This window comes from Thioalkalivibrio sp. ALE28 (genome assembly GCF_000377425.1).
Lineage (GTDB): Bacteria > Pseudomonadota > Gammaproteobacteria > Ectothiorhodospirales > Ectothiorhodospiraceae > Thioalkalivibrio.
This window is the reverse complement of record NZ_KB898095.1, coordinates 166,598-223,240: the sequence shown is the minus strand read 5'-3', so window position 1 is coordinate 223,240 and position 56,643 is coordinate 166,598. Positions and strand designations below refer to the sequence as shown.

Sequence of the window (56,643 nt, the reverse complement as noted above, 5' to 3'; positions counted from 1 at the left end):
GGGTCAGGCGATCCGAGTCCACCACGATACCCGCATCGGAACACAACAGGCTGTGCAGCCCCCGGGCCCCCGGGCAGTGCAGGCGCTGCGGGGCCGGGGTCAGATTGCAGGCCAGCAGCAGCCCCGGCCGCTGTATCTCCAGCCAGCGCGCCGCTTCGTCGAAGCGCACCTCGATCGACTCCAGGCGGTCAGCGGCGAAGGTCCAGTGGGTGTGGCGCAGGGCGATCAGCGCGCGATACCACCGCAGGATCCGGGCATGGGGTGCGCGTTCCCGCTCGTCCCAGTCCAGCCGGGAGCGTACGAAGGTCTCGCGGGATTGTGGATCGGGGATGTCGCGGGGATCGCGCAGGAAGGCCGCGAACTCGCGCTGGCGGCCTTCGCGGATCGCCCGTCCGAGCTCGGCATCGACATGATCGGTGAAATACAAAAACGGGGCGGTGGCCGCCCATTCCTCGCCCTGGAACAGCAGGGGCACGAAGGGACTGGTCAGCACCAGGGCGGCCCCGATCTCCAGCAGGCCGGGGGCGAGTTGCGCACCGATGCGGTCGCCGCGCGCCCGGTTGCCGATCTGGTCATGGTTTTGCAGGCAGCCGATGAAGCGCCGCCCGGGCAGGTCGGACGCCGGGCGACCGTGGGTTCGCCGACGGTAGGGCGAGTAGCGGCCGTCGTAGGCGAGGCCCCGGGTCAGCACCCGGGCGAGATCCGCGAGGTCCCCGAAATCCGCGTAGTAGCCGTCGGACTCGCCGGTCAGCAGGGCATGCAGGGCGTGGTGGAAGTCCTCGTTCCACTGCGCGTCCAGGCCGTAGCCGCCGACCTCCACCGGCCGGGTCACGCGCGGGTCGTTGCGGTCGTTCTCCGCGATGATCACCAGGTGTCGTCCGAGCTCACGCCCCAGGTGCTGCACCTCGGCGGCGAGTTGTTCGAGGAAATGGGTGGCCGAGGTATCCACGATCGCGTGCACCGCGTCGAGGCGCAGGCCGTCGAGGTGGTAGTCGCGCAGCCACATCCGGGCGTTGTCGATGAAGAAGCGGCGCACGGCATCGCTGTCCGGGCCATCGAGATTGATGGCTTCGCCCCAGGGGGTCTGGTAGCGGTCGGTGAAGTACGGGCCGAACTGCGCCAGGTAGTTGCCGTCCGGGCCGAGGTGGTTGTAGACCACGTCCAGCAGCACCGCGATGCCCCGGCGGTGGCAGGCATCGACCAGACGTTTCAGACCCTCGGGGCCCCCGTAGGCATGGTGCGGGGCGTACAGTGCGACCCCGTCGTAGCCCCAGCCGCGGTCGCCCGGAAACGCCGCCACCGGCATCAGTTCAAGATGCGTGATGCCGAGCTCGACCAGGTGGTCGAGGCGCTCGATCACGCCGTCGAAGCTGCCCTCGGGCGTGAAGCTGCCGACATGGATCTCCTGGATCACCGCCGCGGCCAGCGGCGGCGCCTGCCAGCCGGCGTCGTGCCAGGCGAAGCGGGTATGGTCCAGCCAGCGCGACGGGCCGTGCACGCCCTGCGGCTGCCAGGCGGAGCGCGGATCGGGGAACGGGCCGTTGCCGTCGACGCGAAAGGCGTAGTCGCTGCCGTGCACCATTTGCTCTGTCTCCAGCGACCACCAGCCGTCTGCCTGGCGGTCCATCGGCATGCGATGGTTACCGCACTCCAGTTCGATCCGATTCGCCTCCGGGGCCCACACGCGCACGGTCGTCATGGCATCGGCTCCTCGCGTTCGAGGAGGGCCAACGGAAACGTTGCCAGGATCTCCGCGACCGGGTGCTCGCCGCCTTGCAGCGTCATGCCGCACAGGCGGTTGTGCCAGGTGCCGGGCGGCAGTTGGAGCCGGGTATCGCGCCAGTCGCCCGCGAGTCCGAGTACCAGGCGCGGGACCAGGACCAGCGCCCCGTCGCCGCGCAGGTAGGCGACCACGTGACTGGCGCGTTCGCCGCTGGCGCGCAGTGGGGTGTACGCGGCATCCGGGCCGAGCCATTCCGGGTGGCGGCGGCGCAGGGCCAGCGCCTGCTGCACCACCCACAGCTTGGGCAGGCCCTCGTCGGCGCGCGCCTGGATCTGCGCCGGGGTCAGGTGCTGGAGCTCCTCCAGCAGCCGGGCACGTGTGGCGAAATCCACCGGGCGGCGGTTGTCCGGATCGACCAGACTCAGATCCCACAGCTCGGTGCCCTGGTAGATATCCGGGACCCCCGGCGCGGTCAGCTTGATCAGGGTCTGTGCCAGGCCGTTGGTGCGGCCGGGTTCGACCAGCGGCCGCACGAAGACCTCCAGCGAGGCGCGAAATTCCGGGTCTTGCAGGGTGGCGATGACAAAATCGCGCAGGGCCTGCTCGTAGTCTTCCTGCGGATGGGTCCAACTGGTGTGCTGTTTGGCCTCGCGCGCGGCCTTTTCCATGTAGGCGGTCATGCGCTCGGTGTCGATTGGCCAGGCCCCCACCAGCGTTTGGTAGTACAGGTATTCGGTGGCCGCATCCGGCCATTCACCGGTGTGGTGACGGGTATTGTGGTCCATCCAGTGGCACACGGTCCGGGCCCAGCTGTCCGGTATCTCGGAGAGCAGCAGCAACCGGGCGTGCACATCCTCGCTGCGCTTGGTGTCATGCGTGGAGGTGGCCAGCATCGACTCGGGGTGGCGGGCCTGCGCCCGAGCGGTGGCGTCATGGAACTCGACCACCGACCACCCGAATTGCTCCGGGTTGCCGCCGACCTCGTTGAGCGCCACCAGCCGGTGGAAGCGGTACAGCGCGGTATCCTCCACGCCCTTGGCCATCGCCGGGCCGGTCAGCTGCTGGAAGCGCAGGGCCAGCTCGGTCGCGTGCTCGCCGGGGATGCGCAGCAGGAGCAGGTCGCGCAGGAACTGCAGCAGTTCGCTGTCCAGTTCCGGGCGACGCTCGGTGGCATTCGCCATCGCGGTCTCCACGCAGTCCACGTCGGCCGCGGTTACACCGCCCTCGCCGGGTTGTACGTAGGTGCGGTACACGGGAAAGCAGGCGGCCGCCTCCAGCAGGGCGAGGTACAGCTCGTGGCGGGTGTAGTCGCGGTGGCGCCGGTGCCGCTCGCAGATCGCCACGAACAGCGAGCTCAGGCGGTTGAGTTCGCTGCCGAGCAGGTCCTTCAGTACCTGGCGCTTGCATTCGTAGACCAGCTCCGGGTAGTCGGCGTTTTCGCCCGCGAGTTCCTCGAACAGCCGCGTCAGCGGGGCCTCGCCGGCCGGGTCCACGAACAGCCCCTGCACGCGGTTGAGGAAGTCGTAGCCGGTGGTGCCGGCGATCGGCCAGTCGCCCGGCAACGGCTCGCCGGGCTCGAGTATCTTCTCGGCGACGATCCAGGTGTCCGGACAGGCGCGGCGCAACTGGCTGAAGTACTGCCCGGGATCGCGCAGGCCATCCGGATGATCGACCCGCAGGCCATGCACCGAGCCTTCCGCCACCCAGCGCACCGGCAGTGCATGCACGGCCCGAAAGACTTCCTCCTTCTCCTGGCGCAGCCCGGCCAGGTCGTTGATGTCGAAGAACCGCCGGTAGCCGAGGTCGCGCCCGGCCGTGCGCCACCAGGCCAGCCGGTAGTTCTGCTTCTCGATCAGCGCGTCCAGGGCATCGGGATCGGCGTTGATCCGGGCTACCTCGGCCGCGATGGCCTCGGCGGCCGCCGGGTCGTCGCGGGTGATTTCGTCCAGCAACTGGCGAATGACGCCCTGGTCGCGGTGCCGGCGTGCTACCGAGTCGCGCCCGGTGAGCTGGGGCTGCGGGAGGCGTGCACAGGATTCCGCGAGAAAGCCCAGAAACTCGATGCCCGTGGCGCGACCGGCACGGTCGAGCAGGTCATTGAGCGAGGATGGATCCAGCGGGAAGCGGTGCTCGTAATAGGCAAGATCGAACAGTCCGCCATCGTATTGCAGCCGGATCTCGCCGGCCTCGAGCACACGGCCGTAATGATCGCCAAGCACCGGGAGCAGGACCTTGTTGGGCCAGCGCTCCTCCGACGACTCCCAGTCCACGTCGAAATGCATCGCGAACCGGCTGGACGGGCCGTTCTCCAGCACATCCCACCACCACGGGTTCTGGTCTCCGGCCACTGCCATGTGGTTGGGCACGATGTCCAGCACCAGCCCCATCCCGGCAGCCGCCAGCGCCGTGCACAGGCGCTGGCGCGCTGCCTCGCCGCCGAGTTCGTCGTTGACCCTGGAGGGGTCGACCACATCGTAGCCATGGCTGCTGCCGCGCACCGCCTGCAGGATCGGCGAGAGATAGACATGCGAGATGCCCAGCCGCGCCAGATAGGGGACGACCTCGGCGGCGTCGTCCAGCGTGAAGCCCGGGTGCAGCTGCAGGCGGCAGGTCGCGATGCGTTCGGGCTGCACGCGCTGCCCTTCGCGGCGCTCGGCGGCGTCCGCGCTTGCTGTGCTGCCGAAGGATTCCTGCATCGCCCTCCGCCCCGACGCTTGACCGCCCCGCAAACGGGGCCCTGCTCAGCGACTGCGTCATGCAAATATGGACCAGATTCCGGGGGAAGGGAATGCATGCCCGACCGCAAGCACCGATCGGCCCAGCGCCAGCGGTTGAGAGCGACCCCCTGCCGGGCCTCGGGGGGTGCGCAGTGGAATGGGGTAAGCTTCCATTCCGTACCCATCCCTGCAAAGGAGTTCCCGCATGCGTCGTGCGCTGGTATTGCCTGGCGGTTTGCTGTCGGTGTTGGCCGTTTCTCTGGTTTCCGTGAATGCGCAAGCGGCCGAGGCCGCGACCCTGATCCTGGATGGCGAGGAATACGTGCTGGAGATGGAGGTCTGCGATTTCTCCGGTGATGCGGATGATCGCTACCAGACGCTGGTGGCGCGCGCCGATACTGACCGCGGCCCGCTGCGGGTGTTCGCCTCGCGCAACGAGGTCGCCGGGATGCTGACGCATTCGATTTCGGCCCAGTTTGGCGATTTTCGTGCGGGGGGCGAGGTGCTGGAGGCCAATCGGACGCGCATGGGCGGGCAGTGGATCAGCGTCGCCGGCGGTGCGTCGGAGCCGCTGATCCGGATTGATGGCGGTGAACTGTATGCCGAAGGCCGGTTCGTCGATACCGGGATGACCGCCGAGCCAGTGGACGGGCGCCTGACCGCCAGCTGCGATCGCCGATAAGGTTGGCGGAGCGGCTGCGGCCGCTGCATGATTTCCCAGCTGTTGGGCGTGCATCCGCCTGACTCCCTGACGTGTCGAATTTCAGGAGGCCTCCGGGATGATCAAGGAATCGGACTGGAAACGGTTCAGCCAGTTGAAGAAAACCGCGCTGGATCGCTACTGCGAGCGCGCCCTGGCCGATTGCCGGGCGGCAATGGAACAGGAAGACCGCTCGAATCACGAACGCTTTCTGGATCTCTATCAGCAGTTGAACGAAGCGAACGAGCGGCTTGCATTCATCTTCGATGGCCATGCCCGCTCGAAGGCGCTGGATCAGTTCCTGTGCATGCGGCGCGAAGGGCTGATCGAAGATGCAGAGCTGGAAGGCTTTACGGAGGCATTCCTGGAGCAGACCCGGCCGATTCGCCCGTAGCCTCGGCGCAGGCCGGCCCGATGCAGCAGGGATTGGCGATGGCCATATGGCCAATGTTCCGGGAGCGGAAAGACGAAGGCCCGGCGGGTGCCGGGCCTTCGGGGGGGAGGTCAGGAGGCGAGTCGCTTGTATTTGACCCGGTGGGGCTGGTCGGCCTCGGCACCGAGGCGCTTGTGGCGGTCTTCCTCGTATTCCTGGTAGTTGCCGTCGAAGAACACCACGTTGCCGTCCTCCTCGAACGCGAGGATGTGGGTGGCGATGCGGTCCAGGAACCAGCGGTCATGCGAGATCACGATCGCGGAGCCGGGGAAGTCCAGCAGGGCCTCTTCCAGCGCGCGCAGGGTCTCGACGTCCAGATCGTTCGTCGGTTCGTCGAGCAGCAGGAAGTTGCCGCCGCTTTGCAGCAGCTTGGCCAGGTGCACGCGGTTGCGTTCCCCGCCTGAGAGTTCCTTCATGCGTTTCTGCTGGTCGGTGCCCTTGAAGTTGAAGCGGCCGACGTAGGCGCGTGACGGCATCTGGAAGTTGCCGACCTGGATGATGTCCTGGCCGTTGGAGATCTCCTCCCAGACGGTCTTCTCGTCCTGTAGCGCGTCGCGGCTTTGGTCCACGTAGGCCAGCTGCACGGTCTCGCCCAGCTCGATCGAGCCGTCGTCCGGCTGGTCCTGCCCGGCAATCATGCGGAACAGGGTGGTCTTGCCGACGCCGTTCGGGCCGATTACACCGATCAGCGCGCCGCGCGGCACGGAGAACGACAGGCCCTGGTAGAGCACACGGTCGCCAAAGTGCTTGGACAGGTTCTCCACCTCCAGCACCTTGTCGCCCAGGCGCGGGCCCGGCGGGATGTAGATCTCCTTGGTTTCGGAGCGCTTCTGGTAGTCGGTCGAGGCGATCTCCTCGAAGCGCTTCAGGCGCGCCTTGCTCTTGGCGCCGCGGCCCTTCGGGTTGGAGCGCACCCACTCGAGCTCGGACTCCATCGCCTTCACGCGGGCGGCCTCGGCCTTTTCCTCCTGCTTCAGGCGCTTTTCCTTCTGTTCCAGCCACTGCGAGTAGTTGCCCTGGAACGGGATGCCCTGGCCGCGGTCCAGCTCGAGGATCCAGCCGGCGACGTTGTCGAGGAAGTAACGGTCATGGGTGACCGCGACCACGGTGCCCTGGAACTCCTGCAGGAAGCGCTCCAGCCAGGCCACGGATTCGGCGTCCAGGTGGTTGGTCGGCTCGTCGAGGATCAGCATGTCCGGGCTGGACAGCAGCAGGCGGCACAGGGCCACGCGGCGGCGTTCACCCCCGGACAGGGTCTTCACGTCGGCATCCCACGGCGGCAGGCGCAGGGCGTCCGCGGCGACCTCCAGCTTGCGCTCGAGGTTGTGGCCATCGGCGGCCTCGATCTTTGCCTCCAGCTCGCCCTGCTTGGCGGCCAGGGCATCGAAGTCCGCATCCGCCTCGGCATAGGCCGCATACACCTGATCCAGCTCGGCCAGCGCCTCCTTGATCGGGGCCACGGCCTCTTCGACATTGCCGCGCACGTCCTTGCTCTCGTCGAGCTGCGGCTCCTGTGGCAGGTAGCCAATGTTGATGCCCGGCTGCGGCCGCGCCTCGCCGACGATCTCGGTGTCCACGCCCGCCATGATGCGCAACAGGGTGGATTTCCCCGCACCGTTGTAGCCCAGCACGCCGATCTTGGCGCCCGGGAAGAAGTTCAGGTTGATGTCCTTGAGGATGTACTTCTTCGGCGGGACGATCTTGCCCACGCCGTTCATCGTAAAGATGTACTGCGCCATGATGCTCCTGCGACCTAAGCGGTTTGAATGAGGGGCGGGCCACTGACGACCCGCGCTGGGTCCGCACTTTACCATTCCGACGAGGGTGAAGCCCGAATGCCGGAGGATTTCGACGCCCGCCCGCGCGCTGGCCGGCCAGGGCGCTCGACAGCCTGGCCGGTGCCGCTGACAATGGCGCCATGATGGCGTGGTGGGAGGGCCTGTTGCTGGTGGGAGCCGGGGGTGCGCTGGGGGGGCTGGCGCGCTTCTGGCTGTCGCAGTGGATCGACAACCGCACCGGGGGCGGCCGCTTCCCGTGGGGAACGCTGGCGGTGAATGCCTCCGGTGCGCTGCTGATCGGGCTGGCGCTGGGCTGGGCCTCGGGGCCAGCGTGGACCTCCTGGCTCTGGCTGTTGCTGGTGGTGGGTGGGCTCGGCAGCTTCACCACGGTCTCCTCGTTCAGCCTGCAGGTGGTCGGGGTCGCGGAGCAGGACGGGCTGCGCCAGGCGCTGGTCTACGTCGTGCTGACCCTGGGCGGGGGGCTCGCGCTGGTGGCCATCGGGCACGCGCTGGGCCGCCTGGCAGGGGGTGCGGCGTGACCGGGTATTCGCTGCGGCTCTCGCTGTTCGTGGTGCTGGGGGCCGCGCTCGGCAGCATGGCGCGCTACGGCGTCTCCTGGACCGGGCTGCACCTGGCCGGAACCGGCTTTCCCTGGGACACGCTGGCCGTGAACGTGGCCGGGTCGTGGCTGATCGGGCTGTATGCGGTGATCAGCGCGCCGGGCGGCTGCCGCCCGGCCGACCCGGTGTTTCGTCATTTCATGCTGGCCGGTGTCTGCGGCGGTTTCACGACCTTCTCGGTGTTCAGTCTCGAGAGCCTGTGGCTGATGCAGTCGGGTGCTGCAGGCCGCGCCGGGCTTTATGTGGCCGTGTCCCTGGTGTTGTGGATCGCGGGGGTGTGGCTGGGCAGCCGCATGGGGCGGCGCTGGAACGCCACTGCGGCGCAGGGTTGAACCCCGCGGGGCGTGAGACTGAGTGCCGTTTCACGACCCGCGCGTCGGGTGATTCCGCGGTCGCTGGCGTGGCCCGGTCAACGGGCCGGCGGTTCGATGCGGGTCCGGCTCGGGCCCGCGTGTTCGATCCAGCCGTGGAGCATGCGCGGGGTGGTGGTGCCGGCCGCGCAGCGCCCGTTGCGGTCGATCACGATGGCCCCGCCGTAGCCCGCGAGCCGCTCCCGCAGGCGCTGCAGGCTCGCGTTCAGGGCCTCGGCGGCGCTCAGTCCAAGATATTCGACACGGTCGGCCAGTTCCCGGGCAAACACACTGCGCAGGAAATGCTCGCCATGCCCGGTCGCGGAGATGGCGGCGCTGTGATCGTCCGCATAGACGCCGGCACCCGGGATCGGCGAGTCCCCGACACGACCGGGGCGCTGGCCGGTCATCCCGCCGGTGGAGGTTGCCGCGGCCAGATGGCCGTGGCGATCGCGCGCGACCGCGCCGATAGTCCCGGGCGTGGGTTCGTCATGATCCAGTGTGACTCGGCCCTGGCACAGGGCGCGCTCCAGCTGTTCCCGCCGCTGCGGGGTGATCAGGGTCTCCTCGTCCACCTGCGGCATCCCGATCTCGCGGGCGAAGCTGGCGGCGCCGTCCGCGACCAGCAGCACATGTTCCCCGTCGTCGAGGATCGCCCGCGCCAGGCGGATCGGGTTGGCAATGCCGCGAACCGCGGCGACGGCCCCCGCAGCGAGAGCCGCGCCATCCATGATCGCGGCATCCAGTTCCACGCTCCCGTCCCGGGTCAGGGCGGCCCCGGTGCCGGCGTTGAACAGCGGGTTGTCCTCGAGCCGCGCCGCGCAGTACTCCACGGTATCCAGGGCGGTATCGCCCCGCGCCAGCCGCTCGCGACCGGCCTCCAGTACCGCGTGCAGCGCGGCGTGGTAGCGGCCGGCGGTCTGTGGATCCCCGGCCTCGCGGATCTGCCCGGCGCCGCCGTGGATCATCAGCGAGAAGGGTTCGGATGGCATCCGTCCTCCTCGATCTGGCCGCGGATCAGCAGGATGTCGCTGTGGCTTGCCGGGATGAAGCGGCTCTGAGCAATGGCGATAGCCCCGTGGCGGTTGACCGCCATGCGTCGCTTCAACTGCCCCTGCAGGCCCCCGCTGTAGGGGGTGTCGAGCGTGCCCGGGACCGCCTCGACGGGTCCGAACCGCGCGGACTTCAGCGGCGCGTGGGTGAATGCCAGGCCCCAGGGCCGATCGGTCGGGTGGGGATAGCGCTGCCAGACCAGATACAGACGCCGGTCGTCCCGGGCCAGAGTCGGGAAGCCGCCAGGCCACTGATCCGCGTCGATCCGGGTGGGCGGTGCAAAGTCCAGGGTGTCGGCGTCTGCGCGACTGACGTGCACGCGGCGGAAATGGGGCTGCCGGTAATCCTCCAGGTCGTTGGCCGGGATCGCCCCGAAGGCCAGGTGAACAACGCCCTCCGCGTCCACCACCAGCGTCGGGGCGTCGGCATGGCCCGGGTGCTCCAGCGCGGTGGCCGGTTCGGAAAAGCCGGCGTCCAGGTTGTTCGAGTGGGCGATCCGGATGTCTGCGTACGGACTGTCACCCTCCGACCAGGCCAGCAGCACGCGACCGGATGGCGCCTGTGCCAGGGTCGGGGCGCGGGCCGGCACCGCGGGGTCCGGGTTGACGGTCACGGGTTCGGCGAAGGAGGCGCCATGATCCGCGGAATAGGTGACACGCAGCGGACCCTGGTACTCGGTCCAGGCCGCGACCACCTCGCCGGCGGTCGTCAGCAGCAGGTCCAGGCTGCCGTTGTCCCAGCGCTGTGCGGTGATGCGGCCCTTGCCGGCGCCGTCGCGCGAACGGGACAGGTTCTGGTGCTCCTCGAACGAGCGCCCCCCGTCGCGGGAGCGGGCGTACAGGATCTCGCCGCCGTGGTCGCCGCCGGTAAACAGGATCTCCTGCCACAGCAGGTGCACGTCGAAGACGTCGGCGTCGTCCGGCGTCGGTTCGACCGCGATCCGCGGCAGCCAGGAAAAGGTGCCCGGCTCACCACTGATCCGGGTCGGTCGCTCGAAGACCGCCCGGCCGTCGCGGTCGTAGCGCTGCAGGAACAGGGCCTGCTGCGCCTGGTCGGCCCAGACGACCAGCGCGTCGCCATGGTCATTGATCGCCACCGAGGCATCGTCGACATAGCGAAAATCCGAGGCGTTCATGCGCCAGGGGCCGCGGAAGGCCTCGCCGCGCGCGACCTCGACCGGCTCCTCCCAGGCGACCCGGGATTCGGGTGCGTCTCCCGCCAGGGCCGCTGGCCCCCACAGGGCAAGGGCGAGCGCGCACAGGGGGCCCAGTGCGGCCCCGATCGGGTGCAGCGCAGGGGGCGTATGAACGCTGGCGTTGGGGGCGGGGTATCGAGTTACGGGCGTGTCTGTTGCGGCCATGGGCAGCCTCCCGGGCGTTCCCTACTGGTGGGGGTTGAAACCGCGCCGGCGCAGTAGTGTCTTTTCGAGTTCGACCAGGGTGAACAGGATCAGGCCGAAGGCGAGGATGCGCAGCCATTCCTCCGGCCCGATGGCGGTGGTGCCGAACAGCAACTGCAGCGGCGGGGCGTAGGTGAACAGGCCCTGCAGCACGATCAGCACGCCAACCGCGATCAGCACGGGGCGGCTGCCGAACAGGCCCGCCCGGTTCAGCGCCGGCTCCAGGATGTAGCGGCTGTTGAACAGGAAGAACAGCTGGCCCATGACCAGGGTGTTGATGGCCACGGTGCGCGCGAATTCCTCCGCCACGCCCTGCTGCTCCAGCCACAGGAAGTGGCCGAAGGTGCCGGCGACCAGCAGCGCGGAGACGAAGCCGATGCGCCAGAGCAGGAAGCCGGAGAGCAGCGGCGTGTTGGGCGGCCGCGGCGGGCGCTGCATGGTGCCGGGTTCGGTGGGCTCGAAGGCCAGTGCCAGGGCCAGGGTGACCGCGGTGACCATGTTGACCCACAGCACCTGCACCGGCGTCAGCGGCAGGGTGAGCCCGAGGAGGATCGCGGCGACGATGGTGAAGGCCTGGCCGCCGTTGGTGGGCAGCAGGAACAGGATCGCCTTCTTCAGGTTGTCGTAGACGGTGCGGCCTTCCTCCACCGCGTTGGCGATGGAGGCGAAGTTGTCGTCGGCCAGCACCATCTCGGAGGCCTCGCGCGCGGCCTCGGTGCCCTTCACGCCCATGGCCACGCCGACATCGGCGCGCTTGAGGGCGGGGGCATCGTTGACACCGTCGCCGGTCATCGCGACCACGTCGCCGTGGCTCTGGATTGCGCGCACCAGGCGCAGCTTGTGCTCCGGCGTGGCGCGGGCGAACACGTCCACATGCCGGACTTGCTCTGCGAGCTCCGCGTCGCTGGCGCCTTCCAGCTCGTGGCCGACCACCACGCCGCCCTCGGTGCTGATGCCCAGCTCGTCGGCGATCGCGCGCGCGGTCACGCCGTGATCGCCGGTGATCATCTTCACGCGGATGCCGGCCTCCTGGCAGTGGGCCACCGCCTCGATCGCCTCCTCGCGTGGCGGGTCGATGATCCCGCAGACCGCCACCAGGGTGAGCCCGCCATCCTCGATGTCGGAGAACTCCAGTTCCTGGCGGTGATCCTCCATGCGCCGGGTGGCCAGGGCGAGCAGGCGCTGGCCGCGCGCGGCGACGCCGTCCATCCATTGCTGCCAGTGCTCCGCGTCCAGGGGCGCCTCGCCATCGGCGGTGCGCTGCTGGCTGCATACGGCCAGCACGCGTTCCGGGGCCCCCTTGAGAAAGACGAAGGCCCCGCCTTCATGGTCATGGTGCAGGGTAGCCATGAACTTGTAGGACGACTCGAATGGGATCACGTCGTCCCGCACGAAGCGCTCGTTGATCGCCTTCGGATCCAGCCCGCCCTTCATCGCGGCGACGATCAGGGCCCCCTCGGTCGGGTCGCCCTCCATGGTCCACTGGTCGTCCTTCAGATAGACCTCGGCATCGTTGCACAGCAGGAGGCCGCGCAGGACCTCGGCCAGCAGGGGATCGTCCTCCGGGTCCGCCTCCTGGCCATCGCGGGTAATGCCGCCGTGCGGCTCGTAGCCGACCCCGCCCAGCTCGTACTCCGCCTGTGTGGTGATGATGCTCTTCAGCGTCATCTCGTTGCGGGTGAGGGTGCCGGTCTTGTCCGAGCAGATGGTGGTGACGGAGCCCAGGGTCTCGACCGCCGGCAGGCGGCGGATGATCGCGTGGCGCGCGGCCATGCGCTGCACCCCGATCGCCAGGGTGATGGTCATGATCGCCGGCAGGCCCTCGGGGATCGCCGCCACCGCCAGGCTGACCGCGGCGAGGAAGGTCTCCACCAGGTCGTAGTCGCGCACCCAGTAGCCGAAGGCGAAGGTCGCCGTCGCCAGGACGCCGATGGCCACCGACAGCCAGCGGCCGAACTGGGCGATCTGGCGCAGCAGCGGGGTGGTCAGGGTCTCCACCTCGCCGATCAGGGTGGAGATGCGGCCGATCTCGGTATCGGCCCCGGTGCCGACCACGACCCCGCGCCCCTGGCCAAAGGCCACCAGCGTGCCGGAATAGGCCATCGAACGGCGATCGCCAAGGTCGGATGCGGCCGCCACCGGCTCGCTCTGCTTGTCGCTGGCGACCGACTCGCCGGTCAGCGCGGCCTCGTCGATGCGCATGTTGTGCGCCCCGGTCAGGCGCAGGTCCGCCGGGACGCGGTCCCCGGCTTGCAGATACACGATGTCGCCGGGGACCAGCGTCTCTGCGGGAATACTGTGGCGCTGGCCGTCACGCAGGACCTGGGCGCGGGGCGAGAGCATCCCGCGGATCGCGTCCAGCGCCTTCTCCGCCTTGCCCTCCTGGATGAAGCCGATGATGGCGTTGATCAGCACCACCCCCAGGATGACGCCGGTATCCAGCCAGTGACCAAGGAACGCGGTACCCACCGCCGCGGCGATCAGCACGTAGATCAGCACATTGTGGAACTGCAGCAGGAAGCGCCGGACGGGGCCGGTGCGCGCGGCCTCCGGCAGGCGGTTGGGGCCGACATCCTGCAGCCGCTGTTCCGCGGCGGACGAGGCGAGTCCGTGCGCGTCCGTCTCCAGACGCCGGAGCACTTCGTCGGTCTTCAGGGCATGCCAGTCGCGTGACGGGTCGCGATCGCTCATGGGTCTCCCGGAGATGTATCACCCAGTGGATCCGGACCTGCTTATCATGCGCCGGCGCGGCCCGCGCTGTCAGGCCATGGCGCTCAGCCGGGGTGGAATTTTCCCGGCGCGAACGAGTCTATTTCCGGACGACTCAACAACAGGAGGTTCCCATGTCTCGCTGGATTGCCACGGCCGCCCTGACGGTGGCCGGTTTGGTCGCGACGTCGACCGTGATGGCCGCGGAGAAGGTTACGCTGGAACACGATGACCGAACCCTGATCGGCCACATGAAGGAAGGCATGGGGGCGAGCCCCTCCGACGGGGTGGTCTTGATGCTGCACGGCACCCTGGCGCACGGGCGCATGGAGGTGATGGCCGCGGTGCAGGATCTGCTGGCGGACCATGGTCTGAATACCCTGTCCGTCAATCTGAGCTACGGCATCGACGCACGCGAGGGCATGTTCGAATGCGATGCGCCGGTGCGTCACGGCGTCGATGATCACCTGCAGGAGTTGAGCCTGTGGCATCAATGGCTGCAGGACGAGGGCTATGGCCCGGTCACCCTGTTTGGCCACTCGCGCGGTGGCAACCAGGTGGCCCGCTACCTGACCGAGCATGACCCGGACGGCATCCGCGCCCTGGTGCTGGTGGCCGCGTCCACCTTCGACGAGGACGAGGCTGCGAGCGAGTACGAGGAACAAAGCGGTATGCCGTTGCAGGTACTCCTGGATCAGGCCCGTGAACTCCAGCGCATGGGTCAGGAAGAGACCCTGATGGAGGACGTGCGTTTCCTCTACTGCGAGGAGCTGGACGTGACCCCGCGCGCTTTCCTCGGCTACTACGAGCCGACCCGCCAGAACGACACCCCGACGGTGATCCGCGGGATGCAGATCCCGACGCTGGTGATCACGGGTTCCGAGGACGACGTGGTGCCGGACCTGCCGGAGAAGGTCGAGGCGGTGAAGGACAGCGGTGACATCACCCTGATGACCGTGGACGGCGCGGGGCACTTCTTCCGTGACTTCTTCGCGGACGACGTGGCCGACTTCACCGCGGACTTCATCGATCAGAACTGAGCTCCAGCCCGCAATAGGAACGGCGCCTGAAGGCCGGCCCGGGGCAGTCCCGGGCCGGCCTTTTTCTGCCTCGCTCGAGGGCGGCCTTATCCGGCGAGCAGCGTCAGGTAGAGCCCGAGCATCGCTGCGGAAAACAGCAGCCCGATGGTCTCCCAGCGGGTCAACATGCGCTCGGCGGCCTCCAGGCGACGGCGCGCGCCCAGGCGCAGCGCACGCATGCGGGCCGGTATCCGGGGTGGCCAGGGCCCCGGCAATGCCAGGCGGCGTCGAGTGCGGCGGGCGCCGTCCCAGGCGGCCTCGGCCAGCACGGCCAGATCCCCCTCCGGCACGCGCGGGGTCTCGCGGTCGCGAACCCCGCGCCAGGCCAGAAGGGCTAGGCCCAGCCCCAGCATGACCGGCCACAGCAGGGACGAGCCGTACAGGTCATGGAGGCTCAGGGGCAGGGCCGTGGGGCCGGCCAGCAAGGTTGCGAGCGGGAGCAGGAGTGCCATCAGCGAAAGGCCGCCCCAGGCCCACCAGCGCGGTCGGTCGAGGCCGTCGGCCGCGGTCTCGAGATCCGCCCGCCAGCGCCACAGGAAGCGCAGTAGCAGCACCGTGGTGCCGGCCGCCGCGAGGGTCAGCAGCCACTCGGTATGGGCCAGCCAGCCCGACAGGGCCTCCGCCGCCAGCGGCTCCTTCAACGCGTTCTTGGCCAGCGCGCCACTGGTGAAGGGCAGGCCCGCCAGGGCCAGCGCCGGCAACAGCGTGAACAGTGCAAAGGCGGTCCGCGCCGGGCGGGTGACCGGCCACTGCCGCTGCATGCCGGCGGTCAGGAACAACGCCCCCTTGGCCAGACCATGATGCACGGCGTACAGCGTGACCGCTGCCAGCAGCCAGCCGCGCGCCTCGGGCAGGAGCAGGGCCAGGCCGATACCCGTGGTCATCAGCCCCATCTGCGAGATGCTGGAGTAGGCGAGCAGGGTCTTCGGCCGTACCTGCAGCACCCCGACCAGTACGCCGAGGAAGGCCGCCGCCAGGCCCAGCAGGACCAGCGCCTCGCCCAGCACGGCGTGGCCGGCGGCGTCGATTGGCAGCAGGCGCATCCAGCCCAGCAGGCCGGCCTTGATCATCGCCCCGGACAGCACGGCGCTCGCGGGTACCGGCGCGGCCGGGTGGGCCAGCGGCAGCCAGAAATGCAGCGGCAGCATGCCGGCCTTGATGCCGAGCCCCAGGACCAGTAGGACCAATGCCCAGCCCTCGGGGCGCGCCGCGGCCACGGCCGCCAGGCTGGACTGCCCCGCCGCATGGACAGCCAGTACCAGACCCGCGAACAGCAACACCTCGCCCAGTACCGCGAGGATCAGATACACCCGTCCGGCCCGCCAGGCCTCCGGCTTGCCGGAATGGATCACCAGTCCGTAGGCCGACAGGCTCATCAGGGAAAAGAACAGATAGAAGGCGATCGCGTCCTGCGCCAGGATCAGGCCCAGGTTGCCGGCCAGGGCCAGCAACCAGAACACATAGAAGCGATGCCGCCGGGGATCGTCGCGCCGATCGGAGAGCGCGAACAGCCCGGCGGCCAGCCACAGGCCCGCGGTCAGGCCCAGGAAGGCCCGGCCGGTCGGGTCGACCGCCAGGTGGGTGCCCATCAGCAGGCCGGAGAGGGTCGCCTCCAGCCCGGGCGGGGCCAGGGCGGCCAGCGCCAGGCCGGGGAGCGCCGCCCAGGGCACCAGGCGGTTCAGCCGCGCCCGCCCCGGACGCAGGCCAATGAACACCGCCAGCAGCAGCGGCACGAGCGGGACGGCCAGCAGCGCGGCCCCGCTCACAGCCCGAACTCCGGCAGCGCATAGTCACGCTGGACGATCAGGCTGACCCAGCCGAGCGGGCTCAGCCCCAGCCCGGCAAACAGCCCGACCAGGAGCCCCAGCGCGGCGGTAAAGACCACCGGGAACAGCAGCATCCAGTGGGTCTCGAAGCGGGTCGGGCCGGCATGGGCCTGCAGGGGTTCATGCCACGGCTCGCGGCGCTCGCCCAGCCAGCCCCGGATCACCGGGGGCAGGAAATAGGCCGCGTTCAGCAGGCTCGACAGGACCAGCACTCCGAGGATCCAGGGCATGCCGGCCTCCAGCGCCCCCAGCCCCAGGTGCCACTTGGTCACGAAACCGGCCAGGGGCGGCAGGCCGATCATGCCCAGCGCGCCCGCGGTAAACGCCAGCATGGTCAGCGGCATGCGCCGGCCCACGCCGTCGAGCTCGCTGATGCGATGGATGCCCAGGGTCTCGGCGAAATTGCCGGCGCAGAAGAACAGTGTGATCTTGGTAATGCCCTGGTGTACCAGGTGTACCAGCCCGCCGATGACCCCCAGGGGCCCGGCCAGCGCGACGCCCAGAATGATGTAGGAGACCTGACTCACGGTGGAGAATGCCAGGCGCTGCTTCAGGTCGTCGGTACGCAGGGCCTGAATGGAGCCATAGACGATGGTGACCGCGGCGATCACCAGCAGCCCGGCCGTCAGGCCCAGCTCGATCGCCAGTTCCGCCCCGTAGACATCGTTGACCACGCGGATGATGCCGAAGGCCCCGGCCTTGACCACCGCCACCGCGTGCAGCAGCGCGCTGACCGGCGCCGGCGCGACCATGGCGATGGGCAGCCAGGAGTGCAGCGGCACCAGCGCGGCCTTCACCCCGAAGCCGACCATCAGCAGCACGAACAGGACCTGCAGCGTCACCGCGTGAGTCTCCGCGAGGCCTTCGAGGTAGCCGCCCGGGGTAAAGCCCTCGGCCCCGGCCAGCAGTGTGAGCCAGACGATGGCCGTGAACAGCACCAGCCCGCTGGTCAGGGTGTAGCCGAGATAGAGGCGCCCGGCCCGCAGGGCCGCCGGCGTGCCGCGGTGGACCACCAGGGGCCAGGTCGCCAGGGTCAGGATCTCGTAGAAGATCAGGAAGGTGATCAGATTGCCGGACAGGGCGATCCCTACCGTCGCGCTGACGCACAGCGAGAAGAACCCGAAAAAGCGGCTGCGCCGCGGCGAGCCCTCGAGGTAGCCGATGGCGTAGATCGTGGTTACGAACCACAGCACGGCCGAAAGACTGGCAAACAGCAGTGACAGCGCATCGGCCGCGAGCACCAGGTCGATGCCCGGCATCAGCGGCAGGCTGAAGCGGTATTCGTCGCCGCGCAGCACCCCGGCCAGCAGGTACGCGACCAGCGCCAGCTTGGTGCCGGCGCCCCCCAGGTTCAAGGCGGTGCGCAGGCCCTGGCGATGCTCGGGCAGGAAAAAGATCGCGATGCCCGGTCCCAGCGAGCTGAACAGGATCGCGAGCAGCAGCCAGCCACCGTCCATCATGGGGCCCCCGGGGTCAGGGCAAGGGTGTTCAGGGTCAGCACGCCGGCCAGCCCGGCCAGCGCCGCGACCGTGGCCAGAGCCAGCGGGACCCAGTCCATCCACGGCGACACTGCCTCGCCGGCGTCGCGGCGGCCGCGGTGAAACGCCGGGGCCACCATGCGCAGCACGTAGGCCGCCGCCAGCAGCCCGCCGCCGGCGATCGCCAGGACCCACAGCACCCCGATCAGACTGCCGGCCAGGACCGTGCCCAGGCCCGCCTCCAGCAGCAGGTACTTGGCGATGAAGCCGCCGGTGAACGGCAGCCCCATCAGGCTGACCCCGGCCAGCCCCAGGGCGAACACCGTGCGCGGCCGGGCCCGGAGTACCGCGCCCAGCTCGGCCAGGCGGTCATGCCCGGCGGCGTGCTGCAGGGTGCCCGCGGCCAGGAACACCGACGCCTTGGCCAGGGCATGGACCACCGCGAAGAACACCACCACCCGCCAGGCGCCCGGGTCCACCAGCATCAAGGGGAAGGCGACCAGCAGATAGCCGAACTGGGCGACCGTGGAATAGGCCACGATGGATTTGAGCCGCCCCGCGCGCAGCGCCTGCAGCGAGCCCCAGACCAGCGCCCCCACCCCGAGCAGTCCGACCAGGATGCCGAAGGCCGGGGTCGTCAGTGGGGCAAACACTCCCATCCAAAGCCGCAGGATCAGGTAGAACGAGCCTGTTACCACCAGCCCGGAGAGGACCGCACTGACCGGTGCCGGGGCTGACCCATGGGCCGGCGCCAGCCAGACATGCAGCGGGAACAGGGCGGCCTTGAGCATCAGGCCCGCGGTCATCAGCACCGCCGCCATGCGTTCCGTCGGGCCCGCTTCGGTACGGGCCTCCAGCAGCACCAGATCGAGTACCCCGTGTTCCCCGAACAGCAGAACCACGCCCATCAGGAAGCTGAGCGAGCCGAGGATGTTGACCAGCAGGTAGCGCACCGCGCCGGAGACCGCGGCGGCCGTGCCGGTGAAGGCCACCAGGGCGACCGCCGCGAGCGACACCACCTCCAGGGTGATGTACAGGTTGAAGGCATCGCCGGAGAGAAACAGCATGTTGAGCCCGGCCCACAGCCACAGCCAGAGCGGCCAGAACTGGCGCCGCTCGATGCGATCATGCACATAGCCCAGGCTGTAGAGGCTGGTCGCCAGCCCCACCACGGCAGTGAGCACCAGCAGGGTCATGGACAGCCCGTCCAGCTGCAGCATCAGGCCCAGCGGGGCCTCCCAGCCCCCCAGTGCCACCCGCGTGGCCGCGGCCTCCGGATCCGGCCCGGCGTTCAGGAACAGCGCGCTCAGACCAAGCACCCAGGCCGTGACCGCGAGCGCCCCCAGCAGGCCGACACGATGGGCCTGGCGCGGCCAGGCCGTCGCCAGGATCGCCACGGCCAGCGACAGCCCCACCAGCCCGGCGACTCCCGCCGGGAGCCATTCCGCGCCTGGCGGGCTCATGCGGGCCGGTCCTCGCTGGAGGCGCGATCGGCCGGGCCGCCGTCGGCGTGGTGTTCCTCGCGCGAGATGTCCTCCACCGGGGCGTCGTCATCGGGCGGCCCGGGCAGCATCACCGCGTGGCCGGTCAGGCGCGTCAGATGCACCACCAGGGCCAGGGCGAAGGCGGTTGTGCTGACCGCGACCACAATGCCGGTCAGGGTCAGCGCCTGGGCCACCGGGTCCGGTGGGCCCTCGCCACGGGCCGCCACACCCAGCAGCACCATGAATACGGCCGAGCCCATGATGTTCAGGGCCAGGATGCGCAGCACCAGATGGTGGCGGCGGATCAGCCCGTACAGGCCCAGGGCGAACAGGATCGCTCCCCCGGTGGGGTACAGCAGGCCCGGGGCCAGCGTCTGAGCCAGTGTTTCGGCCAGTCCGTTCATGCGTCGTCCCCGGCCGGACGTCCGGCCACGAACAGGGCCACCAGGGTCAGGGCGATGGAGAGCGTCGCCGCGACCTCGATCAGGATGATCAGGGGATAGGCCCAGGCCTCCGCGTAGCCGAGGAAGCCATGCCCGGCGGCAAGGCCGTACAGCCCCACCAGCAGGAACAGGGCGACCCCGGCGGAGATGCCCAGGCGCAGCGGCCCGCCCGGCGCCATCGGCAGCTTGCGCGGCCGTGCCAGGACCAGCAGGATGCCGGCCGCGCCGAGGATGGCCCCGGCCTGGAAGGCCCCGCCGGGGGCGTGACTCCCGGCCCACAGCACGTACACCCCGGTGACGACCGCGACCGGGACCAGCAGCCGCAACGTGCCGGGCAGGATCGGCCCCGGGGCCGGGCGGGCCGGGATCAGGTCGTGCCGCCCCAGTGACCACGCGCCCAGCAGCGCGATCAGCACGATCGCCAGTTCCAGGAAGGTGTCGTACGCGCGGAAGTTCAGCAGCACCGCGGTGATCGGGTGATCGACCCCGGAGACGTCCATGTGCGCGTCCACCACCGGCTCCAGACCGACGGACTGCGGCTGGTGCCACAGCGCGGTCACCAGCAGGCCGCCGACCACCAGGGCAAAGGTCAGCGCGGGGAGGAAGGTCCGACGTTCGGGCGGCGGGTCATGCAGGGCGCGCAGCAGGGCATGGGGCCCGGTGGGGTCGGGCGGTGGCGTATGCGGCCGCCCGCTGTGGCGCTCGGCCATGATGCTGCGCAGGCGCTCCAGCGTCACCAGCAGCAGGGCGCCGGTGATGCCGGCGCCGATGGCCGCCTCGGCCAGCGCGATGTCCGGCGCCTCCAGCCGCACCCAGGCCAGCGCGAGCAGCAGCCCGAAGGTGATGAACAGCACGACGGCCCGGAACAGGTCGGTGCTCGCCAGGCAGCGCCAGGCCACCCCGACGATGCCGGCCAGCAGGACCAGATCGAAGAGGACCAGCAGGGCGTTCATCGGTCCGACTCGAACTCCCCGTGGGTCCAGGTGCGTTGCGCGACCATGTGCGCGGCCGTGGTCCCCGCCGCCAGTACCAGCACCCAGATCAGCAGCAGCTTCAGGATGTCCGCCGGTCCGCCGGCCTGGAACATCAGTCCGAGTATCACCAGCCCGAGCCCGACGTTGTCGGCCTTGGTCAGGGCGTGCAGGCGCGAATAGACATCGGGAAAACGCAGCAGCCCGGCGGTGCCGGCCGCGAAGAACACCAGTCCGGCGAGGATCAGGATCACGGTCAGTGCGTTAGCGATCATCGTGGCGCCTCTCGGGGCCGGGGGTGTCCGGCGGCTGGCGGTGGATCGGGGTATCCGGTGGTTCCGGCAGGCCGTGCTGGCGGACGAAGGCCACTGCGGCCACGACGGCCAGCAGGGCGAAGACCAGTGCCACGTCCACCAGGGCGGATTCCTCCAGTGCCAGCGACAGGAGCAGCAGGATCGTGACCCCGGTGGTGCCGAACAGTTGTGCGGCCAGCATGCGGTCGCCGGAACCCGGACCGCGCAGCACGCGGACCAGTCCGAGCAGTATGGTGCCGAGCAGGAACAGGGCGGCGGCCAAATAGAAGAGGCTCATGGAGCGGCTCCGTCGTCACTGGCGCGGCGGTCACGCGGGTCGTGGAATGCCTTGCGGATTCGTTGTTCCAGGGCGATCAGTGCCGCCCGTGTATCGGCGTCACGGTCCAGCACATGCAGGGTCAGCAGGCGCCCCTCCAGGCGTACGCTGAGCGTGCCGGGCAGCAGACTGACGACCGCCATGAACAGGGTCAGGGGCGGGCCGTGAGCCAGTTCCGTGCGGTAGGTCAGGAAGTCCGGCTGGATCGGCAGGCGCGGGTCCAGGGCGCGGCGGGCGACGTCCAGCCCGCCGAGGAACGAGCTGCGCAGGAAGAACCCCAGCAGGCCCGGAAGCGCGGCGGGTCGCAACGGCAGCGGCCGTCCGGCCGGCAGCAGCAGGCTCGCGACCGCGGCCAGGACGATTGCGAGCAGGGCCAGGGGTTCCAGCAGGGCGGCGCTGCCGGCCAGGACCCACCAGAGCAGTGCGGCGGCCGCGGCGGTGGCCAGTGCCCGCCGTGCCCGCGACCGGCCGCGACCGGCAAATCTGCGGCCGGCATGGTACGGGACCGAGGCGCGCGCCATCGCGTGATCGCTGGGTGGGGTCGCTGGTGACGCCGCCGGTTATTGCAGCTGGTTGCTGGCGTCAGTGAAGCCCATCAGGGATACGTCAAACACGAACGGCTGTTCCTGGTGCAGGGCACGGAAGGCGACGGTCAGGGCCTGTCCGCCGCGCAGCGCGCTCATCTGTTCGCTGTTCAGTTCGCGCCCGGCGACGCAGCCCTGCTGCACGCAGGTCACGTAGCCCGCATCCATCTCTTCGCCCGCATCGTCCACCTGCATACGGATGCCGGGGCGCAGGTCGACGCCCAGCGGTACCAGGATCTCGATGATGTGCTGGTCGCCCTCGCGGCGTACGGTCGCCTGCAGGAACAGCCCCTGCGCCTGCTCGTCCTGGATCTCCAGCGTCTGCTGCATCCGGCAACGCTCGCCCTGTGGCGTCTCGATACAGGCGACCTCCCAGTCCTGGTGGATCGTGGTCTCCGGCTCCTGCTGCTGCATCTGTTGTTGCATCTGCGGATCGGCCTGCTGGGACAGCGCCAGGCCGGGCAGGAGAAGAAACAGGGCCGGGATCAGGCCCGCGCGCAGGGGGCGGATAGTCATTCGGTGTGCTCCGGAACTTGTATTCAGCCGTACAGAATGGCCAATGGCGGCCCTCGGTCGCAACCGTGGCCGGGAGAACTACAGACCGTCCTGACTGATGCATGTTCCCCGCACAGGGGCCCGATGAGCGTCTCGCAGGCCTCGCTGTCAGCGCGGTGGGTTGTGCATTGCAAACAGTTCCTCCAGGGGCTGCGGGCGGTGCAGCCCGTAGCCCTGGGCGAAGTCCACGTTCAGCTCGCGCAGGCGGGCGATGGTCGATTCGTCTTCGGCAAACTCGGCGATCGTTTTCTTGTCGAGCAGGTGACCGATGTTGTTGATATTGCCCACCAGGGCATCGTTGACCGGGTCGGTGGCGATGTTGCGCACGAAGCTGCCGTCGATCTTCAGGTAGTCCACCGGCAGGGTCTTCAGATAGGCGAACGACGACAGCCCGGAGCCGAAGTCGTCCAGCGCGAAGCGACAGCCCATGCCGCGCAAATCGCGGATGAAGCGCATTGCCGCCTGCAGGTTGGAGATCGCCGCGGTTTCGGTGACCTCGAAGCAGAAAATCTCGCCAGGCAGCTGGTGCAGGCTCAGCTGGTTGCGGATGAATGGCAGCAGGGTCTCGTCACTCAGGGTCGCGCCGGAGAGGTTGACCGCGCAATGCTCGATGCTCGCCGGGCCGTGCAGGCGGATGTGGTCAGCCACCATGGAGAAGGTCCGGGTGATGATCCAGCGGTCGACGATGGAGATCAGGTCAAAGCGTTCGGCGGCCGGCAGGAAGACCCCGGGGGGGATCAACTCGTCGTCCTGGCTCCGCAGGCGCACGAGCACCTCGAAGGAGAGTCCCGCGGGCGGTGCGCCGGAGTCGGGCTCGGCCAGTGGGTGAATCATCTGGGCAAACAGCACCAGGCGCCCCTGTTCGACGGCGTCGGAGATCTGTGTGGCCCAGTCCATCTCGCGCCGGTGCTGCTGCAGGTCCTGGTCCTCCGGGCGGAAGATATGCGAGCGCCGTCGGCCGGCGTTCTTGGCCGCGTAGACCGCGATGTCGGCATCGGCGAGCAGCTGGTTCATGCTGCGCTCGCCGGGTTGGAACTCGATGATGCCGATGGAGGCGCTGATGCGGAACACGCGGTCTTCCCAGGCAAAGCGCAGTTCGTCCAGGACCGTATGGATGGCGTTGGCGATGCGGTCGGCGTGGGCGATGTCGCAGTGCGTGAGGATGATGCCGAACTCGTCGCCCCCAAGGCGGGCGAGCAGGTCGGTTTCGCGCACCTGATCCAGCATCAGTTCGCCGACCTGGCGGATCATCTGATCCCCGGCGACGTGGCCGGCGACATCGTTCACGACCTTGAACTGGTCGAGGTCGATGTACAGCAGGGTATGGTTTTCGTGCCCCTTCTGGCTTTCCGGGTAGCGCGCCAGCTGTTCCAGGCGCTGCTCGAAGGCGTGGCGGTTGGGCAGCCCGGTCAGGGCATCGTGGGTGGCCTGCCAGCTGAGCTGGTTGGCCAGCTCGCGCGCCTGGGTCACGTCATGGAACACCAGCACCACACCCACGATCTCGCCGTCCCGGTCGCGGATCGGCGCGGCCGAGTCCTCGATCGCGAATTCCTGCCCGTCCTTGCGCAGCAGCATGGTGTGGTTGGCCAGTCCGACGATCCGACCTTCCTTGAGGCAACGCTCGACCGGGTTGACCGCCGGTTTGCGGGTGATCTCGTTGAGGATGTTGAATACTCGCGTCAGCGGTTCACCGGTGGCGGCATCGGTGGTCCAGCCGGTCAGGTACTCCGCGATCGGGTTCAGGAACGTGACTCGGCCCCGGGTATCGGTGGTGATGACGCCGTCGCCGATGGAGGCGAGCGTGACCTGGGCATATTCCTTTTCGCGGAACAGGGCCGCCTCGGCGCGCTTGGTCGCGGTGATGTCCTGCACGATGCCGTACATGCGCCGGGGCTGGCCGTCCGCGTCGCGCAGCACGTCGCCGCTCCCGAGCAGCCAGCGTTCGTCGCCATCTCGCGTGAGTACGCGGTGCTCGATGCTGTAGGCGGTACCCTGCTCGAGGGACTGCTCCACCGCGGCCTGGACCCGCGCACGGTCGTCGGGATGGACCCGCTCCAGGTAATGCTCGAAAGTGACCTCGGTGGTGTCCTCCGGCAGGTCGAACAGCTGGTAGGTCGGACGGGTCCAGACCAGGTCGCCGCTGGCGATTTCCCATTCCCAGGTGCCAACGCCGGAGAAGGCCTGGGCCAGATACAGCCGCTGCTCGCTTTCGCGCAGGCGCGCCTGTTCCTGCACCAGGCCATCGGCCATACGGTCGAAGGCGCGTGCAAGTCGGCCGATCTCGTCGCGCCCGGTGACCCCGGCACGCTGGTGGTGCTCGCCGCCGGCGATCTGCTCCGCGGTCCGGCTCAGGCGGCTCAGGCGCCGCCCCAGTGCCTGGTAGATCAGCCACCACAGCGCGGCGAGTGCTGCGATAAGGATCGGCGCGAGCAGCAGCGCCGAGTTCAGGGCCGCGGTGCGCGCCTGCCGGAAAGGCAGCGACAGATCCCATGCGAGGATGACCGCGCCCGAGGGGCTGCGCCCCAGGTCCACCAGAGGCCCGGTGAACTGCAGCGGCGCCACCGCGATCAGGGTGTTCTCGCCCGCGACATGGCGCACCTTGGCGGCGCGGCGGTCGCGGGCGTCGGTCAGCAGCGTGCGCAGCGGGTCGGCCAGCGCGGCCATGGGTTCGGCGTCCAGGGTCTCCGCGAGCGGGCGTTCGCGCATGCCGCGGTTCAGGGCGGCAACGTAGTGCTGGCGTTCATCGACCACCCCGGCCAGGCGGACCCGGATATCGACATTGAGCGCCGCGATCTCGTCCTGAATGGCCTGCGTGCCGTTGTTTGCCAGGTGGTTCTGGACGATGCGCTGCATGCGGCTGATCTCGGTCGCCAGTTCGCGTTCGGCGTTCGCGAGGATGCTGCGCTGCTGGTTGTGGATCAGGGTCAGGGTGTAGAGGGTGCCGAGAATGAGTGCTACCACCAGCAGGAAAAGCGGCAGCGTGGTGTTGATCGGATAGCGGAACAGGCCCTGCCACATCAGCCGTCTTCCGATGGCGGGCAGCCCGCCGCCTGCAGGACGCGGTCATCGAACAGACGATCGAGGTTCACCTCGCGCTCCAGCAGGCCCTGCTGCTGCATCAGGGTGGCCAGGCGCTCGCTGCTGGCGCGCAGGGATTCGCCACCGGAGGCCAGGGCTGTGCAGTTTTCCGCCCGCGAGGGAAAGTGGACCCCGGCCAATGCACCCGCCAGTTCCTCCGCGCTGAGGTCGCTATACCGGGCCATGGCGGCCTTTGCGGGTTCCGGGTCGGTATCCAGATATTCGAGCGTTCCAAACCAGGCATCCACCAGCTGCCGGAGATGTCGCGGGTGGTCGTCGAGCGCTTGGCGCTGGACCACCAGGACATCGATAATCTCGCCCGGGATCCGGGTGCTGTCGAACAGCTCCTCGGCACCGGCATTCAGCAGCCGGGTGCGGATCGGCTCGAAGGTCGCCAGGGCGTCGACCTCTCCGCCGTGGAAGGCCTCCTCGTGGCGCCCCGCATCTACGCGCACGATATCGACTCTCTCGCGGTCGAGGCCGCCGTGTTCCAGGCCGCGAGCGAGCAGGTAGGCGGTGGCGGCATCATTCTCGACCCCGATGCGGCGGCCCTCCAGATCGGCCATGCGGGTGATGCCCGGCTGCGCCAGGATGGTGTCGCCGCCATGGGAATAGTCCAGCAGCAGGATGACGCGGATATCGTGGCCGTCGGCGCGCAGCAGAAAAGCCTCGTCCAGGGTCAGGGCGGCGGCGTCGACATTGCCGTTGCGAAAGGCGCGCAGGGACTCCACGTTCGAGCTGAAGCGGGCGAGGCGAATTTCGTCGATGGGAAGCCTGCCCTCGGAGGCGGCCAGGTGGAGGGGGTGGTAGCCGATCCACTCGATGGTGGCCACCCGCAGCGGGGTCTCCTGGGAGCCACCACAGCCGAGCAGCAACAGCGGCAGCAGCAGAACGAGCACGGCGAGACCACAGCGCCAGCGGGTGCGTGCGCTCGCTCTACGCTGGCGGGCAGGGATCGCCGCTCCGGGTGCGATCATCGCTCGCCCCTCCCTGGATGAAGTCGATGGCTCACGGACAACAGTATCCGGGGGGACCATTCCCTGGTCAACGCAGGGTCTTATTCCCGGTTCGTGTAGCGGTCGGTGAAGGCGCAGCGGCCCTCCGGCAGCCAAGGCGGGAAGTCGTAGTAGCGGGCGAGCACCGGTTCCAGGATCTGGTCGTGGTAGGCGGCGTAGTCGAAGCCGCGGCCTTCGGCGAGGGTCCATTCGACGCCGCGGATGGTGACCTCGCGCAGGCGCAGCTCGTCGAAGAAGGGCTCCACCTGTGCCGGGTCCAGTTCGCCCCGGGTGGGCACGTAGAGCAGGTTGGCGCCATCGAGGGCGCGGAAGTCGGTCAGCAGGTCGTCCTGGCGGCCATAGTGCGAGCCGGGGCCGAACACGCCGACCTCGCGCCCGGCGTAGTAGGCGAGCACCGCCGAGCGCGAGTAGCTGCGGGTGAAGACGTGCCAGTCGGCGTCGTATTCGTTGACCACCGCGGCCACCGATTCCGGCGCCAGGTAGAACACCGCGTCGGCGTAGCGATCCTGGCCCTTCAGCCATTCCACCGGCATCAGCGCGATCGTCAGGATCGCGATCGCGTGCAGTGCTGCCAGGGCCCCGGAGAGCCATACGCCGAGCGTCAGCGAACGTCGCGCCAGGAACAGCGCGGGTAGCAGCAGGAAGGGGGCGAAGGCGGCCAGCCAGTGCAGCCCGATGCTCTTGAACGGGGCGAGCAGGGCAAACAGGAGCAGCGGGATCAGTCCGGCGGACAGGAACACGCCCAGTTGGTGCGCGCGGATGCCGGCGGCCAGCGCCCGCCACTGACGCGCGTAGAACCACAGCAGCCAGGGCGTGAACAGGTAGAGCAGCAGGATCGCGTAGGTCAGCCAGTTGCCGGGGTCGAAGCCGCCGTCGCCGTGCCGGTTCACGATGTTGAACATCACGTTGTACCAGCAGTTGCCCCAGTTCCAGTACAGATTGAGCGCCACCGCCGGCACCACGCCGAGGATGATCAGCAGGAGGCCGCGCCAGTGCTGCCGCGCGAACAGCAGGATATGCAGTCCCAGCGCAATCCCCAGCAGGACTGCGAAGTACTTGGACAGGAACGCCAGCCCCAGCGCCAGGCCGGCGAGCAGGAACCAGTGCGCGGCGCCGGTACGCAGGGCCTGCCAGGCAAGGCCGGTAGCCAGCAGGCTGAACAGGATCAGCGGGGTGTCCGTCGCGGTGATCACCGCGATGAAGAACAGCGGCATGAACAGCGCCAGCAGCGAGACCAGGCGCGCGCGGACCGGGTCGGTATGCCTCCACCAGAGGAAGATCGCGAGCGCCGGTGCCATGGAGACGAAAATACCCAGGGCACGGATCGCCAGCGGGTGCTCCGACAGGGGCAGGATGGCGCCCAGCCACCAGCCGATCATCGGCGGGTGGTCGTAGTAGCCGAGATCCGGGTTCTGTCCCCAGATCAGGAAATAGGCCTCGTCGCCGGTGATTGGCAGGGCCCAGGCCATGCCGATCTTGACCAGCAGCACGGCCAGCAGGATCGCGCCGTAGTGACGCGCGAGCCAGGGCCAGGAGGCGGTTGTCGGGTTCACTCGGGGGCCCCCTCTACCGACGGCCCGTGGACACGCCGGAAGCGGCCCCGGCGCAGGCGGTAGCCGCTGCCGGCCATCTCCAGCAGCGGCTGGTCAGCTGCGCTGTCGCCGTAGGCCGCGACCAGATCGACCGGTTCGTCCGGGGGCAGGGTGGCCAGCCAGGCGGCGACCGCCGCCGGCTTGGCGGCGCCGCGGCAGTTGGTGCCGTCCAGGCGTCCGGTGACGCGACCGGCGTCATCCACCGCGAGGCGCGAGCTGACCACGCCGGTGAGCCCGTAGCGCTCGGCCCACGGTTGCAGCCAGACATCCAGCGAGGCGGAGACCAGTACGCAGTCATGGCCTGCGTCGCGATGGGCCCGCAGGGCGCGCATCCCGGCCGGGCGCAGCAGGCGGTCCAGGCCGCGGTCGGCGAATTCACGGCCCCTGGCCTGCAGGTGGGCGAGGGTCTCGCCGGCGAGCATATGGGTCAGCACCGCCTCCTTGGCATCCTGATTGGACAGGCGCTTCAGCGCCAGGCCGGTCAGCGCCGGGAGGCAGTCCGGCAGGCGGCGGAGGAAGGCCGGTGTCCCCAGCGCGTGGCGCAGGAAGGGGAACAGGCTGTCGCGCCGGGTCAGGGTGCCGTCGAAGTCGAACAGCACGATCTGCCGCGTGTCATTCCGGTTCATCGTTATGGCTTCAGGGTTATAGCTTCAGGCGCTTGAACAGGTATTCGGGGATCAGGCGGATGATGGTCATGATCACCCACCACTTGCCGGGCAAGTAGGCGACGTCGCGGCCACGACGCATGGCGCGGACGATGCCGCGGGCCACCGTTTCCGGTTCGGCCCACAGGGCGCCGGCGCGGTTTAGGCCCTCGGTCATCGGGGTGCGCACGAAGCCGGGCTTGAGCGTGACCACGTCCACGCCGCTGAAGAACAGCCGGTTGCGCAGCCCCTGCAGGTAGATCGCGAGCATGCCCTTGGCGGTGCCGTAGGCGTAGTTGCTCTGGCGTCCGCGATCCCCGGCGACCGAGCCGATGGCGGCGATCACGCCCCGGCCCCGGGCTTCGAAGTCCGGGGCGATGCGGTTGAGCAGGGCGATGGCGCTGGTGCCGTTGACGTGGATCGCCTGCAGGGTCGCGTCCACCGAGGCGTTGCACGCGGCCTGGTCCGGCAGGGTGCCCCAGGCCAGCAGTACGCTGTCCACCTCGCCCAGGGCCTCCTGCGCCTGCTGCCACAGCGCCGCGTGGCCCTCGATATCGGCCAGATCGGCGCGGGCGCCGAGGATGCGGTTGCCCTCCGGGTCGTCGGCGCGTACCCGCAGGTCAGCCAGCAGGGCCTCCAGGGCGTCGCCGTCGCGGGCGACGCAGAACAGTCGGGCGTCGGCATCCACCAGCTCCCGCGCCGCCGCGGAAGCAATGGCCGAGGTGGCACCAAAGAGGACAACGTTTTTCAACGGGTTCATGCGGTCACCCTGCGCCAGAAGCCGGAGGAGAATTCGGGGTCCACATACTCGGCGAAGGCCTCCCAGCCGGGGAACCCCTGGCGGAAGACTTCGGCCGGCATGCGCGCGTCCTTCGCAGGGTACAGGGCACCGCCGGCCTCCTGCACGATCGCGTCCAGGCGCGCGAACAGGCGCGCGGTGTCGCGACCCTTTTCCGGGAAGTCCAGCGCGAGGGTGGCGCCCGGGCGGGGAAAGGACAGCATGCCCGGCGCGGGCCGGTCGCCGAAGGTCTTGAGCACCGCGAGAAACGAGCCCTGGCCGCTGGCAGCGATGGCATCCAGCAGGGCCTGCACGCCGTCCCGTGCGGCATGCGGGGGCAGGACGCACTGGTACTGGTAGAAGCCCTGGTGCCCGTAGATGCGGTTCCAGTGGCGGATCGCATCCAGCGGGAACAGCCAGGGCTGGTGGTGCACGGCACGGGGTGTCGCGTGCACCGGCTGGCGGTAATAGAGGTGGTTGAAGGCGCGCAGCGTCAGGCGGTTGACCAGCGAGACGGGCGGGTCCAGCGGGATGCTGCGCCGGCGTTCGCGGTAGTCCCCGCGCACAGGCGCGGTGGCCGCGTGGCGTGCCGCGCCGTAGATGCCACGCCCGACGCGGCCGTTCGGGCCCGGGTTCAGGCAGTCGATCCAGGCGACGGTGTAGGGCCACTCGCGCTCGGCCTGCGCATTCAGGTCCCAGAACGCATCCAGCGAGTCGAAGCGCTGCGACCAGGCGCGCATCCAGCCGGAGCGCACCGGCATCAACTGCAGGGTCACGGTCTCGATCAGTCCGGTCAGGCCCAGCCCCCCCACGGTTGCGGCGAACCAGTCGGGGCTGGCCTGGGGGGTGACCTCCAGGATCCGGCCGTCGGAACGGCGCAGGGTCAGTCCGAGTACGTGGTCGCCGAAGCTGCCAGCCTGGTGGTGATTCTTGCCGTGCACGTCGTTGGCCACCGCGCCGCCGAGGGTGACAAAACGGGTACCCGGCACCACCGGCGGGAACCAGCCGCGCGGCAGCGCGAAGCGCAACAGGGCATCCAGCGACAGTCCGGCCTCCGCGGTGATCCGCCCCGTGGTGGCGTCGAAGGCCACGAAGCGATCCAGCCCCGGCGTATGCAGCAAGGTGGCCCCCGGATTCAGGCAGACGTCGCCATAGCTGCGCCCGAGGCCGTGGGCGAGCAGGGGGCGGGGCGTGCCCGGGGGAAGCGGCCGGCCGCGGTGAGCAAGCTCGACTTCGGCGGCATGTTCGACCTGCGGGATGCGGTTCCAGCTGGCAGTCATCACCCGCCCACCTCGTCGTTGCGATCCCCTGCAGGAGGCCAGCCCCCTGGCCGATTGGGCGCAGCTAATATCCTCTGCGCGTGAATGCGCGGGCGTCCACGCATCCGCAGGCCCCCGGTTGCAGGGTGTACGACATTCCCTCGGGTACAGGCCGACAGCATGACGCCCAATCGGCCAGGGGGCTGGCCTCCTACAAAGGAACCGTTACGCATGGGGTTGCACCGGGTGTTCGTGGCCGCGCGCCTCGGGGTTGGTGGCCAGCGCGATCAGGCCCAGAATCACCGCGAACCAGAGGGTGGTGAAGCGGATCAGCATGGTCGCCGCGATGGCGTCGGCCGGTGGCATGTCGGCCCACAGCAGCAGGGCGACCATCACCGCCTCGGTACCCCCCAGTCCCCCAGGCAGGAAGCTCAGCGCGCCGGCCAGCATGGCCAGGGCGAAGACGAAAGCGGCAAAGGCGAAGCCGGCCTCGAAGCCCATGGCGTTGAGGATCCACCAGAAGGCGAGGGCCTCGGCGCTCCACGCGATGACGCTGAGGGCAGTGGCCGCGGCCAGCAGGGCCGGGCGGTGGCAGCGCCGTGCCTGCAGCAGGATCGTGGCGACATGGTGCAGGCTGCGCCAGACGCGCTGCCCCGGGCGGTCGCTGATCGCCTGGAGCCAGGCGAGCGGACGTCGCCACGACAGGATTACCAGCGCCGCGAGGATGAAGGCCGCGCCGGCTGCGATCAGCCAGGTGCCCTGGGCCACCAGGGTCAGCCCGAGCATGGACAGCAGCACCACCGCGATCAGGTCGGACAGGCGCTCGGAGACGAAGGCGGCGAAGCTGTCCGGGTAGGGCACCCGGCGGCGCTTCAGCAGCACCCCGCGCAGGGCCTCGCCGGCCTTGCCGGGGGTGGTGGTCAGGGCGAAGCCGGCCACATAGATATGCAGGCTGGCGCGCGTCGGGACGGCATGGCCCAGGGTGCGCAGGTAGAGCTGCCAGCGGGTGAAGCGCAGGCTGTAGTTCACCAGCGACAGCGCCAGGGCCAGCAGGACGCCGCCGACGCCCACCAGCTTCAGGGCGCGCCAGACCTCGTCCGCCCCCGCCCACAGCACGACCCCGAGATACAGCGCGACGGCAACGATGATCGAGAGCATCACCGCGCGCAGGCGCCAGCCGGAGAGCAGGACCGCACTCATGCGAGTACGGCGAGGGTCACGCCCATCCATACCGCGACCGTGGCCAGCAGGTGCGGGTCGGTGACCAGGTCGCGCGAGGTGTCGTTGCCGGCGCCGCGCGCGTGCAGCAGGAACAGGTAGCGGAAGATGCCGTAGATCACGAACGGCAGGGTGTAGATCAGCCCATCCGTGCCATGCAGCGCGATGGTCTCGGCGCTGACCGTGTAGAGCCCGTAGGCGAGCACGGTGCAGGCGGCGCTGATGGCGATGAACTGATCCAGGAGACTGACGCTGTAGTCGTGCAGCACGCGCCGCGTCCCGTCCTGATCCGGGGTGTGTTCGATGGCGCCATCGGCGAGCTCCGCGCGCCGCTTGGCGAAGCCCAGGAACAGCGTCAGCATGAGCCCGCACAGCAGCAGCCATTGCGAGGGTTCGATGCCCAGGCCAAGGGTGCCGGCGAGGATGCGCAGCATGAAGCCGGCGGCGATGCTGAACACGTCGAGGATCACGATGTGCTTGAGCGACCAGGAATAGGCCACGTTCAGCACCAGGTAGGTCAGGATCAGCGCGATCACCCAGGTGCTGACCAGTGCCGCGAGGACCAGCGCGACAATGACCGCGGTGGCGAAGATCGCCCAGGCGGTGGAGATCGCGATCGCGCCGCTGGCGATCGGGCGTTCGCGCTTGGTCGGGTGACGGCGGTCGGCCTCGACGTCGACGATGTCGTTCAGCACGTAGACCGCGCTGGCGATCGCGCAGAATGCGAGGAACGTGACGCTGGCGGCGAGCACCGTCCCGGGTTCGCCCCACTCGTGCGCGAACACCACGCCGAGGAACACGAAACCGTTCTTGATGTACTGGTGCGGGCGCAGCAGCTTGATCAGCGAATGCAGCATGCGGGCGGTCGTCCGTGAAGGTGGTTGCAGTCTACTGACGCGCTCGATGCGTTACCATCGGCGCCGCTGTCGCGCGCACCCGCGTGTGTTTCGATCCCATGTCTCGATCCGCAGGAGAACTGCCATGTCGCTTGTTGCCCGATCCCTTCTGCCCGCCGCCCTGCTGCTCGCCGCCGGGCTGGTGGCCGGCTGCATGTCCGGGGGCGGTCCGGAGCCCGAGTTCGCCGAGGGCCAGCCGTTTCCCGAGCGCAGCCTGAATGACCAGCACGGGAACCCGGTCGAGCTGCCGGGCAATGCCCGCGTAATCCTGAAGACCGTCGAGGCGGCCCCGGCCGGCGTCGCCAACGCGGTCCTGAGCGAGATGAGCCCCGCCGAGCGCGAGGGGATCGTCTACATCGCCGACATCCACGAGATGCCGCCGCAGCCGATGCAGAACGTGGTCCTGCCGCGCATGCAGGCGCGGGACTACTCCATCGTGGTGACCTCCAGCGAGGCCGATGCCGGCTTCCTGCCGCACGAGCGCGAACAGGTGACCGTGGTCCTGCTGGATGGCGAGGGCGTGGTGACCGGTGTTGGCCATGCCGGCAGCGAAGAGGCCCTGAAGGACCTGCTCGACGAGGCCGGCGAGTAAGCGCCGCGCATGAGGCTTCCGAGCCCGGGCCGGGGCTGACATGGCCTTTTTCCTCGGCCTGCTGACGGCCCTGGGCTTCGGCGCTGGCGACTTCTTTGGCGGCCTGGCCTCCCGGCGCATCCCGGCGCTGGTGGTCGCCTGCTATTCGCAGATCCTGGCCACCGTCGTCCTGCTGGTGGTCGCTCTCCCGCTGGCGGGTTTGCCCGGGACCCAGGCCCTGATCTGGGGCGGAGCCTCGGGGCTCGCCCTGGCCCTCGGGCTGCTGGCCTACTACCACGGCCTGGCCGAGGGCTCGATGGGGCTGGTCGCCGCCGTGACCGGCGTGATCTCGGCCCTGGTGCCGCTGCTGGTCGGGCTGGTGATGGGCGAGCAGCCGGGCCCGCTGGCGCTGGCCGGGATCGCGGCCATCGTGATCGCGATCGGGATGATCTCCGGCGGTTCGCGCAAGGCGAGTCCACGCCGCCTGGACGAGCCCGTGCGTGGCCTGATGGCGCTGGCCCGGGGGGCGCACCCGGTGCGCGGGCTGGTGGACGCGACCATCGCCGGCGTCTGCTTCGGGCTGGTCTTCGTGTTCCTGAACGAGGCCGAGGCGGGCTCGCCGCTGTGGCCGGTGGTGGCGACCTCGGCGGTGGGCGCGCTGGCGCTGCTGGCGGTGATGCTGGTGCGCCGGCCGCAGACCGGGATGAGCCGCTCCACGCTGGTGCTGCTGTCGCTGGCCGGTCTGTTCCAGGCCGCGGCGACGCTCGCCTTTGTCGTGGCCGTGCGCATGGGCCTGCTGTCGATCATCGCGGTGGCCGGGGCGCTGTCGCCGGCCCCGACCGCGCTGATGGCGCGTTTTTTCCAGGCCGAGCGCATGTCGCGGGTGCAACTGACCGGTTTCGTCTTCGCCCTGGCGGGCATCGTCCTCATCGTGCTCGGCGGGCCCGGGTAGGGAACCGGCAAGTCTGTTAAGTTGGCGGCGTGACCCAACCCACAGGAGGTGCCAGGTGTCCGAAGATCCCAAGCCGGAAGTCGTGCGCAGCGACGTCAGCGAGCCCGCAGCCGGGCCGCGCAAGGACGTTACGATGGTCACCGTGGTGTACGTGCTGTACCTGGTGAGCTTCCTGACCGCGCTCACCGCGATCGCCGGCCTGATCATCGCTTATATGAAGCGTGGCGAGGCCGATAGCGTCAGCGTCTCCCACTTCACCTATCAGATCCGCACCTTCTGGATCGGGTTGCTGTTTGCCGTGATCGGAGCCATCACCACGCCCATCGGCATCGGCTTCCTGATCTTCCTGGCCCTGATCATCTGGTTGCTGGTGCGCTGCATCAAGGGCCTGCTGGCCAACAACGACAACCGCGCCATCGAGCAGCCCGAGACCTGGCTCTGGTAGTTCTTGTGCGCCGCCCTTGAGCGGCGTTGGTGAATGCGCGAGCGGCTGGAGCAATACCAGGTACTGATCTACCTGGTGGCGATTGCCCTGGGGCTCGGTCTGGGCCTGTCCGAGCCGGAGTTCGGGGCGATGCTGGATGCCGTGCTCTGGCCGGTGCTGGGGCTGCTGCTGTACGCCACGTTCACGCAGACACCGCTAAACCATATGGGCGCGGCGTTTCGCGAGCCGCGCTTGCTGGCGGCGGCGGTGATCGGCAACTTCGTGGTGATCCCGCTGCTGGTCTGGGCGATCCTTCAGGTCGCGCCGGGCGGTCCGGCGGTCCTGCTGGGTATCGCGCTGGTGCTGCTGGTGCCGTGCACCGACTGGTTCATCACTTTCACCCATCTGGGTGGGGGTGACACGCGCCGGGCGATCGCCTTTTCTCCCCTTTCGCTGTTGCTGCAGCTTTCCCTGTTGCCGCTGTATCTGTGGTGGCTCTTCGGTGGCGAGTTCACCCTGGTGCTGGCCGGCGGAGACGTGCTGAAGGCCTTTGCCGGCCTGATCCTGGTCCCGCTGGTTCTGGCGTATCTGACCGAACGCTGGGCCGGGGAAGATCCCGGTCGCGAGCGCGTGATCGCCGGCCTGGGGTGGTTGCCGGTGCCGCTGCTGGCACTGGTGGTGCTGATCGTCGCCGCATCCCAGGTCCAGACGGTGCTCGACGGGGTCGGTGTCCTGCTGCCGTTATTGCTGATCTTTTCCGGTTTCCTGGTGGTTGCGGCCCTGCTGGCGCGGGCGCTGGCGCGAGCGTTCGGCCTGCCGGTCGCACAGGGGCGGGTGCTCGCTTTCAGCCTGGGATCGCGCAACTCCTTCGTCGTGCTCCCGATCGCACTGGCGTTGCCGCCGGGACTGGAGTTGGCGGTGGTCGTGGTGGTGTTCCAGTCGCTGGTGGAGTTGGTGGGCATGGCTCTGTACCTGTGGTGGGTTCCTCGGCACCTGTTTCCCGCCCGGGCGCCGGCGCCTTGATCGGCCTGGGCCCGCCCGCAAGCCCTTGCACGACGGTTCATGCCGGTTGTGTCTCGATGATCTTCATGGCCTGAAGGAAGGCGTTGAGCCGGCCGTGGCGAGTGCGCGGGTGTCGTGAATTCGACGGGTTTCTGCGGCGGCGGGCTGCGGTTTTCTTTTTGTCACGGTTTTTTGACGATCCCGGCCTATACTCCGAAACGTGACGGGCGTCTCTCCGGGACCGGGGAGCCAGGGATTTTTTCGGACACGCGGGGAAGACCATGTCCGGATCAGGAAAGATCAACGGGGCCTTGTGGCCCGTAAGGCGCAGCGGGATCCTCGTCGCTGAAGGAGACGCGCGGGACTTTGGTGCGGAGATCTACCGGATGTGTTCCTCGGACACACCCCGTGAAGTCGCCTGGCTGGACATGGGCGGGCATCCCGGGACTCCCGTGCCGCAGCTTTCGAGTGCCTGGCATCTGCGCCGCCTGACGTTCCCGATGCCCCGGCCCTGGCCCGATCTGGGCGGGGTTCGGGTCGGCCTTCTGGATCTGGGACGCTCCCTGCCATCGCAGCTCGTCGACTTCGTCCACGCACACCAGCACGTGAAGTGGATTGCCCTGGTCGATCCGGCGTTGTTACCGAGCCCGGAATTGCGCGACCTGATCCGGGACAGCTGCTACGACTTCCATACCCGGCCGCTGGATCAGGCCCGTCTGGAAGTGACCCTGGGACGCGCCTGCGGGATGGCCGTTCTGGAGACACCCGCGGAGCCCGCCGCCGCCGGCCTGCCGTCGGTGGACGAAGGCCGCCCCATTATCGGCCACAGCGCTCCGATGCAGGCCCTCGCGCGGCAATTGAGCCGGGTCGCGGGATCGGACGCGCCGGTCCTCTTCCAGGGCGAAAGTGGAACCGGAAAAGAGCTTGCGGCTCGCACGGTGCACCGTCAGTCGCGGCGCAGCGAGGGTCCGTTTGTCGCGGTCAACTGCGGGGCGTTACCGGCGCAGTTGATCCAGTCCGAACTGTTCGGTCACGAGGCCGGCGCATTCACCGGTGCGACCCGCCGCAAGATCGGTCAGCTCGAGCTGGCCCATGGCGGGACCCTGCTGCTGGACGAGATCGGGGATCTGGGGCTCGACCTGCAGGTGAATCTGCTGCGTTTCCTGCAAGAGGGGACGCTGCTGCGTCTGGGTGGCCTGCAGCCGATCCAGGTGGATGTGCGTGTCCTGGCCGCGACCCATGTCGATCTGTTCAAGGCCGTAGAGGCCGGCCGATTCCGGGAAGACCTCTATTACCGCCTGAATGTGATTCAGCTGGACGTGCCCCCGTTGCGGGAGCGTGGGGCCGACCTGGTGGAGCTGGCCCATTTCTACTTCGACCGGTTTCGTGGCCAGAACCCGCGCCTGCGCGGATTTACCCGTGCGGCCATCCAGGCGCTCTACAGCCATCGCTGGCCGGGCAATGTCCGGGAGCTGGTCAACCGTATTCAGCGGGCCGTGACCATGGCGGACGGGCGCCTGATCCGGCCGGAGGACCTGGGGCTTGCGGCGCCGCTCGAGGGCAGCGGCCGGGAGACGCTGGCGCAGGCTCGTGCCCGCGCGGAACGCGAGACGGTGATGCGGGCGCTTGGGCAGTGCGACAACAACCTGTCGCGCGCCGCACGCGAGCTGGGAGTAGGGCGGGTGACGCTTTATCGCCTGCTCGACAAGTACGGGATGCGTCCGTCCAAGCACTGAACCCCGGGTTCAGGCGCGATGGAGCGGTCCCGGTTCTGGGGGCACGCCGCGGTGCGCCGTCGGGCGCGCGGCCGGTGTGTTCCCGTTTGCACGGCCCCGAGGGGGCATGGAGAACGCACGTGAACAAGATCCGGGTCGGGAGGTGGGGGGCGGGGCTGGTCCCGCTGTTTCTGGGGTTGTCGGCCACGGTCGCCGCGCAGGAGCCCCGCGAGGCGGTCGGGGACGCGCCAAGGGACCAGGGCCCGCAGGTTACGGTCTTCGAGGAGCGCGGCATGCTGACGCCGCAGGGGCAATGGGTGATCGAGCCTTCGCTCGCCTATGTGCACAGCAGCGCGCTGGATGTCTCGATCGAGGGCTTCACCATCATCCCGGCCCTGGCGATCGGGCTGATCGATGTCAGCGAGACGGAACGGGACACGCTGACGGCCGCTGTGGCATTGCGGTACGGGCTCACCGACCGGCTCGAGGTCGGGCTCAAGATTCCCTGGGTCTACCGCGAACAGCAGGTGCGCCGGCGCGACATCCTGGAAGGAACGGAGCTGGAGCGGGTGACCGGGTCCACCGGCAGCGGCCTGGGGGATGTCGAGTTCGGGCTGTCCTACCAGTTCAACACCGCCGATCGCGGGCGCCCTTTCTTTATCGGCAATCTGAAGGCAAAGAGCCGCACCGGGACGGACCCGTTCTCGGTGGATCGACGCCGGATCGTGGACGAGGACGGGAACCGGCTCGGCGAGATCTTCCTGGAACAGCCCACCGGATCCGGCTTCTGGGCCGTGCAGCCCAGCGTGACCATGATCTACCCGACCGATCCCGCCGTACTGTTCGCGAACGTCAGCTATCTGTGGAATATCGAGCGGGATGTGGGTCCGGACTACGGCACGGTGGATCCGGGGGACGCCTTCGGCGCCAGCCTCGGCATGGCCATCAGCCTGAATGACCGTACCTCGATGAGCCTGGGTTATGACCACAGCGTGGTGTTTCGGACCCGCGTGGAGAACGATCCCGGGCTGGAGCCCGTGTTTGGTCGGCGCCAGGTGGGGACGCTGCTTTGGGGGGTGTCGCATCGCCTGACTGAACGCACCAGCCTGAACTTCTCGCTGGGGGTGGGGGTGACCGAGTCCGCGCCCGATGTGCAGATGACCGTGCGGGTGCCGATGCGTTTCTGAGATCGCTGCCGCGAACGACGGCGGCGGGGCTACCAGCCGCGACCGCCGTCGGTTAGCTGCTGCTCCAGGGCCCGGCCAAGGTCGCTGCGCGGCATCTGCAGGTTGCGCAGCTCCAGTTGCAGGATTGTCTGGTGCTGGATGGCCTGACCGTCCAGCTGGTTCTGGATGGTCGTGACCCAGCCCTGGCCGCTGGCCGTTTCCGAGACGAACGTCTGTGCCGGGAGGCCCGCCGTCGCGTTGAGAATCGTGATGCGACCGGCGGAGGGGTGGCTCGTCGCGGCGCCAAGGGTTCCCAGTGGATGCAGCGTGCTCTGGTGCAGGATCTCGCCATTCAGGGCCGTGATCTGTTCCAGGCCGATCGCGATCTGCAGCCCGTCGCGGCCGAAGAAGCCACCGCGCTGCTCGGCCAGCACCGCATCGGCGACCACCCGCGGGTCACCCGCGCCGGGAAGCGTTTCCAGTGCCTGGGCCGCGACGGGCAGGCCGACGGCGAGGATGCAAAGCGCCAGGCGGGCAAGCGTCGAACCGGTCCGCGGCCCTCGGGGGGGCGAGGCATCGCATCGCTGCGGGGATATGGGGGCCATGGACGTTACCATTCCCGGGCCCGTGGCAGATTCAGGGTGAAACTGGCCAGGTCGCGGCGCACCACGCCGTCCTCGACGGGTGCGCGGGTGATGGCGGCCCACGTCTGGGGGGCGTTGAAGTTCGCGCGGGCGCGCTCGACCTCTTCGCGGATGATGAACAGGATGTCGTTTACCCAGGCCGCCTCGAACTCGGGTCGGCGGTAGCTCTTCAATCCCAGGGCCGGGTCCCCGACCAGGACCTCGCCCTCGCGCAGGCCCTTGATGACCACAAAGTGCCGATAGCCGCGCGTCTCGATCATCGCGATGGCGGGCACGCCCAGCCCCTCCAGGTCGTCCAGGCCGATCCGGAAGCCGTCCGCCGCCAGGCCGGCCTCCGCCCCGAGGTAGTTCTTCATGTCCAGCAGCGAAAAGCCCTGGGCCCGGATCAGGTCCTGGTCACCGCGGCGGAACATGCCGTCAAAGGTGGTGGTTTCCACCGTGGGCCGGTCGTAGTGGTAACTGAGCAGGGTGGCCAGTGCGGCGGAGCCGCAGCTGAAGTCGTATTGCTGCGGGACCACCGAGCGAAAGCGCAGGGCCTTCATGCTCTCGACCGGGACGTTCATGCTGCCAATCATCCCGGGAACCTGCGCCCCGCCCGCCTGGGCCTGCAGCGCCTGGGGTGCCAGCAGGGCAAGCACCAGGATCCCCGGCGCAAGCAGAAGGTGGTGGTGCCGCATGTTCACGGGTGGATCGTGACGTTCACGATCATGGATTCCTGGATGGCCACGTTATGGCCGGTGTTCTGGATGACGGTGGAAAACCCGCGGGCATTGTCGAAGGCGCCCGGCGCGATCAGGTTGGTGCCGCCATGGCCGCCCATAACGACGTTGTCATGCAGGGCGATCTGGGAGTGGACCTGGCCCAGCTGGATGTTGCTGACCCCCTGGCGCGCCCGTTGCTGGTTGAGGGTGTCGGCATCCACCGACGTCAGGCCCTGAAGGTCCAGCGTGCCGGATGCGGCGAGGTTTGTTTGACTGTCGCGAGGGTCGGCCGCGCTGGCGGAACCGGCCGCCAGGAGCAGCGTGCCCAGCATCGCGGCGAACAAGGATCGGGTGAACAAGGATCGGGTGAACAAGGATTGCGAATATCTCGGATGGAGGCGCATGACCGGATTCTCCAGTGCAGGGCCGTGACGCGACGGGTCTCGGACCCGCCGCGTGGCACGGACTAGTTGCCCAGATTGAGGTGTGCCTGCACCGATACCTGCTGTTGCGTCAGGCTGTTGGCCCCGCTGTTCTGCGAGACCTGGGTGATGCCGGCGGGGGCCACGAAGGAATCGGAACCGATCGAGTTGCGGGCGATGTTGCGCGCACCCTCGGCGATGTCCACATAGTTCCCGGTGACCGTGCCGGACAGCTCGTTCTGGCTCACCACCGCGTTGACCTGCAGCATGGTGTTGAAGCTGTCGGTGGCGGTGTTGTTGCCGGAATCCATGACCGCCAGGCTGTTGTCCGAGTTGTCGCTCTGATCGCGGGTCACGCTGGCAGTGGAGCCGTTGTTGGCCGCGGCACTGTTGTCGTCGGCATTGGCCGAGCTGTTGTCGGAGCTGTCGTTGCCCGAATCGGAGATGTTCAGGCTGTTATCGGAGCTGTCATTGCCCGAGTCGGCGATGTTCAGGCTGTTATCCGAGTTGTCATTGCCCGAGTCGGCGATGTTCAGGCTGTTGTCCGAGTTGTCGTTGCCCGAGTCGGAGATGTTCAGGCTGTTATCCGAGCTGTCGTTGCCCGAGTCGGCGATGTTCAGGCTGTTGTCGGAACTGTCATTGCCGGAGTCGGAGACCGTCGTGTTGCCGGAGTCCGCCACATTCGTGCTGTTGTCCGAACTGTCGTTGCCGGAGTCGGCGATGTTCAGACTGTTGTCGGAGCTGTCATTGCCCGAATCCGAGACCGTGGTGTTCCCGGAGTCGGCCACACTGGTGCTGTTGTCGGAGCTGTCGGACAGATCGGAGTCATTGATCGCCACCGCCAGCGAGTTCTCGTTCGCGGATGCGCCGCCATTGTCGGCGGTCGAGGAGGCGGTAGCGGTCTGATCGCCGACCTCGCCTTCCGCCGTGTTGGTCGGATTGGCCAGTGCCAGACCGGAACTCAGGCCGAAGGCAAGTGCGATCGCGGAAGCAATAAGCGTTTTCTTGAAGTTCATCATGAATCTCCTTTTGGCTGGTTGGACTGCGCCCGAGGGCAGCGTGGCGACCGGGCCCTTTGCGCCATGGGCGCCACGACCAAACCCGGTAGCAGGAGTCGCGCCAAAACCGGAATAGATCGAGAAAACAATGGGATGGTTGTGATGAACCGTCAGGATCGGGGTTGCGGATGTACCGCCGTTGAAACAGTTCGCGCGCGGCTTTTCGGAAAACCAGTTGCAACTTGCGGAAATCGTGGGGAAAAACCGGATGGAACGAGGTGGCTACCAGGCGAGACAGGTCCGCGGGGGCGATCGGCCCGCGGTCCTGCGGAGGTCCTGCATCGGGCAGGGGGGCGAGATGATGGCCCGGTGTCGGGTGCCCCCGATACGCCAGCCAGCTGGCACCCCGACGGCCGCGCGGCGCGCAGGGTCAGCTCAGCGAGGAGCAGCGCGCGCGAGGCGGATCATGCAGGGGGCGTGTTCGGCCGTGTTAGTGCCACCGTAGAAGGGAAATGAACGGTAGCTGCAGCGGCAGTGGCTTCCCAATACGAGCCCCGGGGCCGCGTCCGGGGCTCGCGAGCGGGGCGGGCGTTCGAGGCTAGCGTTCGAGGTACTGCAGCTTGTTCTCGACGCCGTCCCATTCCTCGGCGTCTTCCGGCGGGTCCTTGCGCGCGGTGATCACCGGCCAGGTGCGCGCGAGCTCGGCATTCAGCTCGATGAAATGCATCTGGTCCTCTGGTACGTCGTCCTCCGGCAGTATGGCTTCGGCCGGACACTCCGGTTCGCACAGGGTGCAGTCGATGCACTCGTCCGGATCGATGGCCAGGAAGTTCGGGCCTTCGTGGAAGCAGTCGACGGGGCAGACCTCGACGCAGTCGGTGTACTTGCACTTGATGCAGTTATCGATAACGACGAACGTCATGGTGTTTCTCCCTTTTTGTTCAGTCTTGTGACCGGTCGTTTCCGCTGACCGCCCTGGCCGAGCGTGAACCGGCCGTGGCACCGACAGCCGGCAGGATTTCGCCGCATTGTAACGCCTCCCCCGCGGCTGTCGGGAATCCCGGGCGAACCCTGGCCACATTCGGGGGCCTCGCGCCAGCGGCGGACCGATTGCCACGTCCCCTCCGGGACCTCGCAATGACAGGGGAACCATCTCGTCACCGCAAGGTGTGGCCACTCCTCAACCCCTCATCGCAGGGCGCAACCCTACCCTTAATCCATCATTGCCAGGAGCGGCCATCGCTTTAACCGTCATCGCGAGGAGCGAAGCGACGTGGCGATCTCTCGGGGCACCCCGGCGCGGGGTCCCCCGCTGAATTCCGATGGTCCCGAAACGGATTGCCACGGCCCCTTCAGGGCCGCACAACGAGCGCGTCAATCCGGGTTGCGCAGCGCGTCCTTCATGCGGTAGAGCGCGTCCAGGGCCTCGCGCGGGGACATCTCGTCCGGGTCCAGGGTGTCGAACAGGGCCTTCAGGGCGCGTTCTTCCGGGGCCGGCGCGGGGCGCGCCTCGGGCTCCGGTTCGGCGGCCGCTGGCCCGGGGGGCGCGGTGAACAGGCCGAGCTGGGGCGAGTCGGCGGCCGCGGCGCGGTCCTCCAGCTCGCGCAGGTGGGTGCGGGCGAGTTTCAGCACGTCGGCCGGCACCCCGGCCAGTTGCGCGACCTGCAGCCCGTAGCTCTGGTTGGCCGGCCCCTCGCGGACCTGGTGCAGGAACACGATGCTGTGTTCGTGCTCCATGGCGTCGGTGTGCACGTTGGCCACGGCCGCTTCGCGTTCGGCCAGTGCGGTCAGCTCGAAGTAATGCGTGGCGAACAGGGTCAGCGCGCGGTTGTGGCGCGCCAGGCGTTCGGCGCAGGCCAGCGCGAGCGCCAGCCCGTCGAAGGTGCTGGTGCCGCGCCCGATCTCGTCCATCAGCACCAGGCTTTCGGGACCGGCGTTGTGCAGGATATTCGCGGCCTCGGTCATCTCCACCATGAAGGTGGAGCGCCCGGAGGTCAGGTCGTCGGAGGCCCCGATGCGGGTGAAGATGCGGTCCACCGGCCCGATCTGCGCCCGCGCGGCCGGCACGAAGCTGCCCATGCAGGCCAGCAGCACGATCAGGGCCGTCTGACGCATGTAGGTGGACTTGCCTCCCATGTTGGGCCCGGTGATCACCAGCAGGCGGCGTTCTTCGGGGTCCAGTTCGGTGTCGTTGGCGACAAACGGCGCGTCCAGACCGGCCTCCACCACCGGGTGGCGCCCCTGCTCGATGCGGATGCCGGGATTCTCCACCAGTTCCGGGCAGTGCCAGTCCAGGCGCTGGGCGCGCTCGGCCAGGCAGGCGAGGGCGTCCAGTTCGGCGAGCGCGTCGGCGATGGCGCGCAGGCGCGGGGCGCGGCCCTGAAGCTCGGTGATCAGGCCGTCGAACAGGGCGCGCTCGCGGGCCATCGCCTGCTCGCGGGCGGAGAGGATCTCGTCCTCGAAGCGCTTGAGTTCCTCGGTGGTGTAGCGCTCGGCGTTCTTCAGGGTCTGGCGGCGCATGAAGCGTCCGGGCAGCTCCGCCGAGCGCGTGCGCGAGACCTCGATGTAGTAACCGTGCACGCGGTTGTAGGCGACCTTCAGGGTGGGGATGCCGGTGGCCTCGCGCTCGCGTGCCTCGATCTCGCGCAGGAACGAGTCGGCGTCGTGCTCCAGTGCGCGCAGGCGGTCCAGCTCGGCATCGAAGCCCGGTCGGATCATGCCGCCGTCGGTGACGCGCAGCGGGGGCTCCTCGACCAGCGCGGCGGCCAGAGTGGTGCTCAGGTCGGCCTCCGGGGCCAGGGCCTGATGCAGGGCCTGCAGGGCGTCGCTGTTCCCGGCCACGGGCGTCAGGGCCTGGTGCAGCGGCGGCAGGCGTTCGAGGCTCGCGAGCAGGGCGGTCAGGTCACGTGGGCGCGCGCTGCCAAGGACGATGCGCGACAGGATGCGTTCGACATCCGCACTGCCGGCCAGGGCCTCGCGCAGGGGCGTGGTGGCGTCGGCCTCCAGCAGCGCGGTGATCGCGGTCTGGCGCTCGCGGATGACGGCACGGTCGCGCAGCGGCTGGTGCAGCCACTGCAGCAGCCGGCGCGAACCCATCGCCGAGCGGGTGGTGTCCAGCAGGGCCAGCAGCGATCCCTGGCGTTCGCCGCCGAGCGTCCGGGTCAGTTCCAGGTTGCGGCGGGTGGCCGGGTCGAGCACCAGCATCTGGCTGCGCAGTTCGTGCGCCAGACCGGTGATGTGGGCGAGATCGCCGCGATAGCGGTTCTGCACGTAGGCGAGCAGGGCGCCGGCGGCGGCGATGCCGAGGTCGAGGCCGTCGCAGCCGAAGCCGGAGAGGTCGCGGGTGCCGAAGTGTGTGGTGAGCACGCGCCGCGCGGAGACGCCGTCGAAGTGCCAGTCCGCGTGGCGTTGTGGCGCGAATCCGTCGATCCCGGGGATCGGCGCGGCCTGATCGGGGATCAGGCATTCCACCGGGTCCAGACGCGCCAGCTCGGCGGCCAGTTCGGTCGCGTCGCGCACCTCCAGCAGGCGGAACTGGCCGCTGGCGAACTCCAGACTGGCGATCCCGTAGCCCTCCTTGCGGCCCTTGATTGCGGCCGAGCCGGCGGGGCAGACGGCGACCAGCCGGTTGATGCTGCGGGCCTCCAGCAGGGCCTCTTCGGTAACCGTGCCGGGGGTGACGATGCGCACCACCTCGCGTTTGACCGGGCCCTTCTGCGCGCCTACCGCGCCGGTCTGCTCGCAGATGGCCACGCTCTCGCCCAGCTTCAGCAGGCGCGAGAGATAGCTCTCCAGGGTGTGCACCGGGATCCCGGCCATGGGGATCGGCTGCCCGGCGGACTCGCCGCGCCGGGTCAGGGTGATGTCGAGCAGCGAGGCCGCGCGCTCGGCATCGTCGTAGAACAGCTCGTAGAAATCGCCCATGCGATAGAGCAGCAGCGTGTCCGGGTACTCGGCCTTGATGCCGAGGTACTGCTGCATCATCGGGGTATGGGCGGAAAGGGGTTCGGCGGTGCTCATCGGTTCGGCTGCGCTCGATCCGGGCAAACGCGCAGTATACGGATGCAGCGCGCCACATGGCAGGTGGGTCTGGCCTGGCATGTTGTGCCACACTCGAGGCCGTGCGGCGGACGCCACGTCAGGGAGGGGCGAACATGATCGGGGAAGAGGATCGGCGCAATCACCGGCGGATGCAGGTGCAGGGCGAGGCGCGCATGACCTGGCGCTCCAGCGGCGAGTCGGTCGCGGTGCGGCTGGAGGACCTGTCGGCGACGGGCTGTGCGTTCGTGGTCCAGCGCGAGACCGACCCGGGGGTCGATGTCAGCGTGGTGGTGCCGAGTCCCGATGGCCGCCTGGCGGGGCTGGAGCGCCACGGCCGCGTGGTGCGCTGCGACGCCGTCGATCCGGCAGATGGCGGCGGCTGGCGGGTTGCGGTCGCCTTCGATACGGAGGGATGATCGCGCCATGACCGCCGCATCCAGCAGCACGATCCTGACTTCGGGGGAAACCGACGCCCCCGGCCTCTCCGCGCTGGTGTACGACCTGGGCGAGCGCCTGATGGCACGGGGCGAGCGTCTATGCACCGTGGAATCCTGCACCGGTGGCGGCATCGCCCAGGCGATGACCGATGTTCCGGGCAGCTCGCAATGGTTCGAATGCGGCTGGGTGGCGTACTCCAACGCGGCCAAGACGGCGATGGTCGGGGTCCCGGCCGAATTGATCGCGGAACACGGCGCGGTCAGCGAGGCCGTGGCCCGCGCGATGGTCGAGGGCGCACTGGCCCGCTGCGATGCGGATCATGCGCTCTCGGTCACCGGGATCGCCGGGCCCGGTGGCGGCACCGCGGACAAGCCGGTCGGTACGGTCTGCTTCGGCTGGCAGACGCGCGGCCAGGAGGTGCGCGTCGCGACCCGCCATTTCCCCGGCGAACGCCACGCCGTTCGTCTGCAGTCAATGCTCCACGCCCTGAGCGAACTGCTCGCCCACGAGGCGGCCTGACGCCGCTCGGGGCGGGTTTCGTGCCCGGCATTGATCCGCGCAGGATCCCGGGTTGGGTCGCTCCCCGCCCTGTGGGATACTGCGGCCCCGTATCCGCCCCGGGTTGGGCAACGGGTCGGAAACCATCGCTGCAAGTATCGGGAGGCAAACCGTGGACGAGAATCGCAAGAAGGCCCTGACCGCCGCACTGGGGCAGATCGAACGCCAATTCGGCAAGGGCGCGGTGATGCGCATGGGCGATCAACAGGCGGTCGACGTCCCCGCGATCTCCACGGGCTCCCTGGCGCTGGACATCGCGCTGGGCATCGGCGGCGTGCCGCGCGGGCGCGTGGTCGAGATCTACGGGCCGGAGTCCTCGGGCAAGACGACCCTGACCCTGCAGGTGGTGGCCGAGGCGCAGAAGGTGGGCGGTACCGCCGCGTTCGTGGATGCCGAGCATGCGCTGGACCCGACCTACGCCGAGAAGCTGGGCGTAAACGTGGACGACCTGCTGGTCTCGCAGCCGGATACTGGCGAGCAGGCGCTGGAGATCGCCGACATGCTGGTGCGCTCCGGTGCGGTGGACGTGGTGATCGTCGATTCCGTGGCCGCGCTGACGCCCAAGGCGGAGATCGAGGGCGAGATGGGCGACTCCCACGTCGGCCTGCAGGCACGCCTGATGTCGCAGGCCCTGCGCAAGCTGACCGCCAACATCAAGCGCTCCAACACCCTGGTCATCTTCATCAACCAGATCCGCATGAAGATCGGCGTGATGTTCGGCAGCCCCGAGACCACCACCGGCGGCAATGCGCTCAAGTTCTACTCCTCCGTGCGCATGGACATCCGCCGTATCGGCGCGATCAAGAAGGGCGACGAGGTGATCGGCAACGAGACCCGCGTGAAGGTCGTGAAGAACAAGATGGCGCCCCCGTTCAAGGAGGCCTACTTCGAGATCCTCTATGGCGAGGGCATCTCGCGGGTCGGCGAGATCATCGAGATGGGCGTGAAGGAAGGCCTGATCGACAAGGCGGGCGCCTGGTACAGCTACAACGGCGAGCGTATCGGCCAGGGCAAGGAGAACGCCCGCCAGTACCTGAAGGACAACCCGCACATCGCCGAGGAAGTCGAAAAGACCCTGCGCGACCGCCTGCTGCCGAAGCGCAACAAGGCCGCGGCGGAGGACGAGCCGGTCGATGCCCCGGTCGAGGAGCAGGGCTGACCCGGCCGACCCGGACGCCGCGCTGGAGGCGGGCCTGCGGTTGCTGGTCCGGCGCGAACACTCCGCGCTGGAGCTGAGCCGCAAGCTGGCCGAGCGTGGGTTCGAGCGGGATGCGGTCGATTCCGCGCTCGAGCGCGCGCGCGAGCTCGACTACCTGAGCGACACCCGCTACGCGGACTTCATGGCCCGCCACCGCACGGAGCAGGGCTACGGCGAACAGCGCATCCGCGCCGAACTCGCCCACAACGGCATCGGCAGCGATACCGTCAATGCCGCCCTCGATGCCCTGGAGGTCGACTGGACCGATCAGGCCCGCGGCCAGCTCGAACGCCACTTCCGCCACCCCCCCGAGACCCGCGAGGACGAGGCCCGCATGCTCCGCCACCTGGCCGGCCGCGGCTTCCCCGGCGGCGTCGCCCACCAGGCCCTCGCCGCCTGGAAAGACGACGCTGGTATCTCCTGACCGATTGCTTCGTCGCTTCGCTCCTCGCAATGACGGGTTTGGAGGAACGTCATTGCGAGGAGCGAAGCGACGAAGCAATCCCCGAGAGAACCACCAGATCCGGGGTCTGGCCGGACCCAGCCGATTGCCACGGACCCTTTGGGGGCCTCGCAATGACGTATTTCTCACCCCGTCATTGCGAGGAGCCCCGCGACGAAGCAATCTGTGTCCAGAGCCACCCGACCCAGACGCCGAGTGACCCACCAGCTATTGCCACGGCCCTTTCGGGGCCTCGCAATGACGTCCTTGTGTTGGGGGCACGCTAGTGTCTCGGTGGTGAATGGCCGAAAGGATTCTCGGCCGCTGAGTACCAATGTGCAGTCGCCCAGGGAGGGAGCGATGAAACAGCCCTGTGTCTACATGATGAGCAACCGTCGTGACGGGACCCTCTACGTGGGTGTGACCAGCAACCTGGTGCAGCGGGTCTGGCAGCATCGCTCGGGAGAGGTATCCGGGTTCACCAGCCGCTACGGTCTGCATCGGCTCGTATGGTTCGAGCAATGCGTGGAGATGGAATCCGCGATTGAGCGCGAAAAGCAGCTGAAGGCGGGCCCGCGGCGCAGGAAGGTTGCGCTGATCGAGCAGGTGAACCCCGGGTGGCGGGATCTGTTCGACGACATCGTGGGTTGAACGCGACTGGGGAGGTCCTTGCCGATCGCTTCGTGGCCGCGCGCCTCGCAATGACGGCGATCATGGTGCGTCATTGCGAGGCGGCGAAGAGGGCGTGGCACTCGGCCAGGCCTGGCCGGAATCGGGATCGGGGGGTTCCGTAAAGCGATTGCTTCGCTACGCTCGCAATGACGGGACAAAGACGACGTCATTGCGAGGCGCAACGCGACGAAGCAATCTGCATCCACGGCCACCTGATCCAGGCGTCGAGTGACCCACCGACGATTGCCACGGTCCCTTCGGGGCCTCGCAATGAGGGGCAACATGGCCCGAAGGCGGGCCCGGCAATACGCGGCTGGGGCGCTTGCGTGATAGCATTCCGGGTTTGACCCCAACGCTCACCGGAACCGCATGAAAAGCGCCGACATTCGCCGGAGTTTCCTCGAATTCTTTGAAGGGCATGGCCATACGATCGTGCCGTCCAGCCCGCTGGTACCGGGCAATGACCCCACGTTGCTGTTTACCAACGCGGGCATGGTGCAGTTCAAGGATGTGTTCCTGGGCCGCGAGAAGCGCCCGTATACCCGGGCGGTCTCCACCCAGCGCTGTGTGCGTGCCGGGGGCAAGCACAACGATCTCGAGAACGTCGGCTATACCGCGCGCCACCACACCTTCTTCGAGATGCTGGGCAACTTCAGCTTCGGCGACTACTTCAAGCGTGATGCGATCCACTACGCCTGGCAGTTTTTGACCGAGACCATCGGCCTGCCGCCGGAGAAGCTGTGGGTCACGGTCTACGAGACCGACGACGACGCCTACAACGTCTGGGCGAACGAGATCCAGGTCCCGGCCGAGCGCATCATCCGCATCGGCGATGACCCCGATGGCGGTTCCGACAACTTCTGGCAGATGGGCGATACTGGCCCCTGCGGCCCGTGCACCGAGGTCTTCTACGACCACGGCCCGGCAGTGGAGGGCGGACCGCCCGGTTCCCCGGACGAGGACGGCGATCGCTACATCGAGATCTGGAACCTCGTGTTCATGCAGTACGACCGCGACGCGGACGGCACGCTGAACCCGCTGCCACGCCCGTCGGTGGATACCGGCATGGGCCTGGAGCGCCTGGCGGCCGTGCTGCAGGGTGTGCACTCCAACTACGAAATCGACCTGTTCCAGGACCTGATCGCTGCTGCCGCGCGGGTGACCGGGGCGAAGGAGTCGGACTCCGCCTCGCTGCGTGTGATCGCCGACCACATCCGTTCCATCGCTTTCCTGATCACCGATGGCGTGCTGCCGTCCAACGAAGGGCGTGGCTACGTGCTGCGCCGAATCATCCGACGCGCCGCGCGCCATGGCTTCAAGGTCGGGGCCCAGGATGCGTTCCTGTACCAGATGGTCGGTGATCTGGTGCGCGCGATGGGCGAGGCCTTCCCGGAGCTGGCCGAGGCGCAGGCGCAGGTCGAGAAGGTGCTGGAGAAGGAAGAGCGCAAGTTCCTGGAGACGCTCGACAAGGGCATGAAGATCCTCGAGGACGACCTGCGCGATCTCGAGGGCACGGTGATCCCGGGCGAGACCATCTTCCTGCTGTATGACACCTACGGCTTCCCGGTGGACCTGACCGGCGATATCGCCCGCGAGCGCGGCCTGGAGCTGGATATGGCGGGCTTCGAGTCCGCGATGGCCGATCAGCGTGCCCGGGCCCGCGCCGCCAGCCACTTCGCCATGGACGACGGCGGCCTGCCGCAGGTCGATCTCGAGACCACATTCTCCGGCTACGAGACCGTCGACGACGAGGGTCGCGTGGTCGCGCTGTACCAGAACGGCGAGCCGGTCGAACGACTCGAGGTCGGCGCCGAAGGTCTGGTGGTACTGGACCGCACGCCGTTCTACGGCGAGTCCGGCGGCCAGGTGGGCGATGTTGGCACGCTCAGTGGCTCCGGCGTGCGCTTCCAGGTCGCCGATACGCGCAAGCAGGGCGCGGCGCATATCCATGTCGGCCAGGTCCGTGCCGGCACGCTGGAGGTTGGCCAGACGCTGCAGGCCGCGGTGGAAGGCCCGCGCCGCGAGAACATCCGTCGCCATCACTCGGCGACCCACCTGCTGCACAAGGCCCTGCGTGACCAGCTGGGTGACCACGTCCAGCAGAAGGGCTCGCTGGTGGACCCGGAGCGCCTGCGCTTCGACTTCACCCACATGGAGCCGCTGACCGACGAGCAGCTGCGTGCCATCGAGGCCCAGGTGAACGCCGAGATCCTGGCCAACGAGGCCACCGACACCCGCGTGATGGACATCGAGTCGGCGATGGAGTCCGGCGCGGTCGCGCTGTTCGGCGAGAAGTACGGCGATCAGGTGCGGGTGCTGAAGATCGGCACCTCCGTGGAGCTGTGCGGCGGCACGCATGTGGATCGTACCGGCGATATCGGCCTGTTCCGCATCACCTCCGAGGGCGGGGTGGCGGCCGGTATTCGCCGTATCGAGGCGGTGGCCGGCGAGGTGGCGCTGCGCTGGGTCGACCAGCAGCTGGGGTATCTGGATGCGATTGCCGATCGCCTGCGCGCCGGGCGTGGCGAGGCGGCCGACAAGGTCGCCCAGTTGCAGGAGCGCTCGCGCGAACTGGAAAAGCAGATCGAACAGCTCAAGGGCAAGCTGGCCAGCCAGGCCGGCAGCGATCTGGCCTCGCAGGCGCAGGAGGTCGGCGGCGTGCAGGTGCTGGCCGCGAAGGTCGAAGGCGTGGAGCCCAAGGCCCTGCGCGACATGGTCGACCAGCTCAAGCAGAAACTTGGCAAGGCGGTCGTGGTTCTGGGTACCGCCACCGGCGAGGGCAAGGTCAGCCTGGTGGCGGGCGTCACCAAGGCCGAGACCGGCCAGTTCAAGGCCGGCGACCTGGTCGGTCATGTCGCCGCGCAGGTGGACGGCAAGGGCGGCGGCCGCCCGGACATGGCGATGGCCGGTGGCCAGAGCCCGGACAAACTGGATGCGGCGCTGGCCTCGGTCGCCGACTGGGTGCGCGAACGGGCCTGACGGTTTCCGTCACTAGCACGCCCGTCATCGCGAGGTGCGCAGCGCGGTGGCGATCTCCAGGCGGTGGCCCCGGCGCTGGAAGGCGGGTGGTTCCGGTGGCTTCGGACGGCGGTTGCCGCGGCCCCTGACGGGGCCTCGCAACGACGGTGGTCTTGTCATCGCGAGGCGCGTAGCGCCGCGGCGATCTCCGGGGGATAGCGCCGCCGCTGACGGGCCTCGCAACGACGGATATTTTGTTGTCTAATGGTGGCCTTTTAAGTAAACGCTAATGGATGGGGTGCGCCCTGTCCGGACGGCCGCAAGGGCCGGGCACGGAACGGAATCTTCAAATGGCGTTGCTGGTACTCAAATTTGGCGGCACCTCGGTGGGCTCGCCCGAACGCATCCAGGCGGTCGCGGAACGCGCCCTGAAACTGCGCGAGGAAGGGCACCAGCTGGTGATCGTGGTCTCCGCGATGAGCGGCGAGACCGATCGTCTGCTGGGGCTCGCCCACGCGCTGAACCCGCGGGCGGATGGCCGCGAGCTGGACGTGCTGCTGTCCACCGGCGAGCAGGTCACCATCGCGCTGCTGGCGATGGCGCTGGAGGCGCGCGGCTGCGACGCGCGCTCCTACACCGGCGCGCAGGTGACCATCCGCACCGACAGCGCGCACAACAAGGCCCGCATCCGCAGCATCGACGATGCCCGCGTGCGGGGCGACCTGGACGCCGGGCGCGTGGTGGTTGTGGCCGGTTTCCAGGGCGTGGACGAACACGGTGCGATCACCACCCTGGGCCGGGGGGGCTCGGATACCACCGCAGTCGCGCTGGCCGCGGCGCTCAAGGCCGACGAGTGCCGCATCTACACGGATGTCGACGGCGTCTACACCACCGATCCGCGCCTGGTCCCGAATGCCCGCCGGTTGCACAGCATCACCTTCGAGGAGATGCTGGAGATGGCAAGCCTCGGTTCCAAGGTGCTGCAGATCCGGGCGGTGGAATTCGCCGGCAAGTACAACGTCCCGTTACGAGTGCTGTCCTCGTTCGAGGAAGGACCGGGGACCCTGATTACCACGGAGGAGGATGCGCAGGTGGAACAGGCGCTGGTTGCGGGTATCGCGTTCAATCAGAACGAGGCCCAGCTGACGATTCAGGGCGTCCCCGATCAGCCGGGGGTCGCGCATCGCATCCTCGGTCCGATCGCGGAGGCCAATATCGAGGTGGACATGATCGTGCAGAACGTGGGCGCGGATCAGACCACCGACTTCACCTTTACGGTTCATCGCAACGACTACGACAAGGCCCTGGAGATCCTGCAGGCGGCGGCCAGGGACCTCAACGCTCGGGAGGTCGCCGGCGACACCCACATCGTGAAGATCTCGGTGGTGGGCGTCGGTATGCGCTCGCACGCCGGCATTGCCAGCAAGATGTTCGAGGCCTTGTCGCGCGAAACCATCAACATCCGGATGATCTCCACCTCGGAAATCAAGATCTCCGTGGTGGTGGATGAGAAGTACCTCGAACTTGCGGTACGTGCATTGCACGATGCATTTGAACTCGAACACGACCCTGCCGGTCAACAGGAGGACGGTTAAGGATGACAGACCGTAAAACGGTTACCGGACGACCGACTCCGTCCGACACAGGCACTGCGGAGAAGAGCATGCTCATTTTGACTCGACGTGTGGGCGAGACCCTCATGATCGGCGAGGATGTGTCCGTCACCGTCCTGGGGGTCAAGGGCAATCAAGTCCGCATCGGCATCAACGCACCTCAGGACGTCGCGGTTCATCGCGAGGAGATCTTTCAGCGCATCCAGCGCGAATCGAACGTCGCCGGCGGTGACGGCGGCGGGGAGAACTCCGGTGGCGGTGGTAGTACCGGGGCCGGGGGTGTGGCCGCAGGCGCACGCGACGACTGAACCCTCGGCAGGCAATGTCAGGGCCCGGAGGCGGATCACCGCCTGCGGGCCTTTCATTTGGCCGCCCAAGAACGTATCCTGTGCCGCGTTTCCGGAGAGTTGGCCGAGCGGTCGAAGGCGCTCCCCTGCTAAGGGAGTATGGGTCAAAAGCCCATCGAGGGTTCGAATCCCTCACTCTCCGCCAAATACCGCAAAGGGGCCCAAGTGGCCCCTTTCGCACGTCTGGCCCCCGAGGGTTCCGGGATTCGAACCCGAGATATGAGAACGATGGTTCGACCGGTGGCGCGCAGCGACACCGGAACGCCGCAGCGCAGCGAAGGCGGCCCGAAGGGCGACCGGCGCAGCCGGGCGTAATCCTCACTCTCCGCCAAATACCGCAAAGGGGCCCAAGTGGCCCCTTTCGCACGTCTGGCCCCCGAGGTTTCCGGGATTCGAACCCGAGATATAGAACGATGGTTCGACCATTGGCGCCCTGCGGCGCCAGCATGCCGGAGGGCGGGCGGCGGAGCCGGCCGTCACCCCCTTACTCTCTATATTCCCCGGCGACGAGGTCCGCGCGGCGCTGTTCGCATTTCGACTGCGGGGGTATCCCTTCGGTCCGGGTTCAGGAGGGGGCGGGGCGGCCGAGATCGAGGCGGGGCCAGTCGCGCGGCAGGGATTCCGGGGCGTGGGTCACGAGCAGGCACTGGCGCTGGTTCAGCCACGGGCCGATGCGGGACAGTACGCGCTCGAGGGTCCTCGGGTCGAGGCCGGCGAAGGGTTCATCGAGCAGGACGACGGGACGGTCCTGAAGGAGGATCGCCGCCAGGGCGAGCCGGCGCCGCTGGCCGCCGGAGAGGTACGAGCCAGCTTCGCCGATGCGGTAGTCCAGGCCTTCTTCCGTGCCACGCACGGCATCCGCCAGATCCACCTGCTCCAGAGCCTCCCACAGGGCCGCATCGCTGAGATGTGTGTGACGCGGCTCCAGGATGTCGCGGAGGGAGGTGTCCGGCAGTTGCAGCCCCTGAGGCAGGTAGCTGAGATGGCGGTACCGGGTGTCGGCCGAGATTCGATCGAGATCGTCGCCGCCAAGCGCGATGCGCCCGGTCAGGGGCGGCAGTTCGCCGGCGAGGGTGTCCAGCAGCGTGCTCTTGCCGCGCCCGCTGGCCCCGCTGATCACCAGCGGACGGCCGCGCGCGGGGGTGAGGTCCAGGGGGCCGAGCAGCGGGCGTTCGCGGTGAAAGCCGATGGTCAGGCCGTGGGCCTGCAGCACGGGGGCGTGGCCGGCAGGGGCCGGGCGTGCGGCCCCTGCCGGGGCCTGCCCGGCTGCTTCGAGATGCTGCACGCGCCCGGCGGCCTTCAGGCTCTCGCCGGCACGCCACCACGCCCCGGGCAGGCTGCCGAGGACCTCGCCCAATCCCAGGGTCATCAGCGGCAGCAGTACCGCCACAGGCGCGCTCAGGGTCCCGTCGCGGTACCAGCCCAGGGCGAGGACCAGCATCAGCAGCGCGGATGCGCCGACCACGGCCTGCACGGCCTGTTCAGACCCAACGCCGAACGCCTCCTGGGCGCGTTGCTGGCGCGCGTAGGTCGCGTTCTCGCGGCGCAGTGAGGCCTCGTGTTCGCGGGCCCGGTTGTAGGCCAGAAGCTCGGCCAGGCCGCCGATGTAGTCGAACAGCCCGATGCGTTCGCGTGCCCGGGCCTGCACCAGCGCATGGCTTCGGCGCTGCCCGGCCAGCGCGAGCAGCGCGGAGACGGCAAGTGTTGCAAGACCGGAGACGGCGAGCACGGCCGCGGCGGGCCAGGGCGCCAGCCAGATCGCGATGACCAGCGTGACCACGAGGCTGATGGCGGCGGCGACCATCGGTCCGACCACCCGCAGGGGCATCCCATCGAGGGTGTCGATGTCGCTGGTCAGGCGGGTCTGCAGGTCGCCACTGCGGTAGGCGCGAACGCGTGCCATGGGCAGTGCGGCGAGCCCGCGGAAGCTGTGGCCGCGCAGATCGGCCAGGCTGCGCAGCACCGCCTCGTGACTGACCAGACGCTCGAAATAGCGTGCCAGGGTGCGGCTGATCGCGGCGGTACGGATGCCACCGGACGGTACGTAGAGGTCCAGGGTGGCCAGAAGTCCGGCGCCGGCCAGCGCGGTCGCGGTGATAAACCAGCCGGACAGCGCCAGCAGGGCGATCCCGGCGATCCAGGTCAATGCCAGCAGGCCCCAGGCGCCCCAGTACCAGACGCGGCGCCGGCGGAAGACGCGGTGCAGAAAGGCGAGGTTGGCGCGGGTTTCGTCACGCATGGGGTGTCTCCGGCGTGACCGGCGCCAGCTCCAGCTGTTGCGGGCAGCGCCGGTGGATGGCGGCATGATGGCTCGCGATCACCAGCGTCAGGCCACGGGTGTCGGCCAGCCGGAACAGCGTGTCCAGGAGTGCCTCTTCGGTCTCCACGTCGAGCGCGCTGGTCGGTTCGTCGAGCAGCCAGAGGCGGTGCCCGGAGAGCAGTGCGCGCGCGACGGCGACCCGCTGGGCCTGGCCGCCGGAGAGGCCGTGCCGGGCCTCGCCGATGGCGGTGTCCAGGCCGTCGGGGAGCTCGGGCGCGTCGAGGGGTAACCCGGCCTGTTCCAGTGCCGTGGCCATCTCTGCATCGGGGATCATTGCGTGGCGGGCCAGCTGCAGGTTTTCGCGCAGGCTGCCGTGGAACAGATGGGCATCCTGGTCGATCCAGGCGAAATGGCGGGCCCGGGCATGGCGTTGAATGCGGCCCTCGGTGGGGGGCAGAAAGCCGGCACATACCGCCAGAAGGGTGGATTTTCCGCTGCCACTGGGGCC

General features: G+C 68.7%; 50 protein-coding genes and 1 tRNA gene (2 of these 51 only partly in view). 20 read left to right on the top strand and 31 right to left on the bottom strand.

What is annotated here, in order from left to right:
• Both treZ and treY read right to left on the bottom strand, forming a co-directional pair.
• A protein-coding gene (gene treZ / locus D105_RS0104945) for a malto-oligosyltrehalose trehalohydrolase (protein WP_018877699.1) crosses the window boundary here: on the bottom strand, positions 1-1,699 show its 5' portion. Its footprint begins 80 nt before the window's first position; 1,699 of the gene's 1,779 nt are visible here — the first part of the coding sequence; its start codon is at positions 1,697-1,699; its stop codon lies off the left edge, out of view.
• Entirely contained in the window at positions 1,696-4,419 is a 2,724-nt protein-coding gene (gene treY, locus D105_RS0104940) for a malto-oligosyltrehalose synthase (RefSeq protein WP_018877698.1), read from the bottom strand. Before treY ends, treZ begins: the two co-directional genes overlap by 4 nt.
• A gap of 226 nt (positions 4,420-4,645) precedes the next feature.
• Here treY and D105_RS0104935 point away from each other — a divergent pair, with 226 nt between their 5' ends.
• Together D105_RS0104935 and D105_RS0104930 are read left to right on the top strand one after the other, a co-directional pair.
• Positions 4,646-5,122 carry a hypothetical protein gene (locus D105_RS0104935; protein ID WP_018877697.1) on the top strand — a complete coding sequence of 159 codons (477 nt, stop codon included), beginning with the start codon at positions 4,646-4,648 and terminating at the stop codon, positions 5,120-5,122.
• A 97-nt stretch (positions 5,123-5,219) separates the two neighbouring features.
• Entirely contained in the window at positions 5,220-5,534 is a 315-nt protein-coding gene (locus D105_RS0104930; RefSeq protein WP_018865991.1) for a hypothetical protein, read from the top strand.
• A gap of 110 nt (positions 5,535-5,644) precedes the next feature.
• Here the strand turns inward: D105_RS0104930 and ettA are convergent, their stop codons facing one another.
• Positions 5,645-7,312: an energy-dependent translational throttle protein EttA gene (gene ettA / locus D105_RS0104925; RefSeq protein WP_018865992.1), complete on the bottom strand. Its 1,668-nt coding sequence runs from the start codon at positions 7,310-7,312 to the stop codon at positions 5,645-5,647.
• 179 nt (positions 7,313-7,491) lie between these two features.
• On the opposite strand from ettA, the gene crcB reads away from it, so the two are divergent.
• Positions 7,492-7,890: a fluoride efflux transporter CrcB gene (gene crcB, locus D105_RS0104920; protein ID WP_038032733.1), complete on the top strand. Its 399-nt coding sequence runs from the start codon at positions 7,492-7,494 to the stop codon at positions 7,888-7,890.
• Positions 7,887-8,303: a CrcB family protein gene (locus tag D105_RS0104915; RefSeq protein ID WP_018877695.1), complete on the top strand. Its 417-nt coding sequence runs from the start codon at positions 7,887-7,889 to the stop codon at positions 8,301-8,303. Before crcB ends, D105_RS0104915 begins: the two co-directional genes overlap by 4 nt.
• Positions 8,304-8,380: 77 nt before the next feature.
• Here the strand turns inward: D105_RS0104915 and D105_RS0104910 are convergent, their stop codons facing one another.
• From D105_RS0104910 to D105_RS0104900, 3 genes are read right to left on the bottom strand one after another with little or no spacing between them, the layout of a single operon-like run.
• The gene (locus D105_RS0104910) at positions 8,381-9,313 is read right to left on the bottom strand and encodes an isoaspartyl peptidase/L-asparaginase family protein (protein ID WP_018877694.1); all 933 of its coding nucleotides are present in this window, start codon (positions 9,311-9,313) and stop codon (positions 8,381-8,383) included.
• Positions 9,289-10,734: a sialidase family protein gene (locus D105_RS0104905; RefSeq protein ID WP_018877693.1), complete on the bottom strand. Its 1,446-nt coding sequence runs from the start codon at positions 10,732-10,734 to the stop codon at positions 9,289-9,291. Before D105_RS0104905 ends, D105_RS0104910 begins: the two co-directional genes overlap by 25 nt.
• A 21-nt stretch (positions 10,735-10,755) precedes the next feature.
• Positions 10,756-13,464, bottom strand: a complete 2,709-nt coding sequence (locus D105_RS0104900; protein WP_018877692.1) for a cation-transporting P-type ATPase — start codon at positions 13,462-13,464, stop codon at positions 10,756-10,758.
• Positions 13,465-13,616: 152 nt separating this feature from the next.
• Between D105_RS0104900 and D105_RS0104895 the strand changes: the two genes are divergently transcribed.
• A complete protein-coding gene (locus D105_RS0104895) occupies positions 13,617-14,522 on the top strand; it encodes an alpha/beta hydrolase (RefSeq protein WP_018877691.1) in 906 nt (301 codons plus the stop codon).
• 86 nt (positions 14,523-14,608) lie between these two features.
• Here D105_RS0104895 and D105_RS0104890 read toward each other — a convergent pair whose 3' ends face one another.
• The 17 genes from D105_RS0104890 to D105_RS0104810 all read right to left on the bottom strand — a co-directional run bounded on the left by D105_RS0104890 (position 14,609) and on the right by D105_RS0104810 (position 32,974).
• The gene (locus tag D105_RS0104890) at positions 14,609-16,327 is read right to left on the bottom strand and encodes a complex I subunit 5 family protein (protein WP_018877690.1); all 1,719 of its coding nucleotides are present in this window, start codon (positions 16,325-16,327) and stop codon (positions 14,609-14,611) included.
• Entirely contained in the window at positions 16,324-17,844 is a 1,521-nt protein-coding gene (locus tag D105_RS0104885; protein WP_018877689.1) for a complex I subunit 5 family protein, read from the bottom strand. Before D105_RS0104885 ends, D105_RS0104890 begins: the two co-directional genes overlap by 4 nt.
• Positions 17,844-19,328: a complex I subunit 5 family protein gene (locus D105_RS0104880; protein WP_018877688.1), complete on the bottom strand. Its 1,485-nt coding sequence runs from the start codon at positions 19,326-19,328 to the stop codon at positions 17,844-17,846. Before D105_RS0104880 ends, D105_RS0104885 begins: the two co-directional genes overlap by 1 nt.
• On the bottom strand, positions 19,325-19,753 hold the full coding sequence (locus D105_RS0104875; protein ID WP_018877687.1) for a sodium:proton antiporter: 429 nt from the start codon (positions 19,751-19,753) through the stop codon (positions 19,325-19,327). The genes D105_RS0104880 and D105_RS0104875 overlap by 4 nt, the downstream gene beginning before the upstream one ends.
• Positions 19,750-20,745, bottom strand: a complete 996-nt coding sequence (locus D105_RS0104870; RefSeq protein WP_018877686.1) for a hydrogenase subunit MbhD domain-containing protein — start codon at positions 20,743-20,745, stop codon at positions 19,750-19,752. Before D105_RS0104870 ends, D105_RS0104875 begins: the two co-directional genes overlap by 4 nt.
• Entirely contained in the window at positions 20,742-21,038 is a 297-nt protein-coding gene (locus tag D105_RS0104865) for a monovalent cation/H(+) antiporter subunit G (protein WP_018866004.1), read from the bottom strand. Before D105_RS0104865 ends, D105_RS0104870 begins: the two co-directional genes overlap by 4 nt.
• Positions 21,028-21,354: a monovalent cation/H+ antiporter complex subunit F gene (locus D105_RS0104860; RefSeq protein WP_018877685.1), complete on the bottom strand. Its 327-nt coding sequence runs from the start codon at positions 21,352-21,354 to the stop codon at positions 21,028-21,030. Before D105_RS0104860 ends, D105_RS0104865 begins: the two co-directional genes overlap by 11 nt.
• Positions 21,351-21,914 carry a Na+/H+ antiporter subunit E gene (locus D105_RS0104855; protein ID WP_018877684.1) on the bottom strand — a complete coding sequence of 188 codons (564 nt, stop codon included), beginning with the start codon at positions 21,912-21,914 and terminating at the stop codon, positions 21,351-21,353. The genes D105_RS0104860 and D105_RS0104855 overlap by 4 nt, the downstream gene beginning before the upstream one ends.
• A 39-nt stretch (positions 21,915-21,953) precedes the next feature.
• Positions 21,954-22,493, bottom strand: coding sequence for an invasion associated locus B family protein (locus tag D105_RS0104850; RefSeq protein WP_018877683.1), 540 nt, complete (start codon positions 22,491-22,493; stop codon positions 21,954-21,956).
• A 147-nt stretch (positions 22,494-22,640) separates the two neighbouring features.
• A complete protein-coding gene (locus D105_RS0104845) occupies positions 22,641-25,550 on the bottom strand; it encodes an EAL domain-containing protein (RefSeq protein ID WP_018877682.1) in 2,910 nt (969 codons plus the stop codon).
• Complete coding sequence (locus tag D105_RS0104840; protein WP_018866009.1) at positions 25,550-26,509, bottom strand: ABC transporter substrate-binding protein; 960 nt, start codon at positions 26,507-26,509, stop codon at positions 25,550-25,552. Before D105_RS0104840 ends, D105_RS0104845 begins: the two co-directional genes overlap by 1 nt.
• Before the next feature lie 158 nt (positions 26,510-26,667).
• On the bottom strand, positions 26,668-28,179 hold the full coding sequence (locus D105_RS0104835) for a glycosyltransferase family 39 protein (protein WP_018877681.1): 1,512 nt from the start codon (positions 28,177-28,179) through the stop codon (positions 26,668-26,670).
• Positions 28,176-28,844: an HAD-IB family hydrolase gene (locus D105_RS0104830; RefSeq protein ID WP_018877680.1), complete on the bottom strand. Its 669-nt coding sequence runs from the start codon at positions 28,842-28,844 to the stop codon at positions 28,176-28,178. Before D105_RS0104830 ends, D105_RS0104835 begins: the two co-directional genes overlap by 4 nt.
• Positions 28,845-28,860: 16 nt before the next feature.
• On the bottom strand, positions 28,861-29,622 hold the full coding sequence (locus tag D105_RS0104825) for an SDR family oxidoreductase (RefSeq protein WP_018877679.1): 762 nt from the start codon (positions 29,620-29,622) through the stop codon (positions 28,861-28,863).
• On the bottom strand, positions 29,619-30,920 hold the full coding sequence (locus tag D105_RS0104820) for an FAD-binding oxidoreductase (protein WP_018877678.1): 1,302 nt from the start codon (positions 30,918-30,920) through the stop codon (positions 29,619-29,621). Before D105_RS0104820 ends, D105_RS0104825 begins: the two co-directional genes overlap by 4 nt.
• A gap of 204 nt (positions 30,921-31,124) precedes the next feature.
• Positions 31,125-32,099 carry a lysylphosphatidylglycerol synthase transmembrane domain-containing protein gene (locus D105_RS0104815; protein ID WP_018877677.1) on the bottom strand — a complete coding sequence of 325 codons (975 nt, stop codon included), beginning with the start codon at positions 32,097-32,099 and terminating at the stop codon, positions 31,125-31,127.
• Entirely contained in the window at positions 32,096-32,974 is an 879-nt protein-coding gene (locus D105_RS0104810; protein WP_018866015.1) for a decaprenyl-phosphate phosphoribosyltransferase, read from the bottom strand. The genes D105_RS0104815 and D105_RS0104810 overlap by 4 nt, the downstream gene beginning before the upstream one ends.
• Before the next feature lie 124 nt (positions 32,975-33,098).
• Between D105_RS0104810 and D105_RS0104805 the strand changes: the two genes are divergently transcribed.
• From D105_RS0104805 to D105_RS0104780, 6 genes are all read left to right on the top strand, one after another.
• Positions 33,099-33,605, top strand: a complete 507-nt coding sequence (locus D105_RS0104805; protein WP_018877676.1) for a hypothetical protein — start codon at positions 33,099-33,101, stop codon at positions 33,603-33,605.
• Positions 33,606-33,645: 40 nt separating this feature from the next.
• The gene (locus tag D105_RS0104800) at positions 33,646-34,536 is read left to right on the top strand and encodes an EamA family transporter (protein WP_018877675.1); all 891 of its coding nucleotides are present in this window, start codon (positions 33,646-33,648) and stop codon (positions 34,534-34,536) included.
• A 55-nt stretch (positions 34,537-34,591) separates the two neighbouring features.
• Positions 34,592-34,981: a hypothetical protein gene (locus D105_RS0104795; protein WP_018866018.1), complete on the top strand. Its 390-nt coding sequence runs from the start codon at positions 34,592-34,594 to the stop codon at positions 34,979-34,981.
• Positions 34,982-35,014: 33 nt separating this feature from the next.
• Positions 35,015-35,983 carry an arsenic resistance protein gene (locus D105_RS0104790; protein ID WP_018877674.1) on the top strand — a complete coding sequence of 323 codons (969 nt, stop codon included), beginning with the start codon at positions 35,015-35,017 and terminating at the stop codon, positions 35,981-35,983.
• Between the two features lie 260 nt (positions 35,984-36,243).
• Positions 36,244-37,698: a sigma-54 dependent transcriptional regulator gene (locus D105_RS0104785; RefSeq protein WP_038032727.1), complete on the top strand. Its 1,455-nt coding sequence runs from the start codon at positions 36,244-36,246 to the stop codon at positions 37,696-37,698.
• 119 nt (positions 37,699-37,817) lie between these two features.
• Positions 37,818-38,864, top strand: coding sequence for a transporter (locus D105_RS0104780; RefSeq protein ID WP_018876287.1), 1,047 nt, complete (start codon positions 37,818-37,820; stop codon positions 38,862-38,864).
• Positions 38,865-38,893: 29 nt separating this feature from the next.
• Here the strand turns inward: D105_RS0104780 and D105_RS0104775 are convergent, their stop codons facing one another.
• The 6 genes from D105_RS0104775 to mutS form a co-directional block, all read right to left on the bottom strand.
• Positions 38,894-39,373, bottom strand: coding sequence for a hypothetical protein (locus tag D105_RS0104775; RefSeq protein ID WP_028484600.1), 480 nt, complete (start codon positions 39,371-39,373; stop codon positions 38,894-38,896).
• Positions 39,374-39,453: 80 nt separating this feature from the next.
• Positions 39,454-40,170, bottom strand: a complete 717-nt coding sequence (locus D105_RS0104770; protein WP_018877672.1) for a C39 family peptidase — start codon at positions 40,168-40,170, stop codon at positions 39,454-39,456.
• On the bottom strand, positions 40,167-40,520 hold the full coding sequence (locus tag D105_RS0104765; RefSeq protein WP_018866024.1) for a hypothetical protein: 354 nt from the start codon (positions 40,518-40,520) through the stop codon (positions 40,167-40,169). Before D105_RS0104765 ends, D105_RS0104770 begins: the two co-directional genes overlap by 4 nt.
• A gap of 134 nt (positions 40,521-40,654) precedes the next feature.
• On the bottom strand, positions 40,655-41,626 hold the full coding sequence (locus D105_RS0104760; RefSeq protein WP_018876290.1) for a hypothetical protein: 972 nt from the start codon (positions 41,624-41,626) through the stop codon (positions 40,655-40,657).
• Between the two features lie 580 nt (positions 41,627-42,206).
• Positions 42,207-42,530: a ferredoxin FdxA gene (gene fdxA, locus D105_RS0104755; RefSeq protein WP_018866026.1), complete on the bottom strand. Its 324-nt coding sequence runs from the start codon at positions 42,528-42,530 to the stop codon at positions 42,207-42,209.
• A gap of 452 nt (positions 42,531-42,982) precedes the next feature.
• A complete protein-coding gene (gene mutS / locus D105_RS0104750) occupies positions 42,983-45,628 on the bottom strand; it encodes a DNA mismatch repair protein MutS (RefSeq protein WP_018866027.1) in 2,646 nt (881 codons plus the stop codon).
• A 134-nt stretch (positions 45,629-45,762) separates the two neighbouring features.
• Between mutS and D105_RS0104745 the strand changes: the two genes are divergently transcribed.
• The 9 genes from D105_RS0104745 (at position 45,763) to D105_RS0104705 (ending at position 54,020) form a co-directional block, all read left to right on the top strand.
• Entirely contained in the window at positions 45,763-46,065 is a 303-nt protein-coding gene (locus D105_RS0104745) for a PilZ domain-containing protein (protein WP_018877671.1), read from the top strand.
• Between the two features lie 7 nt (positions 46,066-46,072).
• Positions 46,073-46,606 (top strand): CinA family protein, encoded by a 534-nt coding sequence (locus D105_RS0104740; protein WP_018877670.1) that lies wholly within the window; start codon positions 46,073-46,075, stop codon positions 46,604-46,606.
• Between the two features lie 151 nt (positions 46,607-46,757).
• Positions 46,758-47,804 carry a recombinase RecA gene (gene recA, locus D105_RS0104735; RefSeq protein ID WP_018877669.1) on the top strand — a complete coding sequence of 349 codons (1,047 nt, stop codon included), beginning with the start codon at positions 46,758-46,760 and terminating at the stop codon, positions 47,802-47,804.
• Positions 47,779-48,267 carry a regulatory protein RecX gene (locus D105_RS0104730; RefSeq protein ID WP_026280409.1) on the top strand — a complete coding sequence of 163 codons (489 nt, stop codon included), beginning with the start codon at positions 47,779-47,781 and terminating at the stop codon, positions 48,265-48,267. Before recA ends, D105_RS0104730 begins: the two co-directional genes overlap by 26 nt.
• Before the next feature lie 378 nt (positions 48,268-48,645).
• Positions 48,646-48,936 carry a GIY-YIG nuclease family protein gene (locus D105_RS0104725; protein WP_018138519.1) on the top strand — a complete coding sequence of 97 codons (291 nt, stop codon included), beginning with the start codon at positions 48,646-48,648 and terminating at the stop codon, positions 48,934-48,936.
• Between the two features lie 390 nt (positions 48,937-49,326).
• Entirely contained in the window at positions 49,327-51,936 is a 2,610-nt protein-coding gene (alaS, locus tag D105_RS0104720; RefSeq protein WP_018877667.1) for an alanine--tRNA ligase, read from the top strand.
• Between the two features lie 329 nt (positions 51,937-52,265).
• Positions 52,266-53,510: an aspartate kinase gene (locus D105_RS0104715; RefSeq protein ID WP_018866033.1), complete on the top strand. Its 1,245-nt coding sequence runs from the start codon at positions 52,266-52,268 to the stop codon at positions 53,508-53,510.
• 68 nt (positions 53,511-53,578) lie between these two features.
• A complete protein-coding gene (gene csrA, locus D105_RS0104710) occupies positions 53,579-53,836 on the top strand; it encodes a carbon storage regulator CsrA (protein WP_026279180.1) in 258 nt (85 codons plus the stop codon).
• A 93-nt stretch (positions 53,837-53,929) separates the two neighbouring features.
• Positions 53,930-54,020 (top strand) — tRNA-Ser (locus tag D105_RS0104705).
• Positions 54,021-54,440: 420 nt separating this feature from the next.
• Here D105_RS0104705 and cydC read toward each other — a convergent pair.
• The gene (gene cydC, locus D105_RS0104700) at positions 54,441-56,114 is read right to left on the bottom strand and encodes a thiol reductant ABC exporter subunit CydC (RefSeq protein ID WP_018877666.1); all 1,674 of its coding nucleotides are present in this window, start codon (positions 56,112-56,114) and stop codon (positions 54,441-54,443) included.
• Positions 56,107-56,643, bottom strand: the 3' end of a protein-coding gene (gene cydD / locus D105_RS0104695) for a thiol reductant ABC exporter subunit CydD (RefSeq protein WP_196801057.1). Its footprint extends 1,182 nt past the window's final position; 537 of the gene's 1,719 nt are visible here — the last part of the coding sequence; its start codon lies off the right edge, out of view; its stop codon occupies positions 56,107-56,109. Before cydD ends, cydC begins: the two co-directional genes overlap by 8 nt.

Coding starts and splice junctions, on each gene's coding strand:
- treY (WP_018877698.1), bottom strand. CDS start 4,419: ATGCAGGAATCCTTCGGCAGCACAGCAAGCGCGGACGCCGCCGAGCGC.
- D105_RS0104935 (WP_018877697.1), top strand. CDS start 4,646: ATGCGTCGTGCGCTGGTATTGCCTGGCGGTTTGCTGTCGGTGTTGGCC.
- D105_RS0104930 (WP_018865991.1), top strand. CDS start 5,220: ATGATCAAGGAATCGGACTGGAAACGGTTCAGCCAGTTGAAGAAAACC.
- ettA (WP_018865992.1), bottom strand. CDS start 7,312: ATGGCGCAGTACATCTTTACGATGAACGGCGTGGGCAAGATCGTCCCG.
- crcB (WP_038032733.1), top strand. CDS start 7,492: ATGATGGCGTGGTGGGAGGGCCTGTTGCTGGTGGGAGCCGGGGGTGCG.
- D105_RS0104910 (WP_018877694.1), bottom strand. CDS start 9,313: ATGCCATCCGAACCCTTCTCGCTGATGATCCACGGCGGCGCCGGGCAG.
- D105_RS0104905 (WP_018877693.1), bottom strand. CDS start 10,734: ATGGCCGCAACAGACACGCCCGTAACTCGATACCCCGCCCCCAACGCC.
- D105_RS0104900 (WP_018877692.1), bottom strand. CDS start 13,464: ATGAGCGATCGCGACCCGTCACGCGACTGGCATGCCCTGAAGACCGAC.
- D105_RS0104895 (WP_018877691.1), top strand. CDS start 13,617: ATGTCTCGCTGGATTGCCACGGCCGCCCTGACGGTGGCCGGTTTGGTC.
- D105_RS0104885 (WP_018877689.1), bottom strand. CDS start 17,844: ATGGACGGTGGCTGGCTGCTGCTCGCGATCCTGTTCAGCTCGCTGGGA.
- D105_RS0104880 (WP_018877688.1), bottom strand. CDS start 19,328: ATGAGCCCGCCAGGCGCGGAATGGCTCCCGGCGGGAGTCGCCGGGCTG.
- D105_RS0104875 (WP_018877687.1), bottom strand. CDS start 19,753: ATGAACGGACTGGCCGAAACACTGGCTCAGACGCTGGCCCCGGGCCTG.
- D105_RS0104870 (WP_018877686.1), bottom strand. CDS start 20,745: ATGAACGCCCTGCTGGTCCTCTTCGATCTGGTCCTGCTGGCCGGCATC.
- D105_RS0104865 (WP_018866004.1), bottom strand. CDS start 21,038: ATGATCGCTAACGCACTGACCGTGATCCTGATCCTCGCCGGACTGGTG.
- D105_RS0104860 (WP_018877685.1), bottom strand. CDS start 21,354: ATGAGCCTCTTCTATTTGGCCGCCGCCCTGTTCCTGCTCGGCACCATA.
- D105_RS0104855 (WP_018877684.1), bottom strand. CDS start 21,914: ATGGCGCGCGCCTCGGTCCCGTACCATGCCGGCCGCAGATTTGCCGGT.
- D105_RS0104850 (WP_018877683.1), bottom strand. CDS start 22,493: ATGACTATCCGCCCCCTGCGCGCGGGCCTGATCCCGGCCCTGTTTCTT.
- D105_RS0104845 (WP_018877682.1), bottom strand. CDS start 25,550: ATGTGGCAGGGCCTGTTCCGCTATCCGATCAACACCACGCTGCCGCTT.
- D105_RS0104830 (WP_018877680.1), bottom strand. CDS start 28,844: ATGAACCGGAATGACACGCGGCAGATCGTGCTGTTCGACTTCGACGGC.
- D105_RS0104825 (WP_018877679.1), bottom strand. CDS start 29,622: ATGAACCCGTTGAAAAACGTTGTCCTCTTTGGTGCCACCTCGGCCATT.
- D105_RS0104820 (WP_018877678.1), bottom strand. CDS start 30,920: ATGACTGCCAGCTGGAACCGCATCCCGCAGGTCGAACATGCCGCCGAA.
- D105_RS0104815 (WP_018877677.1), bottom strand. CDS start 32,099: ATGAGTGCGGTCCTGCTCTCCGGCTGGCGCCTGCGCGCGGTGATGCTC.
- D105_RS0104810 (WP_018866015.1), bottom strand. CDS start 32,974: ATGCTGCATTCGCTGATCAAGCTGCTGCGCCCGCACCAGTACATCAAG.
- D105_RS0104805 (WP_018877676.1), top strand. CDS start 33,099: ATGTCGCTTGTTGCCCGATCCCTTCTGCCCGCCGCCCTGCTGCTCGCC.
- D105_RS0104800 (WP_018877675.1), top strand. CDS start 33,646: ATGGCCTTTTTCCTCGGCCTGCTGACGGCCCTGGGCTTCGGCGCTGGC.
- D105_RS0104790 (WP_018877674.1), top strand. CDS start 35,015: ATGCGCGAGCGGCTGGAGCAATACCAGGTACTGATCTACCTGGTGGCG.
- D105_RS0104785 (WP_038032727.1), top strand. CDS start 36,244: ATGTCCGGATCAGGAAAGATCAACGGGGCCTTGTGGCCCGTAAGGCGC.
- D105_RS0104765 (WP_018866024.1), bottom strand. CDS start 40,520: ATGCTGGGCACGCTGCTCCTGGCGGCCGGTTCCGCCAGCGCGGCCGAC.
- D105_RS0104760 (WP_018876290.1), bottom strand. CDS start 41,626: ATGAACTTCAAGAAAACGCTTATTGCTTCCGCGATCGCACTTGCCTTC.
- fdxA (WP_018866026.1), bottom strand. CDS start 42,530: ATGACGTTCGTCGTTATCGATAACTGCATCAAGTGCAAGTACACCGAC.
- mutS (WP_018866027.1), bottom strand. CDS start 45,628: ATGAGCACCGCCGAACCCCTTTCCGCCCATACCCCGATGATGCAGCAG.
- D105_RS0104745 (WP_018877671.1), top strand. CDS start 45,763: ATGATCGGGGAAGAGGATCGGCGCAATCACCGGCGGATGCAGGTGCAG.
- D105_RS0104740 (WP_018877670.1), top strand. CDS start 46,073: ATGACCGCCGCATCCAGCAGCACGATCCTGACTTCGGGGGAAACCGAC.
- D105_RS0104730 (WP_026280409.1), top strand. CDS start 47,779: ATGCCCCGGTCGAGGAGCAGGGCTGACCCGGCCGACCCGGACGCCGCG.
- D105_RS0104725 (WP_018138519.1), top strand. CDS start 48,646: ATGAAACAGCCCTGTGTCTACATGATGAGCAACCGTCGTGACGGGACC.
- alaS (WP_018877667.1), top strand. CDS start 49,327: ATGAAAAGCGCCGACATTCGCCGGAGTTTCCTCGAATTCTTTGAAGGG.
- D105_RS0104715 (WP_018866033.1), top strand. CDS start 52,266: ATGGCGTTGCTGGTACTCAAATTTGGCGGCACCTCGGTGGGCTCGCCC.
- csrA (WP_026279180.1), top strand. CDS start 53,579: ATGCTCATTTTGACTCGACGTGTGGGCGAGACCCTCATGATCGGCGAG.
- cydC (WP_018877666.1), bottom strand. CDS start 56,114: ATGCGTGACGAAACCCGCGCCAACCTCGCCTTTCTGCACCGCGTCTTC.